Below are 55,816 nucleotides of genomic sequence, written 5' to 3' on the forward strand. Positions count from 1 at the left end.
AGGGCCTGGACACCGACGAGGTGATGGAGGTCGGCGGCGGCGAGCTGACGATCTACGACAACCTCGACGCCAAGGAGGACAAGGTCTGCTGGTCGGACCTGTGCCGGGGCCCGCACCTGCCGAACACCCGGCTGATCGGCGCGTTCAAGCTGATGCGCTCCGCCGCCGCGTACTGGCGCGGGTCGGAGAAGAACCCGCAGCTCCAGCGGGTGTACGGCACCGCGTGGCCGACCCGCGACGAGCTGAAGGCGTACCTGAAGCTGCTGGAGGAGGCCGCCCGGCGCGACCACCGCAAGCTCGGCGCGGACCTGGACCTGTTCAGCTTCCCCGACGAGATCGGCTCCGGCCTGGCGGTCTTCCACCCCAAGGGCGGCATCATCCGCCGGGAGATGGAGCACTACTCGCGGCGGCGGCACGAGGAGGCGGGGTACGAGTTCGTCAACACCCCGCACATCACCAAGGCGCAGCTCTTCCACACCTCCGGGCACCTGCCGTACTACGCGGACACGATGTTCCCTCCCATGCAGCTGGAGGGCGCGGACTACTACCTCAAGGCGATGAACTGCCCGATGCACAACCTGATCTTCAGGTCGCGCGGGCGGTCGTACCGGGAGCTGCCGCTGCGGCTGTTCGAGTTCGGCACGGTCTACCGGTACGAGAAGTCCGGCGTCGTGCACGGCCTGACCCGGGTCCGGGGCCTGACCCAGGACGACTCGCACATCTACTGCACCCGCGAGCAGATGGCCGGCGAGCTGTCCACGCTGCTCAGCTTCGTGCTGGACCTGCTGCGCGACTACGGGCTGGACGACTTCTACCTGGAGCTGTCCACCCGGGATGACTCGCCCAAGTTCATCGGCAGCGACGAGGACTGGGCGGAGGCGACCGAGGCGCTGCGCAGCACCGCCGCCACCTCCGGCCTGGAGCTGGTGCCCGACCCGGGCGGTGCGGCGTTCTACGGTCCGAAGATCTCCGTGCAGGCCCGGGACGCGATCGGCCGGACCTGGCAGATGTCCACCATCCAGGTCGACCTCAACCAGCCGGAGCGGTTCGAGCTGGAGTACCAGGCCGCCGACGGAACCCGGCAGCGACCCGTCATGATCCACCGGGCGCTGTTCGGCTCGATCGAGCGGTTCTTCGGGGTGCTGACCGAGCACTACGCGGGGGCGTTCCCGGCCTGGCTGGCCCCGGTGCAGGTGGTCGGCATCCCGATCCGCGAGGACCACACCGACTACCTGCACGGCTTCGTCGCGGCGCTGCGGGCCGAGGGGATCCGGGCGCAGGTCGATGCGGGTGACGACCGGATGCAGAAGAAGATCCGGACCGCCCAGCAGCAGAAGATCCCGTTCATGGTGATCGCCGGCGACGATGACGTGGCCGCCGGCACGGTCTCCTTCCGTTACCGCGACGGCTCCCAGCGCAACGGGGTGCCGATCGCCGAGGCGGTGTCGCACGTCCTCGACGTGGTGACGTCCCGTACGAACATCGGCCCCTCCGCCGCCGCGGAGTAGCGGGCCGGTCGCGATCGCCCATGATCGTGCTCGATCCATGAAGTAATGGCCTCCCCGCGTCGGGGAGGCCATTACTTCCGTGTGCGAGCGCGATCTCGGGCGGACGCCCAGGTGTCAGATGCCGCAGTTCGGCGCCGACCAGCCGCCGACCGCCGCCACGTGGGTGTGGTCGTTGTGGTCCGGGTAGCCGGGGCCGAGGATCTGCCCGAAGCCGTGGTAGCGGGCCTGCTGGGCCAGCCGGCAGAACGACGGGGACCCGACCAGGTCCACCCCGTCGCCATACAGGTGCCGGCTGTTTGACGCCCCGCCGACCGCGCTGTTGCAGGCATAGCTGCGGAAGCTGCTGCTGATCGCGATGGACACGTCCCCGAGGGCGTGCCGCAGGGCCTGGAGCTTCCACATCGAGACGAGCGCGTTGAACCGCGCGGTGCTCGCCGAGACCGCGCCGCCGGCCCAGGTGCTGTTGCAGTTGTTCAGCTCGGCATAGCTGAAGTTGACCGGGGTGCAGTCGTCGTCCTGCAGCGCGTACAGCCGGTTGAAGGTCTGCGGGCCGGCGACGCCGTCCGCGCTCAGCCCGTACGCCTGCTGGAAGCGGATCACCGCGGACCGGGTGGCCGGACCGTACGAGCCGTCGAGGGTGAGCACGGCGCCGTAGCCGGGGTAGCCGGCGACCCGGATCTGGAGTTGCCGGACGTCCTCGCCGGTCATCCCCTGGGACAGGGCGCGACCCCAGGTGTAGCAGCCGTCGGCGTGCGCCGGGCCGGCGGAGACGGTGAAGCCGGCCACTGTGGTGGCGGCGGTCAGCGCAAGTGCCGCGAGGAACCTGCCGAGCCGTCGGATCATGAAACCCTCCATCAGTACATGGAAGTATCTGGATGCATGGAATCTTCAGATCTAGGTCTCGATCCGTCAATAACTTCCAGCAATGGAGTTTCCCAGCGGCGGGTGTCGCAGCCGTCCCGGGCGGCTCCGTAGGATCGGCTCGTGACAGGGGCGGAACGGCACACGGACATCGGCGGCATGGCGGACGGCCAGGAGCGGCTCTGGACGCCGCACCGGATGACCTACATCTCCGGCGAGGACCGCCCGGCCGAGGGCTACGAGAAGCCCACCGGCTGCCCGTTCTGCCGGGGCCCCGGGCTGCCGCCCGAGGAGAGCCTCGTGGTGGCCCGCGGCGAGCACGTGTTCGCGGTGCTCAACCTCTACCCGTACAACCCGGGGCACCTGCTGGTCTGCCCGTACCGGCACGTCGCCGACTACACCGAGCTCGACGTCGCGGAGACCATCGAGCTGGCGTCGTACACCCAGACCGCGATGCGGGTGATCCGCAAGGTGAGCAACGCGCACGGCTTCAACCTGGGGATGAACCAGGGCGGGGTGGCCGGCGCCGGCATCGCAGCGCACCTGCACCAGCACGTCGTGCCGCGCTGGGGCGGCGACGCGAACTTCATGCCGGTGATCGGCCGGACCAAGGTCCTGCCGCAACTGCTCGGCGACACCCGCGACCTGATCGCCCGCGCCTGGCCGTCCTGACCCGCCGGACCGCCACGCGGCCAGCGCCCCGGCGCGGTCAGCCGGCGCGCAGCACGGCGGTCAGCTCCGCCCAGCTCTGCACCCGGTGTACGCCCGGCAGCAGCGCGGCGTGCGCGGCCACCTCCGCCGGGCGGGGCCGGAACAGGTAGCGGTGCGGCACCGAGTCGAGGTAGCCGAGCACCTCCAGCTTGTCGTCCACGAAGTGCGTCAGCCCGAGCCGCCGGGCGATCGGCGCCTTGGCCGGCCGGGTACGGCAGAAGTGCACCCGCTCGACGGGGATGCCGGTGCGGGCCGGGAAGTCATGGTGAGCCAGCCACTCCCGGGTCCGCCGCTCGGTGGACTCGCCGCACTTGGAGACCAGGTGCACCTCGTCGAACACCGGACCGAGCGCGCCGAGCGCATCGAAAACCCCGTCGACGCTGGGGGTACGCAGGTAGTGCTCGCCGAAGAAGGACGTGTCGGCGTCCTCGTCGGCCGGTTCGATGATCACGCCGCCGATGTCCACACCCAACCGCCGCATGGGGCCGATCATGCCGCACCGCAGCGGACGCCGCGCCCCGGCGTCCCCGGCTCGGGAAGTGCTACGCCCCGCGCTGGTGGAGGTGGCACGATCGTTCGATGGCAGTCACGACACGGACGTTGGGGCGCAGCGGCATCGAGGTCAGCGCCCTCGGCATGGGGTGCTGGGCGATCGGCGGCCCCTGGGCGGAGGGCACCCAGCCGCTGGGCTGGGGCGCGGTCGACGACGACGAGTCGGCCCGAGCGGTACGCCGGGCGCTCGACCTGGGCGTCACCCTCTTCGACACCGCCGACACCTACGGCGCCGGGCACGGGGAGCGGGTGCTCGGCCGGGCGCTCGCCGGCCGACGCGACGAGGCCGTGATCGCCACCAAATGGGGCTACACCTTCGACGAGGCGAGCCGGCAGGCAACCGGGGAGGACGCGTCGCCGGCATACCTGCGGCGGGCGGTGACCGACTCGCTGCGCCGGCTGGACACCGACCGGATCGACCTCTACCAACTGCACCTGGCCGACCTGCCGGTGCCCCGGGCGGAAGCCCTGATCGGCACCTGCGAGGACCTGGTGACCGAAGGCCTCATCCGGGCGTACGGGTGGAGCACCGATCGCCCCGACCGGGCCACCGCGTTCGGGCACGCCGCCGCCGGTGCCACCGCCGTGCAGCACACCCTGTCGGTGCTGCGCGACGCCCCCGAGCTGCTCGCCGTCTGCGACAAGTACGACCTGGCCAGCGTCAACCGGGGGCCGCTGGGGATGGGGCTGCTCACCGGCAAGTACTCGGCCGCCTCGACGCTGCCCCGCGACGACGTGCGCGGGCTGACCCCGGGCTGGCTGGAGTGGTTCCGCGGTGGCCGGCCGGCACCGGAGTGGCTGCGCCGGGTCGGGGCGGTACGCGCCGCGCTCACCGCCGACGGGCGCACCCTGACGCAGGGGGCGCTGGGCTGGATCTGGGCGCGCAGTGGGCGCACCATCCCGATCCCCGGCTGCCGTACCGTCGCCCAGGTCGAGGAGAACGCCGCCGCTCTGCACCTGGGTCCACTGCCGCCGGACCAGTTCGCCGAGGTGGAGCGCCAGCTGGCCGCCCTACGTACCGCCGCCCTTCGGGACGCCGACCGCCCCCACTGGCCCCGCCCCACCCACCCCACCACGCACCCCTGACCCGGGCCCCGCCCCCCCGTCGCCGGTGCTGTCCGCCGTCGGCTCGCCCTACCGACCCCACCATGCACCCTTTGACCCGGGCACGCGCTGTTGCTGTTCGCTGTCGGCTCGTCCTACTGACCCCATCACGGACCCTTGACCCGGGCCTGCGCTCGCACTGTTGCCGGTGCTGTTCGCTGTCGAGCTGCCCCAGATCTGGGGCAGCGCCTCCGTCAGGGTCTTTGTGAGCGCCGGGAGCTCTGCCCCGAAGTCCGGGGTGGTGCTTCCGTCAGGGTCTCCGTGCGCGTAGGCAGCTCTGCCCCAAATCTGGGGCAGCTCGACAGGGCCTAAGCATGGTGAAGCCCACCCGCCCCTGCCGGCCGCTCCACCCAATCATGGAGTTGCGGTGGGCGGGGCGGGCGCGGGGTTAGGGGGTTTGTTCCTTGCGGGCCTGGTCGGCCAGGTGGGCGGGCATGGGGTCGTGGCGGACGAAGTGGCGGCGGAAGGTGCCGGTGCCGGCGGTCATCGAGCGCAGCTCGACGGCGTAGCGGAGCAGCTCGCTGGCCGGCACCTCGGCGCGGACCAGGGTGCGGCCCTCGACGTCCTGGTCCGGCTCGGTGCCGAGCACCCGGGCGCGCCGGCCGGACAGGTCGCCCATCACGGCGCCCACCGAGCCGTCCGGCACCCGGATAGTCACCTCGTCGATCGGCTCCAGCAGCGCCGGCTGGCCCCGCTCGGCGGCGTCGCGCAGCGCCATGGCGCCAGCGGTCTGGAAGGCCGCATCGGAGGAGTCGACGCTGTGCGCCTTTCCGTCGACCAGGGTCACCCGCAGGTCCACCACCGGTTGGCCGGCGACCAGGCCGCGCTCCAGTTGGGCGCGGACGCCCTTCTCCACCGACGGGATGTAGTTGTGGGGCACGGCGCCGCCGACCACCCGGTCGACGAACTCGAAGCCGCCGCCCCGGGGTAGCGGCTCCACCTCGATGTCGCAGACCGCGTACTGGCCGTGGCCGCCGGACTGCTTGACGTGCCGGCCGTGCCCCTTCGCCGGCACGGTCAGCGTCTCGCGCAGTGACACCCGGACCGGCTCGGTGTCCAGCTCCACGCCGCCGGCCCGCAGCCGGTCCAGCACCACGTCCGCGTGCGCCTCGCCCATGCACCAGAGCACCAGCTGGTGGGTCTCCGGGTTGCGCTCCAGCCGCAGCGTGGGGTCACCGGCGACCAGTCGGGCCAGGTTGCGGGCCAACGCGTCCTCGTCGGCGCGGCTCCTGGCGACGATCGCCACCGGCAGCAGCGGCTCCGGCATCTCCCACGGCGCGATCAGCAGCGGGTCGTCCTTGGCCGAGATGGTGTCGCCGGTCTCGGCGCTGCCCGACTTGGTGATCGCGCAGATGTCGCCGGCCACGCAGAGCGACACCTCGCGCAGGGTGGCGCCCAGCGGGGTGTAGATGTGGCCGACCCGCTCGTCGGCGTCGTGGTCGGGGTGCCCGCGCTCAGCCATGCCGTGCCCGGAGACGTGCACGGTCTGGTCGGGGCGCAGGGTGCCGGAGAAGACCCGGACCAGCGAGACCCGCCCGACGTGCCGGTCGACGGTGGTCTTGACCACCTCGGCGACCAGCGGCCCGTCCGGGTCACAGGTCAGCGGCGGGCGCGGTGAGCCGTCCACGCCGGTCACCGCCGGCAGTTCGTGCTCCAGCGGCGACGGGAACGCGGCGGTCAGCACCTCCAGCAGCGCGTCCAGCCCGACGCCGGTCTCCGCGCAGACCGGCATCACCGGGTAGAAGTGGCCCCTGGCGACCGCCTTCTCCAGGTCCTCGATGAGCACCTCGGTGCCGATCTCCTCGCCGTCGAGGTAGCGGTCCATCAGGGTTTCGTCTTCGCTCTCGGCGATGATCCCCTCGATCAGCTCGTTGCGGGACTCGTCGATGGCCGGCTGGTGCTCCGGGTCCGGATCGCGTACGTCTGCGGGAAGCCCGGCGGTGTAGTCGAAGACCCGGCGGGTGATCAGGCCGAGCAGGCCGACGGTGGAGACTCCGTCGTCGCCGAGCATCGGCAGGTAGAGCGGCATCACGTTGTCGCCGAAGACCCGCTGGCAGAGCGCCACCGCGTTGTCGAAGTCGGCGCGTGGGTGGTCCAGCCGCGTGACCGCGACGGCCCGGGGCATGTCGACCGCCGCGCACTCCTCCCAGAGCGCCGCGGTGGCCGCGTCCATCCCGTCGACGGCGGAGACGACGAAGAGCGCGGCGTCGGCGGCCCGCAGGCCGGCGCGCAACTCACCGACGAAGTCGGCGTACCCGGGGGTGTCGAGCAGGTTGACCTTGATGTCGTCGTGCAGCAGGGGCGCACAGGACAGGCTCACCGAGCGCTGCTGGCGGACGGCCGCCGGGTCGTGGTCGCCGACCGTGGTGCCGTCCACCACGTTGCCGGCCCGGCTGATCGTGCCGGTCGCCGCGAGCAACGCCTCGACCAGGGTCGTCTTGCCCGCTCCGGAGTGCCCGACGAGCACCACGTTGCGAACCGTGCCGGGTTCCGTCACCACCGGCGTGCCGCCGGTGGGACCCTTCTCCTGACTTTTCTGCGCCATGGGGCGCACCTCCCTCAGCCGGTGGTTGGTGGCGACCGCCGCGCGACGGGAAGCGGCCCGAGGCAAGTGCGCGGCGATATCCTCCGGTGGTCTGCTGCACAGCGGGAACGGGACGGGCGGGCAGGTGAGCTGGCTCACCTCCAGGCTCGATCTCACACCCGTTGCCGGGTAGGCACAAGCCTGCCCCGGGCGGGTCGACCGGACCGTCCGTATCGCCGGAGCTGGGCGGACCGTTATCGTGGGGACCGCCATGGCGAAGATCTTCCAAGTGTCGGCCCGCGCGGGGATGACCCGCGTCGTCGAGCCGATCGCACGCGCACTGCTCCGCGCAGGCGTCACCCCCAATGCCGTCACCGTTACGGGCACCGTCGGTGTGCTCGTCGGCGCGCTCGGCTTCGGTGCCCGCGGCCACCTGGTCGCGGGCGCGTTAATCGTCACCTTCTTCGCGCTCACCGACCTGCTCGACGGGACGATGGCCCGGATGAGTGGCGGCTCCACCCGGTTCGGCGCGTTCCTCGACTCAAGCATGGACAGGGTCGCCGACAGCGCCGTCTTCGGCGCGGTCGCGTACTGGCTGGCCACCCAGAACGACCATTCCGGGGTGGCCGCCGCGCTGCTCTGCCTGGCCGCCGGCGGGTTGGTCTCCTATGTCAAGGCCCGCGCCGAAGGGCTGGGCATGACCTGCAACGTGGGCATCGCCGAGCGAACCGAGCGGCTGCTGATCGTCGGGGTCGGCGGGATCCTCACCGGCGTCGGCGTCGACCCGGCGCTGGAAATCGCGCTCTGGCTGCTCGCCGCCGTGTCGATCTTCACGGTGGGGCAGCGGATGGCACACGTCTACCGCCAGGCCCAGCAGCTCCAGCCGGACGGCCAGGCGTGAGCGAAGCGCGGGCGACCCGGCGCCGGACGACCGGCGGCCGGGCCGCGTGAACCTCACCGAGCTGGGCTACGTCGCGGGCTGGCGGGTAATCCGTGCGCTGCCCCGGCCGCTGGTGGCCGCGGCGTTCCAGGCGGGCGCGGACCGCGCCCACCGCCGCGCCGGTGGGGGTACGGCTCGACTGCGCGCGAACCTGCGCCGGGTGGTCGGCCCGGATCTGCCCGAGGTCGAGCTGGACGAGTTGGTGAAGCGCGGGCTGCGCTCGTACGCCCGGTACTGGATGGAGGCGTTCCGGCTGCCCTCGATGAGCCGGGCGCAGATCCTGGCCAATTTCCGGCTCGACGGCGCCGAGCTGCTCGCCGCCGACGTGGCTGCCGGCCGGGGCGCGGTGGTGGCGCTGCCACACGGCGGCAACTGGGATGCCGCGGGCGCCTGGGTGGCGGCCACCGGTTGGCCGATCACCACGGTCATGGAGCGGCTCAAGCCGGAGGGCGTGTACGAGCGTTTCGTAGCCTTCCGGAAGGGTCTGGGGATGGAGATCCTGCCGACCCACGGCGGGCCGCGTCCAGCGTTCGACGTGCTGCTGGACCGGGTACGCGCTGGCGCGGTGGTGCCACTGCTGGCCGACCGGGACCTCTCCGCCCGTGGGGTGGAGGTGGACTTCTTCGGCGGGAAGACCAGGATGCCGGCCGGGCCGGCGTTGCTCGCGCTGCACACCGGCGCCCCGCTCTACGTGGCATCGATGTGGTACGAACCGGACAGGGCGTGCGCATCTCTCGCCGGCCCGCTGCCGGTACCCGGGCCGGAGGAGGGGCCGCTGGACGAGCGGGTCCGGTCGCTGACCCAGCTGATCGCCGACCGTCTGGCGGCGGGTATCGCCCGGCATCCGGAAGACTGGCACATGTTGCAGCGGATGTGGCTGGACCAGCGGGGGACGGAAGGCGGCACCGTGCTGCCCTCGCCGGCCGCCGGTCAGGCCTGAGGGGGTGGGCACGGTGAGCGCGAGGAGTGCACCGCAGCGGAGCCCCGCAGTCGCGAGCGAGGGGCGCTGACGTATGCGGATCGGCATCGTCTGCCCGTACTCCTTCGACGTCCCCGGCGGGGTGCAGAACCACGTGATGGACCTCGCCGAGGCGCTGATCACGCTCGGCCACCAGGTCAGCGTGCTCGCCCCGGCCGACGAGGACTCCCCGCTGCCGGAGTACGTGGTCTCCGCCGGCCGGGCCGTGCCGTTGCCGTACAACGGCTCGGTGGCCCGGATCGCGTTCGGCCCGGTCTCCACCGCCCGGGTCCGGCGTTGGATCACCAATGGCGACTTCGACGTGCTGCACGTGCACGAGCCGCTCACGCTGAGCCTGTCGCTGCTGGCGGTGCTCTCCGCCCGGGGCCCGGTGGTGGCCACCTTCCACACCGCGATGACCCGTTCGCGGGTGCTGGCCGCCGCGCAGGGTGTGCTCCAGATCGTGCTGGAGCGGATCACCGCCAGGATCGCGGTCAGCGCGCTGGCCCGCAAGGTGCAGGTCGAGCACATGGACGGCGGCGCCGTGGAGATCCCCAACGGGGTGGCGGTGGCCAAGTTCGCCGACGCCGAGCCGTTGCCCGGCTGGCCGGGGGAGTGCACCCCGGGCACCGGCGGCACGCTGGGTTTCCTGGGCCGCTTCACCGAGGCGCGCAAGGGCTTCCCGGTGCTGCGTGACGCGTTCGTGGAGCTGGCCGCCACCCGACCCGAGCTGCGGCTGCTGGTCGCCGGCCCGGGCGACCCCGACGACCTGTATGACCGGTTTCCGGCCGAGTTGCGTGACCGGGTGACCTTCCTCGGCCTGGTGTCCGAGCCGGACAAGGCGCGGATGCTGCGCAGCGTGCACCTCTACGTGGCGCCGAACACCGGCGGCGAGTCGTTCGGCATGATCCTCACCGAGGCCCTGGCCGCCGGTACCACGGTGGTCGCCAGCGACCTGGACGCGTTCCGGCGGGTCCTCGACGGCGGCCGGGCCGGGCGGCTCTTCCCCACCGGCGACCCGGCGGGGTTGCGCGACGCGCTGGCCGATCTGCTCGACGATCCGGCCGGTCGGGCCGTGCTGAGCGCCTGCGGTGATCAGGTCGTGGCGAATTTCGACTGGCCGGTGGTTGCTCGGCGCGTTCTGGAGGTATACGCAGCGGCGATCGAGGCAACCGACGGGCGGGTCATCGACCAGGAATGGGTGGGGCTGGGCTGAGCCGGTGTGACGCATGGTGCGGGCGGTGACCGGGGTTCCCGGCGCGGCCGCGCCCGGACGGACGGAAACGGAGCAGCACTACGATGCCGCACATGTGGTGGGTGGTGGCCGCGAGCGTGGTCGTGGGGCTGGTCGCGGCGTACCTGATCTGGACCGCCGGGCGGGTCGAGCGGCTGCAGGGCCGCGCGGAGCTGGCGGCCCGGGCCCTCGACGCCCACCTGCTGCGCCGGGCGGCGGCCGCCGCCGTGTTGGCTGAGCGGCACTTCGGCGTCGAGTTGTACGCGGCGGCCCGGATCGCCCTGGACGCCCACCCGGACGAGCGGGAGGCCGCCGAGAACGACCTGACCCGGCAGCTCCGCGGGGTGCAGCTCGATCCGACCGATCCGGACTGTGGGGCGGTTATCGCCGCCAGTCGCCGGCTCGCGCTGTCCCGGCAGGTGCACACCGACCTGGTCCGTGACGCCCGGTCGGCGCGCAGCCGGCCGCTGGTGCGGTTGTTGCGGATGGGGCGGGGCCGGGAGTGGCCGCGCTACTTCGACATCGACGACCCGACCCTGGCCGTTCCCACGGACGTGCCGGCGAACTGATCGGGAGCTGCTCGGCGGGCCGGTGACGGTTGCCACTACGCAGGCCACCGGGGGTCTGATTGGCTGTCGGAACGGCGTTGACCTCCGCGTAGCATTTTTCCTGCCACCCCCAGAGCACGTCCCGAGGAGCGCTGACCCGTGTCCGAAACCACCGCGAACACCGGAACCACCCCCGTCGTCGGCACCGCCCGCGTCAAGCGGGGCATGGCCGAGATGCTCAAGGGTGGCGTGATCATGGATGTGGTCAACGCCGAGCAGGCCAAGATCGCTGAGGACGCCGGCGCCGTCGCGGTGATGGCCCTGGAGCGGGTGCCCGCCGACATCCGCGCGCAGGGCGGGGTGTCCCGGATGAGCGACCCGGACATGATCGACGGGATCATCGCGGCGGTCTCCATCCCGGTGATGGCCAAGGCCCGCATCGGCCACTTCGTGGAGGCGCAGATCCTCCAGTCGCTCGGCGTGGACTACGTCGACGAGTCCGAGGTCCTGACCCCGGCCGACTATGCCAACCACATCGACAAGTGGGCCTTCACGGTCCCCTTCGTCTGTGGTGCGACCAACCTGGGCGAGGCGCTGCGCCGGATCACCGAGGGCGCGGCCATGATCCGCTCCAAGGGCGAGGCGGGCACCGGTGACGTCTCCAACGCCACCACCCACATGCGCAAGATCCGCCAGGAGATCCGCCGGCTCTCCTCGCTGCCGACCGACGAGCTGTACGTCGCGGCCAAGGAGCTTCAGGCCCCGTACGAGCTGGTCAAGGAGGTCGCCGAGAACGGCAAGTTGCCGGTGGTGCTGTTCACCGCCGGTGGGATCGCCACCCCGGCCGACGCCGCGATGATGATGCAGCTCGGCGCGGAGGGCGTTTTCGTCGGCTCCGGCATCTTCAAGGCCGGCAACCCGGCTCAGCGGGCCGCCGCGATCGTCAAGGCCACCACCTTCCACGACGACCCGGACGTGCTGGCCAAGGTCTCCCGTGGTCTCGGCGAGGCGATGGTCGGCATCAACGTGGACGAGATCCCGCAGCCGCACCGTCTGGCCGAGCGGGGCTGGTGAGCGCCCTGAGCGCCCCCACCATCGGTGTGCTCGCGCTCCAGGGGGACGTCCGCGAGCACGTGGCGGCGCTGGCCGCGGTGGGCGCGGACGCCCGCCCGGTCCGCCGTCCAACCGAGCTGGACGCGGTCGACGGGCTGGTCATCCCCGGGGGCGAGTCCACCACCATGAGCAAGCTCGCCGACATCTTCGAGCTGCGCGAGCCGATCGACAAGCGGATCGCCGACGGTATGCCCGTCTACGGGTCCTGCGCCGGCATGATCATGCTGGCCACCGAGGTGCTCGACGGCCGGCCGGACCAGCGTGGCTTCGCCGGCATCGAGATGACCGTCCGACGGAACGCGTTCGGCCGGCAGGTCGACTCGTTCGAGGCGCCGGTGGAGATCGCCGGAGTCGAGGGCGAGCCGTTCCACGCGGTGTTCATCCGCGCGCCGTGGGTCGAGCGGGTCGGTGACGGCGTCGAGGTGATCGGGAAGGTGACCGGTGGCCCGGCCGCCGACCGGATCGTGGCGGTCCGGCAGGGCAATCTGCTGGCCACCTCGTTCCACCCGGAGCTGACCGGTGACCTGCGCGTGCACGCGTACTTCGTGGACATGATCCGCACCGCCTCCTGACGGCGTGACCCGTCGCCTCAGCCGGCGACCGCGCGCAGTTGCCCCGGGCGGCGACCCGCCAACTGGTCGAGCGCGGTCGCCGTGGCGGCGTCGGCGGGCAACTGCACCACCAGTCGCTGCGGGTCGACCTCGGCCAGCTCCATCGTCTCGAAGTTGAGGCGCAACAGCCCCGCCTCCGGATGGCGCACCGTCAGCACGCCGGTACGCGCGGCGGTGACCGGCCGCCGCCGCCAGCGGTCGGTGAACGGCGCGCCCACCGTACGGGCCAGCCGCTCGGCGAAGGCGTCGCTGGCTGGGTCGCCCCGGCGCAGCAGGTGCAGCTCCGCGACCTGCTGGTCGGCCAGCGCCGACCACTGCGGGTGGTACGCACGGGCCCGCTCGTCGGTCAGCACCCACCAGATGAGGTTCGGTCGCGTCCCGTCCAGCAGGCCGAGCGGGCGGGCCAGCAGGTCGAACGGCTCATTCCAGGCCAGTACGTCGCCGAGCCGGTTGAGCACGTGCGCCGGGGTGTCGAGCATCGCGTCGAGCATCGCGCGGACCGTTGGCCGGACGGTGCGGGAAATCGTCGTCCGGTCGCCCGAGCACAGCTGTCGGGCGTGCTGGGCCGAGGCGAGCTGCCGCAGGTGTTCCCGGTCGGCGCTGTCCAGGCGCAGGGCGTCGGCGAGCGCGGCGAGGATCTCCGGCGACGGCCGGGTGTCGCGGCCCTGCTCCAGCCGGGTCAGGTACTCCACGCTGACCTGCGCCAGCGTCGCCAGTTCGGCCCGGCGCAGCCCGGGGGTACGTCGGCGGGGACCCTCGGCGAGGCCGACCTCGGCCGGCCGCCGCGCCTCGCGGCGACTGCGCAGGAACGCGCCCAGCTCTCCGTCTATCACCGAACCAGTCTGGCAGCCGGCGCCGGCCGGTGGGTGGCCCTGGCAAGGCCATCCTCGCGGCGGTCTCCCCGCCCCGTCCCGTCGCCCGCAGGATCGTGGTCATGAGTGACGCACAGAGCACAGGACCGCTGCGGGTCGGTGTGATCGTGGGCAGCACGCGGCCCGGCCGGCGCGGCGCGGCGGTCGCCCGTTGGGTCATGGAGGTGGCTAAGCGGCACGAGGCGGTACGCGCCGGGGACGCCGTCTTCACGCTGGTCGACCTCGCGGAGCAGGCGTTGCCACTGCTCGACGAGCCGGTGCCGGCGCTGTTCGGCGACTACCGGCGCCCGCACACTCGGCGTTGGGCGGCCGTGGTGGACGGCTGCGACGCCTTCGTCTTCGTCACCCCGGACTACAACCGCTCGATACCGGCCGCGCTCAAGAACGGCATCGACTACCTGTACGCGGAGTGGACCGGCAAGGTGGCCGGAGTGCTGAGCTACGGCGCGCAGGGCGGCAACCGGGCCGCCGACCACCTGCGGGCGATCCTCACCGAGGTGCGGACCGTGGTGGTGCCGACGGGTGTGGCGCTGTCGATCTTCACCGACTTCGACTTCACCGGGGCCGACCCTGGTGACCGGACCGCCGGCCGCTTCGCGCCGGGCGACGGCCGGGAGGCGGAGCTGTCGACGATGCTCGCCGAGGTCGTGACCTGGTCCCGGGCGCTGCGCCCGGCGGACCGGGCCCTGCTGGGGTCGTCGTAGCCGTCCGGGGATTTTCGTCCCGTCTGCTCCGATTGGAGCGGACGGGGCGGAGCCGCCGCGCGCGGTGCATGACAGCGACCCCGGTGACGTCGGTAGGATTGCCGAGATTCGGCAGCGCCATCTGCCCGCCACGGCTTCCACCAGAGCTGACCGGCACCTCCGCGTGCGCCGGCGGAAGCGGGGCGTGCGCGGTGCCCTCGATGCAGACGGCGGGTAGCAACGGAGGTAACAGATGTCCGGCCACTCAAAGTGGGCGACGACCAAGCACAAGAAGGCCGTCATCGACGCCAAGCGCGGCAAGATGTTCGCCAAGCTGATCAAGAACGTCGAGGTGGCCGCGCGGACCGGCGGTGGCGACCCGTCCGGCAACCCGACGCTCTACGACGCCATCCAGAAGGCGAAGAAGAGCTCGGTGCCGAACGACAACATCGACCGCGCGGTCAAGCGCGGCTCCGGCCTGGAGGCCGGCGGTGCCGACTGGCAGACCATCATGTACGAGGGCTACGGCCCGAACGGCGTGGCGATGCTGATCGAGTGCCTCACGGACAACCGCAACCGGGCGGCGACCGAGGTGCGCACCGCGCTGACCCGCAACGGCGGCTCGCTCGCCGACGCCGGCTCGGTGTCGTACATGTTCTCCCGCAAGGGCGTGGTGATCGTCCCCAAGGAGAGCACGAGCGAGGACGACGTGATGATGGCCGTCCTCGACGCCGGCGCCGAGGAGGTCAACGACCTCGGTGAGGCGTACGAGGTGGTCTCCGAGCCGACCGACCTGATCGCGGTCCGCACCGCGCTTCAGGACGCTGGCATCGAGTACGAGTCGGCCGAGTCCTCCCTCATCCCCAGCATGAACATCCCGCTGGACGAGGAGGGCGCGCGCAAGATCTTCAAGCTGATCGACGTCCTGGAGGACTGCGACGACGTGCAGAACGTCTACGCGAACTTCGACGTCAGCGACGACGTGATGGCCGCGGTGGACGCCTGACCGTGCGGTTCGCGCCGGGCGAGGTGGTCGTCCGGCGCGAGGTCCTGCTCGGCGAGGTCTGGTTCGGCTGCCCGACGATCTGCGTCGAGGACTCGCCCGACCTGCTCGCCCTCTACCTCCCACCGGGGGCCGAGTTCGGCTTCCCGGAGTCCGGCACCTTCCCGTGCGGGCGGCACCCCTGGCAGACGGCCGGGCACCGCGCCTGGCAGGGGCACGGCAAGCTGATGCTGCAACGCCCCGGCGAGGCGCACTCGGTGGACGTCTTCTGGACGGGCCCGGAGCGCGACTTCGCCGGCTGGTACTTCAACCTCCAGGATCCGCTGCGGCGTACCCCGATCGGGGTGGACACCCTGGACCACGAGCTGGACCTGTGGTGGGGCGCGGACGCCGACCGGTACGTCTGGAAGGACGTGGAGATGTTCGCGCAGCGCCTCGTCGAGGGGCGCTACCCGGGCATGGCGGAAGCCATCCGCGGCGAGGGCGACCGGATCGCCGCGCTGCTCGACGCGGGCCAACGCTGGTGGGACCCGGCGTGGGCGTCCTGGCGACCCGACCCGTCCTGGCCGGTGCCCCGGTTGCCCGCCGACTGGGACCGGGTGCCGCCCGCCCGTTGAACGCGAACGGGCGCCGGTGTCCGATCAGGACACCGACGCCCGCCCTGGCCGGTCACCGGTCAGCCGATGGTCTCCCGCTCGCGCCAGGCGGCGCGCAGGGAGGTCCGGCCGTTGGTCCGCAGCAGCGACCCCTCGTAGATGCGGGCCCCGGCGACCACGAAGGCGCAGGCGCCGACCAGCAGGATGGCCAGCGAGACGATCGGCTCCCAGCCGGCCGCGTCCCCGGTGAAGAGCCGCAGCGGCATCGCCGCTGGCGACGAGATCGGCAGGTACGACAGCACCTTCATGGCGGCGGGGTTGTCGTTGAAGAAGATCACCGCGAAGAACGGCAGCATGACGGCGAGCTGCACCGGCGTCGACACACCGGCGATGTCCTCCTGCCGGTTGACCAGTGCTCCGGCCGCCGCCCACATCGCGGCCAGCAGCACGAAGCCGAGAAGGAAGAACGGTACGAACCAGCCGATCGCCGGGGCGAGCAGGGTGAGCAGGTCGCCGCTGTCGCCGATCTGCATGCCGACGACGGCGACAAGGGCGATCAGTGCGATCTGCCCGAGCGCCAGGATGCCGCCGGCGATCACCTTGCCGGCCAACAACGCCCGTACCGGTATGGCCGCGACCAGGATCTCCACGATCCGGGTCTGCTTCTCCTCGGTGACGCTCTGTGCGATCTGCAGGCCGAAGGTCTGCGAGGTGAGGAAGAAGACGAACGCGAAGACGAACGGCACCAGGAATGCCACCACCGGGTCGACCGCGTCCGGGTCCAGCAGCCGTAGCGGCGGAGCGCTGCTCAACGCCTGCACCACGTCGTCGGGGGCCTCGTCCATGGCGAGCACCGCCGGGCCGGCGACCACCGCTGCGTCCACGTCGCCGTCGCGGACGGCCTGTTCGGCGGCGCGGTCGTCGGGCACCACGCGGACGTCGAGGCCGGCGGCTCGCAGCGGGCCGGCGGCGTCCTGGGTGACCGCGACACTCGCCGGCCCGCCGGAGAGCAACGGCGGCAGGATCGTGCCGGCCGCGGCGATCAGCAGGAAGAAGAGCGTGCCGAACAGGAAGGTACGGTCGCGCAGCTTGACCCGGATCTCGCGGGCGGCGACCAGCCGGGTGGCCTGGTAGGTGTTCACTGGGTGACCTCTCGGAAGATCTCGGTGAGCGAGGGGGTGACCGGGCGGAAGGCGCGCACCGGGCCCCGCGCAAGGGCCGCCCGCAGCACCGCCTGCTCGTCGGCGCCCGGCGCGAGGTCGAAGACCGCGCGGGCGCCGTCCAGGTCCACCAGCGTCACGTCGGGCTGGTCGCGCAGCCAGCCCGCGTCGGTGTCGACCACCAGCTCGAACCGGGGCACCGTGTATGTCGCGCGCAGTTGCTCCCGGCTGCCGGCGGCCCGGATCGTGCCGTCCGCGATGATCACCAGGTCGTCGCAGAGCCGCTCGACCACGTCGAGCTGGTGACTGGAGAAGAGCACCGGCACGCCCGCCTTGGCCCGCTCCCGCAGCACCGTCACGACCGTGTCGACGGCCAGCGGGTCCAGGCCGGAGAACGGCTCGTCGAGCACCAGCACCTCGGGGTCGTGCACCAGCGCGGCGGCGATCTGGGCGCGCTGCTGGTTGCCCAGTGACAGCGTCTCCAGGAGGTCGTCGCCGCGCTCGTCGAGCCCGACCCGTTCCAGCAGCGTGTCGGTGCTGCGCCGGGCCGCGACCGCGTTCAGCCCGTGCAGGCGGCCCAGGTAGGTCACCTGTTCCCGGACGCTCATCTTCGGATAGAGGCCGCGTTCCTCCGGCATGTAGCCGAACCGCTGCCGGTCCTCCCGGGTCAGTGGGGCACCCTGCCAGGTGACCTCGCCGGCGTCCGGGGCGAGCACGCCCAGGACGATCCGCATGGTGGTGGTCTTGCCGGCGCCGTTGGCGCCCACGAAGCCGGTCATCCGGCCGGCGGCCACCTCGAAGGAGACGTTCTTGAGTACCTGCCGGTCGCCGAAGCTGCGGTCGACGCCGTCGAGGCGGAGCGTTCTGGTCACGCACCCACGGTAGAGAGAACACGTCGGTCCGCCGTCCGCCCGGCGGTTGAGCCGGCGGGTCCACCTCGCGGCGGATGCCGGTCAGCCGCCGGGGCGGACCACCCCGTTCTCGTACGCGAAGACCACCGCCTGCACCCGGTCGCGCAGGCCGAGCTTGGCCAGCACCCGGCTCACGTGCGTCTTCACCGTCGCCTCGCCCAGGTGCATGGTCGTGGCGATCTCCGCGTTGCTGGATCCGGCGGCGAGCAGCACCAGCACCTCCCGTTCGCGCGGGGTCAGCTCGCGCAGTGCGGCCTCGGCGGCCGGCCCCTGGTGGGCGGTGCCTGTCGGGTCGCCGGGGCGGGCGAAGGTGGAGATCACCCGACGGGTGATCTCCGGGGCGAGTAGGCCGTCGCCCCTGGCCAGTACCCGGATCGCCTCGATCAGCTCCTCCGGTGTGCCGTTCTTGAGCAGGAAGCCACTGGCCCCGGCCCGCAGCGCGGCGAACAGGTAGTCGTCGCGGTCGAAGGTGGTGAGGATCAGCACCGCTGGCGCGTCGGGCCCGTCCCCGGTGATCCGCCGGGTGGCCTCCAGCCCGTCCATCCCGGGCATTTCCACGTCCATCAGCACCACGTCCGGTTGGGTGGCCCGGGTCATGGTGACGGCGCGCGCGCCGTCCGCCGCCTCGCCAACCACCTCGATGTCGTCCTCCACCTCGAGGATGACCCGGAAGCCGGTGCGGACAAGGTGCTGGTCGTCGGCGAGCAGCACCCGGATCGGGTCGTCCGCGCCGGGCAGCGTGGCGTCGGCCGGCGGGGCGGTCACGCCGACCACCCGGCGCCGGCCGCGGCGGTTTCGCCCAGCCTCGACGTCTCGGCGGGCAGCGGTAGTCGGGCGCGGACCCGCCAGCCGCCGCCGGGGCGCGGGCCGGCTTCCAGGACGCCGTCCTGGGCGGCGACCCGCTCCCGCATGCCGATGAGGCCGAGCCCGTCCGCGTGGGGCGGAGCGCCGGTCCGTCCGTCGTCGCTCACGTCCAGCTCCACCTCTCGCGCCAGGTAGCGGATCCGCACGTCGAGCAGACCGGCCCCGGCGTGTTTCAGCGTGTTGGTCACCGCCTCCTGCACCACCCGGTACGCCGTCTGGGAGACCGACGCGGGTAGCGGGACCGGTTCGCCGTACACCCCGACGGTGGCCGTGAGCCCGGCGGCGCGGGCCCGCTCGACCAGCTCGTCGATCCGGTCGACCGTCCCGGTCGACGGCGGCGGTGGCGCGGTGTCGCCGTCGGGGGCGCGCAGCACGCCCAGCATCCGGCGCAGCTCGTCGACGGCGGTGCGGGCGCTCTGCTCGATGGCGCTCAGCGCCGTCCGGGCCTTGCCCGGGTCGCGGTCCCACACCCGGCGGCAGGCGGACGCCTGCACCCCCATCACCGACACGTGGTGGGCGACCACGTCGTGCAGCTCCCGGGCGATGCGCACCCGTTCGCCGAGCACCGCCCGTTCGCGGGCCTCGGCCTGCGACCGGCGCAGCTCCTCGGCCTGGGCGCGCAGCTCGTGCTCGCGCCGCGCGGCCACCCAGGAGGTCTCACCGAAGAAGTATGCGAAGCCGAAGTACAACACGTTGATCAGTACGCCGGTCACCATCGCGGCGAGCACCGGCGGCACCGGCCCGACCGCGTCGGCGAAGGCACCGTCCGGGATCTGGCCCATGCTCACCACGTAGGAGACCCCCAGCCAGGCGAACATGGCGGCGATGACGCCGATCCGCAGCCGGCGGGCGAGCCGGCGGTCCCGTCCCCAGGCGCCGACGGTGTAGAGGGCGCTGAACAGCGCCCACGAGGAGAGCTGGGTTTCCGGAGCCGACCGTGCCTGCGCGGCGATGAACGCCACCGAGACCACCAGCAGGGTGGCGGCCGGCCAGCGCCGCCGCCAGATCAGCGGCAGGGTGACCGCGACGGTCCAGAGCACCTGCTCCGGCCCGGACGGCGGCGGGCCCAGCAGGAAGGCCCCGGTGCTGCGGGCCAGGGTGAGGCTGATCAGTGCCAGCAGGGTCACCGCCAGCCCGATCCAGAGATCGATCCGGCGCTGCTCCGGCGTCGGAGCCGGGCGACGCCATTCGTCACGCTGTGCCACGGTCATCCGGGAACGATGCCACGCCGGCCACGCCAACCGCCACGGCCGCTCGCCGGTCCGTACGCCGGTGGCCTGGTCCGGTGGACGGGCGGCGGCCCGGCGCGGGGTCCGCGCCGGGCCGCCTGGTCGGCTGCTGCTCACGCTCTCGCTACCTGGCGGCGGCTCTTGGTGGCGGTGTCGATCAGGTCCCAGACCAGCACCACGGCCGCGCCCACCGCGATGGCAGCTCCGAGGGTGTTCCGGTTGTCCCCTTCCGCCAGCCAGCTCAGCCGATCGCCCAGGGCCGGGTTGAGCAGCCGGTCGGAGAGCGCCAACCACACCACCGGCACCGTGAACGCCAGGTTGAGCAGGGCCTTCACCCCGAACAGGGTCCAGGTCCAGCGCCCGATCCGGTACTTGACGATCTCGAACAGCATGGTGGCCAGCAGCACCGCGATCAGCGCCGGCAGCCAGAACGACCACAGCGCCGGGTCGAGGATCGGGATGTTGTTGCCGTCGGTCTCGTGCACCCAGGACTGGTAGTGCTGGAAGGGCAGGTAGCCGATGGCCAGCGCCAGCATGGCCACCGAGGCGATGGTGTCGGCGAGGGAGATGTCCCGGTGCGCGGGGACGTCGGGCAGCTGGTCGACGGTCCAGTCGGGCAGGCCGGAGACGGGTTGGAAGCGCTCGATGAGGGCGAAGGTCAGGGTGAGCCAGAAGGCGATCTGCACGGCCACCTCGATGGCGGTGCCGATGCCGGAGCCGATGGCCCCGAAGCCCTTGCCGTCCGCCACGTCGATGATCGCGACCACCGTGCCGACGATCGCCGGGACGAGGCTGAGCAGCACCTTCAGCAGCCGCAGCCAGACGAGGTAGTAGGTCGGGCCGATGAGCTGCAGCCGGCGGTCGGTGTACCGGGCGGCCAGCAGGTCCGGGTTGCCCAGCTCGGTGAGCACCTCCCGCTCGGCGGTGGTGGTGTCCTGGCCGCCGCCGGTCCGGTCCTCGATCATGTCCTCGATCGAGGCGCGCAGCTCGGTGGCGATCTCGTCCCGGCGCTGGGTGGGCACCGAGCGCAGGGTGGCGGCGAGATAGCGGTCGGTCAGGGTGTTCATCGGTCCACTCCTTGGATCAGGCCGGTGATAGAGGTTTGTACGGCGGCGAGGTCGTCGAGGAGCCGGCTCAGCATCGACTCGCCCTCGTCGCTGGTCCGGTAGAACTTGCGCGGCCGGCTTTCCTCGGTGTTCCACTCGCTGGTCAGCAGGCCCTGGTCCTCCAGGCGGCGCAGCAGCGGGTAGAGCGTGTTGGCGTCCACCGGGAAGCCGTGGTCGGTGAGCCGTTGCAGCAGTGCGTAGCCGTAGTCCGGTCGGCGCAGCGCGACCAGGCTGGCTACCACGACGGTGCCTCGACGCAACTCCTGTAGGTGCGTCCTCAGAACGTCCTCGCTAACCATGTGTCACACCATACTGTGTGGCACACAGTGTTGTCCAGACCGATAACATCGTGTCCGCTCGGGTCCGGCGAAGGTGGCTGGCGGTCCGGCCCTGGATGTGAAGCTGTCCCCATGGCGGAGAGCCGGTGACGAAGGAGCCACGTCTGCCGTTGACCCGCATCCCGAGCGGCTCGCAGCGGGCGGATCTGCTGGAGCTGTTCTTCGACCTCGCCGTCGTCGCCGGCCTGGCGTTGACGTCGGCGAAAATGGCCGCCGACCAGACCTGGACCGGCATCAGCCAGGGCCTACTCGTCCTGTCGACGCTCTGGGCGGTATGGGTGACCACCACGTTGATCACCGACACCTACAGTCCGCGGAAGCGACCGATCCCGTACCTGATCCTGGCCGTCATGTTCGGCCTCATGCTGATGTCGGCCGCGCTGCCGGCCGCGTTCGGCGACCACGGGCTGATCTTCGGCGGGACCTGGGCCGCGATCAACCTGGGCCGCGGGCTGACGCTCATCCGGTCCCTGCGCGGCCGGTCGGAGCAGGAGCGTTCCGTGCGCGCCCTGGTCTGGAGCCTCGGCTCGGGGACCCTCTGGGTGGTCGGCGGCCTGGTGTCCGACCCCGGGTGGCGGCTGGTCGTGTGGCTGGCCGCGCTGGCCGTCGACTACATCGCGTTCGGGTTCCGCTTCCCCATCCCCGGCCGGCCACCCCTGCCGCAGTACCAGGTGGCGCCCGAGCACCTCGCCGAGCGGTACCAGCAGATCTACATCCTCACCCTGGGCGAACTCATCCTGGTGAGCGTCCTCAGCCTGAGCCACCAGCCGTTCACCGCGGGCCGGATCGGCGCCTTCGGCACGGCGGTCCTGACGGCCGTGGTGCTGTGGTGGAGTTACGCACGAGGGGCGGGCGCGACGCTCCGCGCCGCCATCGAGTCGTCACCTCACCGAGGCCGGCTGGTGCAGACCAATCCGTACGCCCACTGGTTGATGGTGGCCGGGGTGGTCGGCACAGCCGCCGGCGTCGAACGCGTCATCGCGTGGCCGGGGGAGCAGCCGGGCACCCCCATGACCGCGCTCATCCTGGGCGGCGCCGGGCTCTTCCTCTGCGGCCGGGCGGTGTTGGAGCACGAGGTCTACCAGCGCGTGCCGCTGTCCCACGTCGTCGGTCTCGTCGCGGCGATCGCCCTCGGGCCGCTCGCCGTGCACCTGTCCGGTCTGGCGGTGAGCGTTGCCGCCGGCCTCGTGCTGCTGGGCGTCGCCGTCGGCGAACTCCTGAGAGCCCGGCGGCATCCGGCCCAGGCGCCGGCGACGACCTGAGCGGCGCTACTCGAAGCGCGACGGGTCGCCCGCACCCTGGCGCAGAATCTCCGGCTCAGGGCCCGACAGGTCGACCACCGTCGTCGGGTCCTTGCCGCAGTCGCCGGCGTCGAGCACCGCGTCGAGAAGGTGGTCGAGCCGTTCCTTGATCTCCCATCCCTGGGTCATCGGCTCCTCCTCGCCGGGCAGGGCCAGGGTGCTCGACACCAGCGGCTCGCCCAACTCGGCCAGCAGCGCCTGGGTGACGGTGTGCCGGGGTACACGGACACCGACCGTGCGCTTGCGGGGGTGCAACATCCGGCGCGGGACCTCGCGGGTGGCCGGCAGGATGAAGGTGTAACTGCCCGGGGTGGACGCCTTCACGAGGCGGAAGACCGAGTTGCTGATCTGGACGAACTGGCCGAGCTGCGCGAAGTCGCTGCAGACCAGGGTGAAGTGGTGCCGATCGTCGAGGTGGCGGATCTCGCGGATCCGGTCCAGCCCTTCGCGGTTGCCCAGTTGGGTGCCGAGCGCGTAGCAGGAGTCGGTCGGGTAGGCGACCAGCCCGCCGTCGCGGATCAGGTCGGCCACCTGGCGGATGACCCGGGGTTGCGGGTTCTCCGGGTGCACGTCGTAGTACCTCGCCATCCTCCGAGACTAGGCGCTGCGAGGAGACGAGGGCCACCCTCGGCGCGGACGGTGGAGCCGCCGAGATCACCTCGGTAGGGTAGGTCCCGGTCGGTTCCGACCATCAAGATCCACACCGCCGGGGGGCGCCACGCATGGCCGATTCGTTCGCGCATCTGCACGTGCACACCGAGTACTCGATGCTCGACGGAGCGGCCCGGCTCAAGGACCTGTTCACCGAGGCCAACCGGCTCGGCATGTCGGCGGTGGCGATCACCGACCACGGCAACATGCACGGCGCGAACGACTTCTACAACCAGGCGATGGCCGCCGGGATCACCCCGATCCTGGGCGTCGAGGCGTACGTGGCACCGGAGTCGCGCTACCACAAGGCGCGGGTCAAGTGGGGCCGGCCGGAGCAGAAGAGCGATGACATCTCCGGTAACGGCGCGATCACCCACAAGACCATGTGGGCGAAGAACGCGCAGGGCCTGAAGAACCTCTTCACCCTCAACTCGCGCGCGTCCATGGAGGGGCACTACGTCAAGTGGCCCCGGATGGACATGGAGCTGATCGCCGAGCACGCCGAGGGCATCATGGCCACCACCGGCTGCCCCTCCGGCGCGGTGCAGACCCGGCTGCGGCTGGGTCAGTTCGACGAGGCGCTCAAGGTCGCCGCGAGCTACCAGGACATCTTCGGCAAGGACAACTACTTCCTGGAGATCATGGACCACGGCCTCTCCATCGAGAGCCGGGTCCGCGAGGGTCTCACCGAGATCGCCCGCAAGCTCGACATCCCGCCGGTGGTCACCAACGACTCGCACTACACCCACGAGGCGCAGGCCACCGCGCACGACGTGCTGCTCTGCGTGCAGACCGGCAGCAACATCGACGACCCGAACAGGTTCCGGTTCGAGGGCGGCGGCTACTTCATCAAGAGCGCCGAGCAGATGCGCGGGGTCGACTCCTCGGAGCTGTGGCAGCAGGGCTGCCGCAACACCCTGCTGGTCGCCGAGAAGGTCGACCCGACCGGGATGTTCGAGTTCCACAACCTGATGCCGCGCTTCCCGGTCCCGGAAGGGGAGACCGAGGAGTCCTGGTTCCGCAAGGAGACCTTCGCCGGCCTGGCCCGCCGCTACCCGGGCGGCATCCCGGAGGGGCACGTCGTCCAGGCCGAGTACGAGTTGGGCGTCATCAACCAGATGGGCTTCCCGTCGTACTTCCTCGTGGTCGCCGACTTCATCCAGTGGGCGAAGAACCAGGGCATCGCGGTGGGGCCGGGCCGTGGTTCGGCCGCCGGCTCCCTCGTCGCGTACGCGCTGGGCATCACCGACCTCGACCCGATCCTGCACGGCCTGATCTTCGAGCGGTTCCTCAACCCCGAGCGGGTCTCGATGCCGGATGTCGACATCGACTTCGACGAGCGTCGGCGCGGCGAGGTGATCAAGTACGTCACCGACAAGTGGGGCGAGGACAAGGTCGCCCAGATCGCCACCTTCGGCACGATCAAGGCGAAGGCCGCGATCAAGGACTCGGCCCGGGTGCTCGGGTTCCCGTACGCGGTCGGCGACCGGATCACCAAGGCGATGCCGCCAGCCGTGATGGGCAAGGACATCCCGCTCACCGGCATCTTCGACCCGAAGCACGCCCGCTACGCCGAGGCCGGCGAGATCCGCGGCCTGTACGAGTCCGACCCGGACGTGCGCAAGGTGATCGACACCGCGAAGGGCATCGAGGGGCTGATCCGGCAGACCGGTGTGCACGCGGCCGGTGTCATCATGTCCGCCGAGCCGATCATCGAGCACATCCCGTTGACGCGCCGCGACGCCGACGGGGCGATCATCACGCAGTTCGACTACCCGACCTGCGAGTCGCTCGGGCTGTTGAAGATGGACTTCCTCGGCCTGCGAAACCTGACGATCATCGATGACGCCGTCAAGAACATCAAGCTCAACCACGGCAAGCAGCTCGACCTGCTGGCCCTGCCGTTGGACGACAAGGCCGCCTACGAGCTGCTGGCCCGCGGTGACACCCTCGGCGTGTTCCAGCTCGACGGTGGGCCGATGCGCTCGCTGCTGCGGTTGATGAAGCCGGACAACTTCGAGGACATCTCCGCCGTCCTGGCGCTGTACCGGCCGGGCCCGATGGGCGTCGACTCGCACACCAACTACGCGCTGCGCAAGAACGGCCTCCAGGAGATCACGCCGATCCACCCGGAGCTGGAGGAGCCGCTGCGGGAGATCCTGTCGCCCACCCACGGCCTGATCGTCTACCAGGAGCAGGTCCAGCGCGCGGCGCAGATCCTCGCCGGCTACACCCTCGGTCAGGCCGACCTGCTGCGCCGGGCGATGGGTAAGAAGAAGAAGGAGATCCTCGACAAGGAGTTCATCCCGTTCCGGGACGGCTGCCGCGAGCGCGGCTACTCCGACGAGGCGATCCAGGCGGTCTGGGACGTCCTGGTGCCGTTCGCCGGGTACGCCTTCAACAAGGCGCACTCCGCCGCGTACGGGCTGGTCTCCTACTGGACCGCGTACCTGAAGGCGCACTACCCGGCCGAGTACATGGCGGGGCTGCTGACCAGCGTCGGCGACGACAAGGACAAGATGGCGCTCTATCTGTCCGAGTGTCGCCGGATGCGCATCCAGGTGCTGCCACCGGACGTGAACACCTCGGCCGGGCCGTTCACCCCGGTCGGCAAGGACATCCGCTTCGGCCTGGCCGCCGTGCGCAACGTCGGCGCCAACGTGGTCGCGTCGATCATGCGCTGCCGGGAGGAGAAGGGCGACTACGCCGACTTCTACGACTTCCTGTCCAAGGTGGACGCGGTGGTCTGCAACAAGAAGACGATCGAATCGCTGATCAAAGCGGGCGCCTTCGACTCGCTGGAGCACCCGCGCAAGGGCCTGCTCGCGGTGCACGCCGACGCCATCGACGCGTACGCCGACGTCAAGCGCAAGGAGGCGGTCGGCCAGTACGACCTCTTCGGCGCCGGCTTCGGCGATACCGACACCGGCAGCACGACGGTGATGCCCACCATCGGCGACAGCGAGTGGGACAAGCGGGACAAGCTGGCCTTCGAGCGCGAGATGCTCGGCCTGTACGTCTCCGACCACCCGCTGTTCGGCCTGGAGCACATCCTCGGCGCGGCGGCCGACACCACCATCGCCTCCCTCGCAGAGGACGGCGCGGTGCCCGACGGGGCGGTGGTCACCCTCGCCGGCATCCTGTCCGGGGTGCAGCGCCGGGTCACCAAGCAGGGCCGGGCCTGGGCCTCGGCCACGCTGGAGGACCTGGCCGGCGGGGTGGAGACGCTGTTCTTCCCCAACACGTACGAGGTGATCGGGCAGTACATCGCCGAGGACGCCATCGTCGTGGTCAAGGGGCGGGTGGACCGCCGCGACGACACCCCGCGGATCATGGCGATGGACATGTCCATGCCGGACGTCAGCACCAGTGCCACCAACAAGCCGGTCACCCTCACCATCCCGGTGCACCGCTGCACGCCACCGCTGGTGGAGAAGCTCAAGGAAACCCTGGTGCTGCACCCCGGCGACACCGAGGTGCACATCAAGCTGCTCAACGGCGGGCGCACCACCACCCTGCGGCTGGGTCCGTTCCGGGTGGCGGCCACCACCGCGCTGATGGGGGACCTGAAGAGCGTCCTCGGCCCGGCCAACGTGAGCTGACCGGGCCGCGGACGCCGCCGGGCTCAGCCCCGGTCGAGGGCCGCGATCTCCCGCAGCTGGCCGTCGGCCAGCCGCAGCCAGCGCTGCACGCCGATCTCGGCGAGGAACCGTTCGTCGTGGCTGACCACCACGAACGCGCCCTGGTACGCCGTCAGCGCGCTCTCCAGTTGCGCGACGCTGACCAGGTCCAGGTTGTTGGTCGGCTCGTCGAGCAGCAGCAGTTGCGGTGCCGGCTCGGCGCAGAGCACGCAGGCGAGGGTGGCGCGTAGCCGCTCGCCGCCGGAGAGCACCCCGACCGGCAGGTTCACCCGGGCGCCCCGGAACAGGAACCGGGCGAGCAGGTTCATCCGCTTCGCGTCCGGCAGGCTCGGCGCGTACGCGGCGAAGTTCTCCGCCACCGTGCGATCGAGGTCCAGCAGGTCCAGCCGCTGCGACAGGTACGCGATCCGGCCGTCGGCCCGCCGGATCTCGCCGTCCTCCGGTTCAAGGTCGCCGTCGAGCAGGCGCAGCAGCGTCGACTTGCCGGCGCCGTTGGGACCGGTGAGCGCGATCCGTTCCGGCCCCCGGATCACCAGGTCGGCGCCGTCGCCGGCGAACAGCTCCCGGTCGTCGAAGCGGACCCGCATGCCGAGCCCGGAGAAGACCGTGCGGCCGGCCGGGACGGTGGTGTCCGGCAGGTCCACGACGATCCGGTCCTCCTCGCGCAGCGCCCGGCCGGCCTCGTCGAGCCGCGCCTGGGCCTGGCCGACCCGGTTGGAGTGCGTTTCCTGGGACCGCCCGGCGGATTCCTGCGCGCCGCGCTTCATGGTGCCGGCGAAGATCTTCGGCAGGCCGGCGTTCTTCAGGTTGCGGCTGGCGTTGCTGGCTCGCCGGTCGGCGCGCTCGCGGGCCTGCTGCATCTCCCGCTTCTCCCGCTTGACCTCCTGCTCCGCGTTGCGGATGTTGCTCTCGGCCACCTCCCGTGCCGCCCGCACCGCCTCCGTGTACGCGGTGAAGTTGCCGCCGTACCAGCGGATCTCGCCACGGTCCAGCTCGGCGATGCGATCCATCCGGTCCAGCAGTTCCCGGTCGTGGCTGACCAGCAGCAGGCAGCCGGTCCATTCCGACAGCACGTCGTAGAGCTTGTGCCGGGCCTCCAGGTCCAGGTTGTTGGTGGGCTCGTCGAGCAGCAGCACGTCGGGGCGCCGGAGCAGTTGTGCGGCCAGGCCGAGGGAGACCACCTGGCCGCCGCTGAGGGTGTGCAGACGTCGGTCGAGCGACAGCTCACCCAGGCCGAGCCGGTCCAGCTCGGCGCGGGTGCGCTCCTCGATGTCCCAGTCGTCGCCGATCGTGGCGAAGTGCTCCTCGCTGGCGTCGCCGGCCTCGATGGCGTGCAGCGCCGCGATCCGCTCGGCGACGCCCAGCACCTCGGCCACGGTCAGGTCGCCGGCCAGGGGCAGGGTCTGCGGGAGGTAGCCGAGCACACCGTCGACGGTGACGCTGCCGCTGCTGGGGCGCAGCTCTCCGGCGATCAACCGCAGCAGCGTGCTCTTGCCGGCGCCGTTGGGCGCGACCAGGCCGGTGCGGCCGCCGGGGACGGTGAAGGACAGCTCCGAGAAGACCGGAGTGTCGTCCGGCCAGGAGAAGGACAGGTTCGAGCAGACGATGAACGCATCGGACATGCGAGTGACCTCAAAGGGTGGGGTGGGCGCGCCGGAGCTGCCCGAGACGAAACGGGGACCGGTGGAACGACGGCATGGCCACGGCGGCTGCGCTGACGCGCGCCGAACGGTGGCCTGAGACATCCGGTATCACCCGGAGATGTCGTCGTCACCCGCCATGTCTGGTCTCCCTCGTCAACTTGACACCCAACTCCGCCGAGTCTAGCAACGGGTCTTCCCCCCGCCACGGCAATAGGGCGGCCCGCTTCGATCTTGTGGCGAGCGGTCAAGCTATGGCGGCTCGTCGACCGCAGCCCTGGGCAACAGACCCGGCTCCGCTGGGACATCGTGTATAGGTAAGGCTATAGTTTTCCTACGTCTCATGAGCCGCCACGTCGCTGGGCGATCAGGACGACAACGGATGTCCGGGACTGGTTGCGGTCTCTGCGGCAGGCTGACCCGGCGACGTACCGGCCGGTCAACGTAGCGATCGACATGCTCGCGGAGACCGGGCCGGGCCTCGGGCGTCCCCTGGTCGACACCCTCAGAGGTTCGAGCATCAGCAACCTCAAGGAACTACGACCGAGGTCCGGACGGGACGTCGCTGTTCGACTGCTGTTCGTCTTCGATCCCTGGTCCCAGGCAGTGCTGTTGGTGGCCGGCAACAAGGCAGGGGACTGGAATCGATGGTACGAGAAAGCGATTCCGGTCGCTGAAATCGCGTACGAGGGCTGGCTTGCCTTCGAGAGGAAACGGAGGGAGGGCTGATGAGCGGCTTCCATGACTGGGACGACATCCGGGCTGAGCTGCACGACGGAGACGATGAAGCGCTCGACGCAGAACGTGCCCGCACCGAAGCTTGGATCAGCGCGTTCCACCTTGCCGAAGAGCGGAAGCGGCTGGGGCTGACGCAGCGGCAGGTGGCCGAGCTGATGGGTGTCACGCCCGGCCGAGTCAGCCAGATTGAAAACGGCGATCTGGAGGCCAACGAGGTCGCGACGCTGAGCCGTTACGCACGAGCACTCGGCGCCCGGATGCGGATCATCTTCGACTATGGCGACGACCTCCGCCAGATTGCCTGAACACGAAGGTCCACTGCTAATACCGGCGACCAGCGCTGGCCAGCCCGATTGTCCGCCTGGGCCGTTCACCGAGGCCGGTACTCGACCTCCGGTCGACCAGGCGTGCCGTAGCGGGGCCGGCGCGCCGCCCGGTCGACGGTCACCAGGTACTCCAGGTAGCGGCGGGCGGTCACCCGGGAGATGCCGGTCCGCGCGCTCACCTCGGTCGCCGACAGCCCCACGTCCGCGCGGGTTCCGTCGGTGAGGGCGGCGCGCACCCGGTTCAGGGTCTGCGCGTCCAGCCCCTTGGGCAGGCTGTGCCCGGCCGTGCCGCGCAGGGTGGCGAACATCCGGTCCACCTCGTGCTGCGCGGCCACCTCACCGTCGGCGAGCGCCTGGGCGCGGTAGTCGGCGTACCGCTCCAGCTTGTCGCGAAACGCGGCGAAGGTGAACGGCTTGAGCAGGTAGTGGGTCACTCCAAGAGAGACCGCCGTGCGCACCACCGCGAGGTCCCGGGCCGAGGTCACCGCGAGCACGTCGACGCTGCTGCCCGCCGCGCGCAGCGCCCGGCAGACGTCCAGGCCGTGCAGGTCGGGCAGCCGGAAGTCGAGCAGCACCAGGTCGACGTCGCCGCCGTCGTTGGCGCGCAGCGCCGCCATCGCCGCCCGCGCGGTGTGCGCCACCCCGACCACCACAAAACCGGGAACCCGCTCGGTGTACGCCGCGTGCGCCTCCGCGAGCAGCGGCTCGTCCTCGACGACCAGCACCCGAATGTCGGTCATCGGCGGGCCCCGACGACCGGCAGTCGGACGGTGAACAGGCTGCCGCCGTCGTCCGAGCGGCCCACCTCGGCCCGGCCCCCGTGCCGGCGGACCACCTGCCCGACCAGCGCCAGGCCGAGGCCCCGGCCGGTGCTCTTGGTGGACCAGCCGCGCCGGAACGCGTCCGCCACCCGGTCCGGGGCCAGCCCTGGGCCGCTGTCGGCGACCCGTACCACCAGCTCGTCGTCGACCGCGCCGACGAAGACGCGTACCCGGCGGGGGGCTGGCGTACCGGCCACCGCTTCGAGGGCGTTGTCGACCAGGTTGCCGACCACGGTGAGGAGGTCGCCGGTCGGCAGAGGGCTGTCGTCGAGGCGGCAGTCCGGCTCGATCACCAGGTCCACCCCGCGCTCGCTGGCCTGCGCCGACTTGCCGAGCAGCAACGCGGCCAACGCCGGCTCGGTCACCGCGCCGACCACCCGGTCGGTCAGTTGTTGGGCCAGCGCCAGGTCCCGGGTGCCGAGCCGGACCGCCTCGTCGGCGCGGCCCAGCTCCACCAGGGTCAGCACGGTGTGCAGCCGGTTGGCCGACTCGTGGGTCTGCGCCTGCAACGCCTCGGTCAGCGCGCGGACCGAGTCCAGCTCGCTGGCCAGGGCGCGCAGCTCGGTCTGGTCGCGCAGGGTCAGCACGGTGCCGAGCACCGCGCCCTCGAAGCGGGTGGTCCGTTGGTTGGCCACCAGCACCCGGTCGCCGGCCAGGATGGGCTCGTCGAGGGCGTCCCGCCGGGAGGTGAGCAGCTCGGCCACCGCGGGCGGCAGGTCGATCCCGGCCACCGGCTGGTCGGTCACGGGCGCGTCCCCGTCGAGGCCCAGCAGCCGGCGCCCCTCATCGTTGATCAGTGCCACCCGGCGGTCGGTGGTCAACACGACGAGGCCCTCCCGCACCGAGTGCAGGACCGCGTCGTAGTACTCGTACATCCGGGTCATCTGGGCCGGCCCGAGACCGTGCGTCTGGCGGCGCAGCCGGCGGCTGAGCAGCCAGGAGCCGGACGCGGCGAGGGCGAGCGCCGGTGCGGCGACACCCAGCAGCACCGGCAGTTGACCGAGCAGCTTCCGGTTGATGGCCCGGGTGGTGATACCCACCGAGACCAGGCCGACGATCCGCCGCTGGTCGTCGTACACCGGAACGACCGCGCGCACCGACTCGCCGAGCGTGCCGACGTTGGTGATGGTGAATGGGTGGCCCGCCAGGGCGGGCTCGATCTCCCCGACGAACGGCTGACCGATCAGCTCCCGGGTCGGGTGCGAGAAGCGGGTCCGGTCGGGGGCCATCACCACCACGAAGTCGGTGCCCGTCGCCAGCCGGGTCGACTCGGCGTACGGCTGGAGGGTGCCGGCCGGGTCGGCGGTCGTGAGGGCCTCGCGGACGTCGGGAGAGCGGGCCACGGTCTGTGCCACCGCGAGCACCTCCTCCTGTGCGGCCTGCTGGGAGTCGCTGCGGGCCAGCCAGAACGCCCCCGCCGCGCCGGCCAGCACCAGCAGCGTCACCACCACGGCCTGGAGGGCGAACAGTTGCCCTGCGATGCTCCACTGCCGTCGGGCCACCTCCACCACCTCCTCGTTGCGCCTGTGTCGTTCGACGGCGTCACCGGTGATTTCGCGGTGAACAGAATGACCGCAAGGCTGTCAACGTGTGAGACGCGCTTCACATTGTCGACATGGACACCACCGCATCCACCACCACACCGGCACCGCCGGTCCGCCGGGACCGTACCCGGTACCTTTACCTGGCCGTCATCGTGGCCGTGCTGGCCGGCATCGTGGTCGGCCTCGTCGCCCCCGATTTCGGCAAGGAACTCAAGCCGATCGGCACCGGCTTCGTCAACCTGATCAAGATGATGATCAGCCCGGTCATCTTCTGCACCATCGTGCTGGGCGTCGGCTCCGTCCGGCAGGCCGCGAAGGTCGGCAAGGTCGGCGGCCTCGCCCTCGGCTACTTCCTGACCATGTCGACCGTCGCGCTCGCCATCGGCCTGGTGGTCGGCAACCTCATTCACCCGGGCTCCGGCCTGAATCTGGGGCAGGACCTCGCCGGTGCGGGCAAGGCCGCCGCTGGTGACGAGGCCGGCGGGACGGTGGACTTCCTGCTCGGGGTCATCCCGACCACGCTGCTCTCCGCGCTCACCGAGGGAGAGGTGCTCCAGACGCTGCTGGTCGCCCTGCTGGTCGGCTTCGCCGTCCAGGCCATGGGCCGGCGCGGTGAGCCGGTGCTGAACGCCATCGGGGTGATCCAGCGGGTGGTGTTCAAGGTGCTCGCCATGATCATGTGGCTGGCGCCGATCGGCGCGTTCGGTGCCATGGCCGCCGTGGTCGGCGCGACTGGTGTCGACGCGCTCAAGAGCCTCGCGCAGATCATGGTGGGCTTCTACGCGACCTGTCTGATCTTCGTGCTGGTCTTCCTGGGCTCGCTGCTGTGGTTCGTGGCCCGGATCTCGATCTTCTCGCTGCTGCGCTACCTGGGCCGGGAGTTCCTGCTGATCCTGTCGACCTCATCGTCGGAGTCGGCGCTGCCGCGGCTCATCGCGAAGATGGAGCACTTCGGGGTGAGCAAGCCGGTCGTGGGCATCACGGTGCCGACCGGATACTCGTTCAACCTGGACGGCACGGCGATCTACCTGACGATGGCGTCGCTGTTCATCGCCGACGCGCTGGGCAAGCCGCTGTCGATCGGCGAGCAGGTGTCGCTGCTGCTGTTCATGATCATCGCGTCCAAGGGCGCTGCCGGGGTTACCGGCGCTGGGCTGGCCACGCTGGCCGGTGGCCTTCAGTCGCACCGGCCGGACCTGGTTGACGGGGTTGGGCTGATCGTGGGCATCGACCGGTTCATGTCGGAGGCTCGGGCGTTGACGAACTTCGCCGGTAACGCGGTTGCGACCGTGCTGGTCGGGACCTGGACCGGGGAGTTCGATCGGGATCGGGCGGCTGGGGTGCTGCGCGGCGACGACCCGTTCGACGAGGCCACGATGCTGGACGAGCACGACGACGAGGATGAGTCGGCGGCGCGGCGCTCCGACGATGAGCCGGCCACGCCGGTTGGGGTGCCGGCCTGATTCCACGGCTAGGAGCCACCCGGGGGTCGCGTCGGCCGAGAGGCGGCGCGGCCCCTGGTTGCCCAGGCGGCCGGTTGAGTCTGGAGCGGCGAGTCGATACTGAGCCGGCTCCCCCTGCTGCGCCTGCGCGGTGGCGAGAGGAGCGAGGTTGAAGGCCTTGCCACGGATGTACCACTCGTCCATCGGAGGCCACTCCACCACACAAAAGATCAAGTGGCGTGGAGTACTAAGCCGGCGGCGAATCGCCGAGCCTGCGGAAGGCCTCGCCGCAGACGTCGACGCAGTGCGCCAGTACCACGTCGGCGGTGAGCGCCCCGGTCGTGGTGAACAGGAAGACCTCGCGGTCGACGCGTTCGACCGATTCGGTCCACGGCTCGGCCGTCAGCACCTGCTCGAAGACGTCGGTGCCGGGAGGGGACAGGTCGAAGACGATGAGCATGCCGCCGTCGAAGCTGAGGGTCCACTCCCGGCCGTCTTTCGTGGCGACCGCCAGATAGTCCGGCAGATCCTCCAATGTGGCTCTTCACAACGTGGGGTGTAGTTGGGGACCGAAATGCGCCGGGGCGCCCGTCAGGGATCGGCGCCGGCTCGATGCTGGCGGCGGCGCGTGATGCCGGATGGGCCGTCGGCGATAATGTCGGCGTGGAGTATGTGTCCAGGGTGCCCGGTCCGCCGCTGGACGGGCTGATCGACGACCTCTACTACCTGGAGGGCGCCCCGCCGTACTCCCGGTTGATGCTGCCGGCGGCGCCCGCGCCATTGCTCATCGTCAACCTCGGGGCGCCGTTTCTCATCCGCGCAGGCACCGACGTAGACGCCGTGGAGTACGCCGACGGCTGCGCGGTTACCACGCCCACGCGTGCGTGGGAGTTCAGCTACCCAACCCCGACCCGGTCCGTGGGCGTCCACTTCAGGCCGTGGGGCCTGGCACCGTTCCTTCCGATGCCCGCGGCCGAGTTGTGCGACCGACCTGCGACGGTGGAGCAGATCTGGGGCCAGCCCGCTATCGCTGAATTGCGACACCGACTGACCTTGGCGGACGCACCGCACGAAATGCTGATGTTGCTCGAGGAGGAACTGGTGCGACGGCTGCGGGTGATCGACGGTCTTGACCTGGTCCGCCAAATGAGCAGCGCCGTCGCGGCGACAGGCGGGACAGTGCCGATCAGCGACATCGGTGTGGCGGCCCGCGCCAGCAGCACGTATTTGGCGAAGCGGTTCAAGGCCGTAGTCGGTGTCACGCCAAAACGGCTGGCTCGCAGCTACCGCTTCAGCTCCACCGTGTTGGCGCTCGACGTCGCTGCACCGATCGACTGGGGAGACGTTGCCGCTGGCGCGGGCTACTTCGACCAGGCCCACTTCGTGCGCGAGTTCCGGGAGTTCACCGGGCTCACGCCGACCCGGTACGCCGAAGTCCGGCGGCGATTCCTGCGCGATCATCCCGACCACGTCCTGGACGGCTGGCCGCTCCCAGCCGATTGATTTCGTACAAGAGCGACAGCTCACGCCGCACAAGACTTGGGACTCCAAACAGAGGAGGAATCCATGGGGAAAGTGGTCATGAACGCGTCGGTTTCGGTGGATGGTTTCATCGCGGCTGAGAACGACGATCCCGGTCCGATCTTCGAGTGGCTGGTCAGCGGTGACGTGCCGTTGGACGACAGTGGCGTTCTGAAGGTGTCGCAGGCTTCGTTCGACTACGTCCGGCCGTACTGGGACGAGGTCGGGGTGACCATTGCCGGCCGTCACGCCTTCGACATCACCGACGGCTGGGATGGGACGCCTCCGAGTGGGATCGACCATGTGGTCGTGGTGAGTCACCGTGGTGCGCCCGATGGCTGGGACCTCCAGGCGCCGTTCCACTTTGTCGACGGCATCGAGGCGGCCGTGGCCAAGGCGCGGGAGCTTGCGGGTGACCGCACTGTCGAGTTCGCTGCTGGCGACGTCGGCGGCCAGGCGCTCGCGGCAGGTTGGGTCGACGAGGTACGCATGGACGTCGCACCCGTCGTGCTCGGGTCCGGTAAGCGTTACTTCGGCTCCGTCGACGCGCAGCACCTGCTGGAAGGCCCAGACGTAGTTGTTCAGGGCAACCGGGTGCTTCACCTGCGCTATCGGGTGCGCCGTTGACCGATCTGAGTGGGTACGCGAAGAAGACCGCTGCGACGGTGACACGAGATCGGGCGTCCGGCTGCGTTTGTGCATCGCTGCCCCGGGACGGAAGTCGTGGTCTTCCAGATTGGCACACCTCGACTTGTCTGACGCTACCTTTGCCTGCCCTGACCTGACCAAGTTCTGCCGGCTCGACGAGCTCGGCCTGGCCGTCACCGGCCAACGACTCAGGCCCGACCGTGCGGTGCTGGCATGCCGGGTCGTCGAGCCGGACCCGTGGTGCCGTCGCTGTGGTTGCGAAGGCGTACCGCGCGACACCGTGACCCGGGAGCTGGCCCACGAGCCGCTGGGCTGGCGGCCGACGATGCTCGTGGTGACCGTGCGCCGCTACCGGTGTACCGCTTGCGGTCACGTGTGGCGCCAGGACACCAGCCTCGCGGCTGAGCCGCGAGCGAAGCTGTCGCGTCGCGGGCTGCGGTGGGCACTCGAGGCGATCGTGTGTCAGCACCTGACCGTCGCGAGGGTCGCCGAGGGACTCGGGGTCGCGTGGAACACCGCCAACGACGCTGTCCTGGCCGAAGGCAAGCGGGTGCTGATCAACGACGCCACCCGGTTCGACGGCGTGGCCGCGATTGGGGTCGACGAGCACGTGTGGCGCCACACCCGCCGCGGCGACAAGTACGTCACCGTGATCATCGACCTGACCGGCATCCGTGACGGCACCGGACCCGCTCGGCTGCTGGACATGGTCGAGGGCCGCTCAAAGCAGGCGTTCAAGTCCTGGCTCGCCGACCGTGATCAGACGTGGCGCGACGGGGTGGAGGTGGTGGCGATGGACGGGTTCACCGGCTTCAAGACCGCCACCGCCGAGGAACTCCCCGACGCGGTTGCGGTGATGGATCCCTTCCACGTGGTCCGCTTGGCCGGCGACGCCCTCGACCGGTGTCGCCGCCGGGTCCAGCAGGCCATCCACGGCCACCGCGGGATGAAGAATGACCCGCTCTACTCCGCCCGCCGGACCCTGCACACCGGCGCCGACCTGCTCACCGACAAGCAGACCGACCGGCTCGCCGCCCTGTTCGCCGACGATGCCCATGTCGAGGTCGAGGCCACCTGGGGGATCTACCAGCGGATGATCGAGGCCTACCGCGAGCAGGACCGGGGTCGTGGCCGCGAGCTGATGGTCAAGCTCATCGACTCGATCAGCCACGGCGTGCCGAAGCCCCTCACCGAGGTCATCACACTCGGTCGAACGCTGAAGAAGCGCGCGGCCGACGTGCTGGCCTACTTCGACCGACCTGGAACGTCCAACGGACCGACGGAGGCCATCAACGGCAGGCTCGAGCACCTGCATGGCTCCGCCCTCGGCTTCCGCAATCTCACCAACTACATCGCCCGATCCCTGCTCGAGACCGGCGGCTTCAGACCTCAACTACACCCTCATCTGTGATGAGCCTCCAATGTGGGGTCCTGCGGCAGGCGCGCGGCGGCCTCGGTCACCGCGGGCAGCCCGGCCAGAGCGTCGCCGTCGAACACGTCCCAGCCGCCGCTGCTACGCCGCGGCTCGACACCGTCGACCGCGTAGGCAGGGCGGGAGCGTCGCAACCAGCTCATGACTCTCACTAACAAGTTCCGTTGGAGTACTAGAGGTTCTCAGCGAGAAGCCGGCGAGCTTGATGTTGTTGGTCCACGCCGATGCATGCGAGGACCGAGGTGCCGTCAACCGCCAGGAACAGTTGGAAGTGGTAGGGAGGATCCGACTGGTTGACGCGGCCGAGCCGCAACGGTTGCTCCCCGAGTGCGTGAAGCGTCTCGACGGCCGCTACGAGGCCGCGGGTGGGGATTCCCCGCTCCCTGGTGTGGGCCTGCCGCCTTCGGTACGTGCGCGCCAGGTTGTCCGCAGGGACAAGGTCGTCGTCGATGTGGAAAGGACTTCCCTCTTCGAGAGCACTGCGGCACGCCTCGTGCACCGGCCTGTCGTCGACAAGAAGCGAGATCAGTTCCGCGCGCTCCACCTGGCGACCGTACAGCCGTTGCTCGAATCTGAACGGTACGGACGACGACGTGGTCACCAAAGCAGGGCGATGACTGCCGCCTCGATGGTGTCGATGTCCGGAGCCCGATCGTGTGAGGAGTCGACATCGATGACGGCGTCGACTCGGTCGGGTGGCGCGAAGATCGACCGCGTCATGTCGCCTCGCTCAAACAGAGACGCGAGCTGTTGGTCGACGGCCCCGCCTCCGGCCGCCCGAGCCCGCAGACGCTCGCCGATGACCGACTCGTCGGCAACGACGTGAACAGCGAGCACTCGGGCGTCAGAGGCGACCAGCGCATCCAGCAGCCCGTGCGACAACACCGAGGACTCCACCACGAAGCTCGCCCCTGCGGTCGCGAGCAGCCGGGCTGCGTCGACCATTACGGCCTCGGCGCGGCGGCTGAAGGGACCGCCGGCGATGTGAAAATCCGGATCGAGGCGAAGGCCGCCGTCCTGGACCGCAGCGGAGGACAGCCCGATTCCGGTCTTGATCTCGTCGCGGGTCAGAAACGGCACACCGAGGCGGCGCGCTGTCGCGGAGGCAACGGTCGTCTTTCCGGCTCCCGGGGACCCGCAAACCGCAACCACTACAGGCCGTTCCTTCGTCGACATCCGCAGATGGTGCCACGTGCGCTGTCAGCAGCTGGCAGCCGCGTACTGGCGGAACTCCTCGCGGGTCATGGCCAGGGGCTCTCCGAACGGATCCGGTACTGCCCATACCTCTCCGTCGGTGAGCGAGCGCAGGTCGCCGAGTGTGACCCGAACCACGGCATCTCGACTCTCTGCCCCGTCGGTGTCTGCCCAGACCCCATAGTGCTGATCCTCTGCGAAGGCGGTCAGCAGGCGAGCTCCCCGCTCGACGTTCTTGAAGCGCACCTCGCCGCCCGGCTCGGTGATGCGCAGTTTCCAGCCGGGCGGAGTCTCCAGGAGTCGAATCTGTGTGACCGGGTCGTCGCCCTTGGCGTCGGCAACACTCCACCCGAGCGGAAGACCGGTGGCCGGCGCGGACCCGGTCATTTTCTCAACTGTCGAAACCACAACAACGTCGGAACGGCCACAAGGGTGGAAGAGGGCCGTCGGGTGGCCATCGTCAAGGAAAACGGCAGTAACCGAAATCTGGGCAGGCGAGCATCCGGCCGTGAGTAGGCAGCACAGCAGAATCAGGACGCCCGCGAGCGCCCGCCGGCCACGCTGCGCCAATGTCGTGTGCGCTTCTGACCCCATGAACCAACCCTGGCCGTCGTAGGTGGATCGAAGGCTCCGGTGGCGTAACGATCCGAGTTCGGCTGCATCGGTGCTCTCTCGCCGCCGAACCCTTGACCCGGTCAGGCAATCGGGCTTTTCACAATGCAAAGTGTCTTCGGTGACGCTGATGCGCCGATTCTCGTCGAACTCCCGCAAAAACCAGATCTACAAGGCGTTCCGGGAGGTCGGGCGCGTGATGCGGACCGTGGCGCTGCTGCGGTTCCTCGCCGACTCGGGGCTGCGGGCATGGGTGACCGCGGCCACCAACAAGGCCGAGGCCTACAACGGGTTCTCCGCCTGGACCCCGGTTCGGCAACCAGGGCGTGATCGCCGAGAACGACCCGGCCGAGCAGGAAAGTCGGTCAAATGGAACTCGCTGCTGTGCAACCTGATCGTGTTCCACACCGCGATCGACATGATGGAGGTCATCCGGAAGATGGTTGCCGAGGGGTGGCAGGTGACCGCTGAGGATCTGGCCCAGCTCTCGCCCTACCTGACCTCCCACATCCTCCGGTTCGGCGCCTACGCAACCGACGAACTCCACATCCCGCCGTACGTGTTCGCGATTTCTTACAAGAGCGACAGCTCACGACACGCTAATTTGGGGGCACCCCAAAGCAAAGGAGAGCCCCGTGGGCAAGGTGGTCATGTACAGCTCGGTGTCGGTGGACGGCTTCATCGCGGACGAGAATGACCAGCCCGGACCGCTGTTCGACTGGTTGTCCAGCGGTGACGTCCCGTTGGACGAGAGCGGCGTGCTAAAGGTGTCGCAGACGTCCTACGACTACACCCGGCCGTACTGGGACCAGATCGGGGCGACAGTCGCCGGCCGCCACGTCTTCGACATGACGGACGGCTGGGACGGGAAGCCTCCGAGCGGGATCGACCACGTGGTCGTCGTGACGCACCGGCCGAAGCCCGAGGGCTGGGACCCCGAGGCGCCGTTTCACTTCGTCGACGGCGTCGAGGCAGCCGTGGCCAAGGCGCAGGAGCTTGCGGGTGACCGCATGGTCGAGGTCGCCGCCGGCGACGTCGGTGGCCAGGTGCTTGCCGCGGGCCTGGTCGACGAGGTGCGCATGGACGTCGTACCCGTCGTGTTCGGGTCCGGCAAGCGCTACTTCGGGTCGGTCCACGCGCAGCACCTGTTGGAGGATCCTGACGTGGTGATTCAGAGCAACCGGGTGCTTCACCTGCGCTATCGGGTGCTCCGTTGACCGATCTGAGCGGGTACGCGATGAAGTCCACTGCGAACGGTGACACAAGATCGGGCCTCCGGCTGCGTTTGCGCATCGCTGTCCCTGGTCGGGCAGCCGACGCCGATCCGCCCCAGCACCTCACCTGCGGCAAGTTCACCTCAAGATCACTGGTTGCCGGTTTCCGTCGTATCTTTGGCCGACCCCCAGGAAGAGCGGCTTTTCACCAATGCAGGGTGTAGTCGCGGGGTCTGAATCCGCCTGTCTCGAGTAGGGATCGGGCGATGTAGTTGGTGAGGTTGCGGAAGCCGAGGGCGGAGCCGCGCAGGTGCTCCAGGCGGCCCGTTGATCGCTTCGGTTGGACAGTTTCCGCTCCGTGCTAACTGTCATGTCCCGGGAGGTGTGTCAAACGTGTGTCCCGGGACGTGTGTCATGGGGTGGGGGTGAGGCGGACGTAGCGGGTGTCGTTGGTGGTGGCATGGCCGATGGGGTGGCCGTCCGCGGTGTAGACGGTGATGTGGTGGTGGTCGCGGATGGCGGTGAGGTGGTGTCCGCGCCAGGCGCAGCCGATGCCGATGCGGGCGGGGCCGACGCGGATGGTTCCGGTGTCGGAGACGCGGGGTCGGTGGATGGTGGCGTCGGTTTGGATCGGTAGGGCTTGGGGTCCGCCGTGGTGTGGCGCGGTGTGCCAGGTGTGGTGTGGGGTTGCCCGGCCGGGTAGGGCGCTGTGGCGGCGGTGGTTGTAGTGCTCGCGGTAGGTGTCGAGCAGTCGTTGCAGTTGCCCCAGGGTGCGGGGTTGGTGGGGTTGCGCGGTGAGCCATTTCTTCAGGGTCTGGTGGTGGCGCTCGACTTTGCCGCAGGTCTGTGGGTGGTAGGGGCTGGAGTGGATCAGTCGGGTGCCGTGTTGGTGCAGGGTTTGGGCGAAGCGTGATGGGCCGGCGTTGTCGTGGCGATGGCGGCTGGTGAATGCGGCGCCGTTGTCGGACAAGACGATCGCGGGTGCGCCGTGGTTGGTGATGGCGTGGCCGATGGCGGCGATCGCGGCGGTGGCGGTTTCGGCGGTGGCGGCGTGGCAGGTCACGAGCATGCGGGTGCAGTCGTCGATGACGTCGAACACGGCGACGAGACGACCGTCGGTGAGAGTGATCATGGTCGCGTCGATCTGGTAGCAGTCGCGGGGTTGGGCGTAGGCGAAGCGGCGCCAGGAACAGCGGGGCCTCTTGGCAGGGTTGCGGTGCAGCAGGTCATGGCGCGACAGCACCCGGTTGATCGTGGATCGTGACGGCACCGACCACGCGGGGCTGGTCTCGGCGTGGATGCGCACCAGTTCGTCGTGGATGTGATCCGCGCCGTTGTCCACGCCCAACTCGGCGCGCAGCTTGCAGATCCAGGCGTCCAGTTCCGGCGGGGCCTGGCCCGGGCTGTGGTGCGGCCGGCTCGATCGGGCTCGCCACGCACCCTCGGCGTTGATCCGCGCCCGGTGTCGGTAGAACGTGCGCGGGTTGACCCCGTTGTCACGACACCACTGCTGCACGTTATCGATTTTCACCCCTGCGGTGAGCAGGGCATCCACCGCGCTCATGACCTGACGCCGAATCGCCATGGCTTGCAGTCAAGCCCGACAACGCACCCCCACCTACAAAGCTGATCTTGTGACACAGGAACCGGGACATGAACTGCGACAGAGGTCATGGGACTGAACAGGGTGCCGGGCCGGTCGAAGTAGGCCAGTACGTCAGCGGCTCGCTTGCTCAGGGTGCGGCCGAGCTTGGCGATCTCGACCAGCGGCCTGGGGACGCCGGCGCTGAGCGACTCGATCAGCTTGACCATCAGCTCGCGGCCCGCGGCTGGGTCGGGGTGCCGGTAGGCGGCGATCATCCGCTGGTAGATGCCCCAGGTGGCCTCGACCTCGACGTGCTCATCGATGGCGAACAGGGCCGTGAGTCGGGCGGCCTGCTTGTCGGTGAGCAGGTCGGCACCGGTGTGCAGGGTTCGCCGGGCACGGTAGAGCGGGTCGTTCTTACGGCCGCAGCGGCCGCGGGTGGTCTGCTGAACGCGGCGGCGGCAGTCGTTGAGGGCGTCGCCGGCAAGGCGCACCACGTGGAAGGGGTCCACCACCGCGACCGCGGCGGGGATCTCCTCAGCGGCGGCGGTCTTGAAGCCGGTGAACCCGTCCATCGCGACGACCTCCACGGCCTCGCGCCACGCCTGGGGGCGCTGGGTAAGCCAGGCCTTGAACGCGGCCTTGGAGCGGTCCGGCTCGCCGCGCTGAACTACCAGGTGCGGGCGGCCGAGTGGGAGTGGACGTACACCGATGCCAACGGCACGCCGATGCGGGCGACGAGCCGCGCCTTCGTCGATCGCAATGGGCACGCGTACACGATCGGCTGGACCACCTCGGACGCCGAGTGGTCGGTCAGCCGGGGGATCTTCGAGCTGATCACGGATGGCTTCCAGGGGCTGCCGCTAGCCGCCGGCTCGCCGAGTGCCCCACCGGCAGGAGGTGCGGGGCGCCCGTCGACCGGGCCGGGCAGTGGTTCGACTGCCGCTGCGGGGATCCCAGGGCGGCAGCCCTCGGCGACGGCGGCTCCACCACCCACTGCGCCGGTCCGGCCGGCCGGCGCCAAGCAGATCGTCGGCAAAGAGACCGGGCTCTGCCTCAACAGCGGCGAACGCGACGGCGTGCGGGTTACGCTGCGCAAGTGCCAGGAGGTGCGGAACCAGTGGTGGTCCTTCTCGTCCGACGGCACCATCCGGGTAGGCAGCCTCTGCTTGGACGTCGCCTGGGGTGAGAAGCGCGACGGCGTTGCCGTGCAGTCCGCCAACTGCACCACCGTGCATGCCCAGAAGTGGGAGTGGATCGAGAAGGATGGGCGCCGCTCACCTTTCAACCGCCTGACCGGCAGGTGTCTGGACGTCGACGGCCACGCGGCGGGCGCGCCGATGATGATCTGGACCCCGCGTGTTCAACGCGAAGCAGACGTTCAACCAGAAGTAGGCTGCCGTCGACGCTGCTGTCAGCGGCGATGATGCCCGCCACCGCGGTGCCGGAACCGACGCAGTCAGTGTCGCCGCGTCCATTGCCGACGGTCACGTCCGCTCCGACGGCGACCGGCCGCAGTGCAACGGGAACGCCAACCAGAAAGGCGGGCCAGCCTCGGGCCGATTGGGGCGGAATAGCTGACGATTCGCAGCGAAAGCCGCCGCCACCGGGGAAGATGGTCAACCGGGGATAGGGGCGTGGCGACGAACCCGGGGGACCAGGCGTGCTCGGAACCAGCCTCCTGGGCCGGCTTCGTCGTCGTGACCCGGGGGATGCCGTCCTGCGGCGTGCTGCACGCCTGACGCTCGTCGCCTCCCTCGTCTTCTACGCCTGCCGCTACGGCGCGGGGAACCCAGTGCTGGCCACGTACGGCCTGTTCGGCACGGTCGCCGCCGGGTCGTTCGCGCAGTTGCCCGGTCCGGCGCCCCAGCGGGCGCGGATCCTGATCACGTCGCTGCCGGTGGTCTGGGCGCTGATCACCGTGGGCACGCTGCTGGCGTGGAGCACCTGGGCGGCGGCCGGCGGGATGCTGGTCATCGGGTTCGTCGTGGCGTTCGCCGGGGTCGGCAACCCGCGCCTCGTCGGGCTGGGCAGCGCGTTCCAGCTCTTCTACATCCTGGCGTCGTTCCCGCCGTACCAACCGGGCACCCTGCCGCAGCGGCTGGGTGGGGTCACGCTCGCCATCGTGCTGCTCGCTGTGGCCGAGGTGGTCCTCTGGCCCGATCCGGTTCCGGTCTCCTACCGGCAACGACTCACCGACGCCTCGGATGGCGTCGCGGCGTTCCTCAATGCCACGTCGGACGCGCTGGCCGACCCGCACGGCGGTCACGGCGGTCGGGAGACGCACCGCGAGCAGGCGTACGGCGCGGTGGCGGGGCTCGCCCTGAGCCGTACACCCGCGGCGTGGGCACCGATCGCCGCCGGCGCTCGTGACCGGGCACTGCGGATCTGCGCGTCGGCGCTGCGGGAGGTCCTCGCGGAGGCGGACCGACTGGCGGCTGACGGCCCACCGGCGCAGACTACGGACCTGCCGGCGGCGCGGCTGCTGCGGTCGTGCGCCGACACGACCCGTGCCGCCGGCCGGAGCCTGTCTCCGGGTACGCCGCCAGTTGACCTCGGCAACCTGGACGCCGCGATCGGGCGGGCCGAGGGGGCGTACCCCGCTGGGCAGGACGGCGGCCGCGCCGTGCCGGACGTGTTCCGGTTGTGCCGGGACGCCACCGCGCTGGCCCTCGCCGACCAGGTGCGGGTCTTCGCCGTCGGTACTCGGGTGGCCAGCGGATCGCGACCCGACGATGGGGATACCTACTCAGGGCTCTTCGAGTACGCGAGGCGCAGTCCATGGACGTTGTACTGGCGGCAGTTCCGCGCCCACCTGGCGCCCCGCTCCGAACACCTGCACAGCTCGCTGCGGCTGGCCGTGGCGCTGGCCATCGCCCGGGTGGCCGCCGGGGTGTTGCAGCTCACCCACGGCTTCTGGGTGCTGCTGGCCACCCTCACCGTCCTGCGCACCTCGGCCGCCGACACCCGCACCGCGCTGCGGCCCGCCGTGCTGGGCACGATCGCCGGCGCCATCGTCAGCGGACTGCTGATGTTCGTCATCGACGAGCCGATCGTCTACGCCGTCGCGTTGCCGTTCGCCCTGATGCTGGCCTTCGGCGTCGGTCGCCTGCTGGGTCCGGTCTGGCAACAGGCGCTGTTCACCCTGCTGCTGACGTTCGTCTTCGCCCAACTCGGCCCCAAAGGATGGCGGCTCGCCGAGGCCCGCCTGGTCGACGTTGTGCTCGGCGCGGTGATCGGCGTGCTGGTCGGCGTGGCGATGTGGCCGCGCGGCGCAAGCCACGACCTTCGGCGCAACGCCGCCCGCTACCTGGCGGCCAGCGGAGTCGCGGTCGAGCAGACCGTCCAGGCGCTGCTCGGCGGTCCTCCGCCCGAGCGTGCCTTCCACCGGGTTGGTCAGCGGATGATCCTGGTTGACTCGTCGCACTGCCAGTACCACTCGGAGCGGCACGATCCGTCGAGCCGGCGGGTGGACTGGGACGCGGTCCTGGGCGCCGGGCACCACGTGATGTCCGGCGCTGAGTCGCTGCTGCGGCGTAACCCGCCCGGCTGCCTCGCCGGCTGGCCGCCGGCCACGGCATTGCTGCGGGAGTCCGCCGGCGAGCTGCGCTCGGCGTACGACGACCTCGCCGACCAGGTCGAGCACGGCCGACCTTCGGGGCCGGTGCCCACCCCGCCCGGCTGCGTCGACGAACTCGACCGGATCCGCCCGTTGCTCGGCGAGGTCGACTCGCGGTCCTCGGTCCGGCATCTGGTGGAGGCCGATCGGTGGCTCGCCAGTCTCGCCGACAGCCTCGCCCGGATCCACCCGCCCGCCCCTGATTCGGCCGACCGAGACGGGAAGGCGTGAGCCCGAGCGGGTGGGATGCGCTCGGATGACGCCGGACCCGAGCAGCTCAACAGCGCTGCTGGACCGGCAGGGTGTCGGCGGCGAGCGTGATACCTCAGTGTCATATCTATACCTCAGTCATCACGCTTGTTACGGCGATGCCCGCCCGCCGCCGACGGGTAGCTCATCGGTGTGCCGCAGGCCGCCGGTCGCCAATTGGCCGTGCCCATGCCAGGGCGCTCCGCCTAGCGTCGGTCGCGTGGACATTGAGCAGGCACAGAAGCTCTGGCAGCCGGAGCCCGGCTGGTTGAACACCGCCTCCTACGGGTTGCCGCCCGAGCCGGCCTGGACGGCGATGCAGGAGGCTCTGGCCGACTGGCGGGTCGGCCGGACGTCCTGGGAGGGCTGGGGGGACTCCGTGAACCGGGCCCGGACCGCGTTCGCCGGCCTGATCGGGGTGCCGGGCGAGGACGTGGCGGTCGGCGCGACCGCCTCGCAGATGCTGGCCCCGGTCGCGGCGTCGCTGCCGGCCGGTACGACGGTGCTGGTTCCCGAGGTCGAGTTCACCTCGAACCTCTTCCCCTGGCTGGTGCAGGAGGAGCGCGGCGTCAACGTCCGCACCGTGCCGCCGGAAGGGCTGGTCGACGCGATCGACGCCGACACCGACCTGGTCGCGTTCAGCCTGGTGCAGTCGGCCGACGGCCACGTCGCGGCGTACGACGAGATCGTGGCTGCGGCCCGCGCGCACGGTGCGCTGATCGTGGTGGACGCGAGCCAGGCGTGCGGCTGGCTGCCGTTCGACGGGAGCCTGGCCGACGTGGTGGTGGTGAGCGGTTACAAGTGGGTGATGGGCCCGCGTGGCTGCGCGTACGCCTATCTGGCCCCGGCGTTGCGTGACCGGCTGCGCCCGGACGCCGCCGGCTGGTACGCGGGCCGCGACCCGCACGCCTCCTACTACGGCCCGCCGCTGCGACTGGCCGACGACGCTCGCCGGTTCGACATCTCACCGGCCTGGTTCAGCTGGGTCGGGGCCGCGCCCGCCCTGGAGTTGATCGCCGAGATCGGCGTGCCGGCGATCCAGGCGCACGACGTGGCGCTGGCCAACCGGTTCCTGACCGGGCTGGGCCGCCCGCCGGGGGAGAGCGCGATCGTCACCGTCGACGTGCCCGACGCGGAGCGGCGGCTGGCGGCGGCCGGAATCCGCGCGGCGGTACGGGCCGGGCGGGTCCGGGCGTCGTTCCACCTCTACTCCACCGAGGCCGATGTGGACGCCGCGCTGACGGCGCTGACCGGCTGAGCCGGTCAGCGCCACGCCCGCTCAGGCCAGGTGACCGCCGATCTTCGTGTACCCGCGCAGCAGGTCCCGCGAGATGATCAGCCGCTGCATCTCGTCGGTGCCCTCGAAGATCCGGTACAGCCGGACCTGCCGGTACCAGCGCTCGATGGGCAGCTCCCGGGTGTAGCCCATGCCGCCGTGGATCTGGAGCACCCGGTCGACCACCCGGTTGACCATGCCGGCGCCGTAGAGCTTGCCCATCGACGAGGCGTGTCGCGGGTCCATGCCCTGGTCGACCGTCCACGCCGACTTCAGCACCAGCCAGCGGGCGGCCTCCAGCTCGGTCTCCGAGTCGGCGATCATCCACTGGATGGCCTGGTTGGTGCCGATCTTCGCGCCGAAGGTCTCCCGGGTGTTGGCGTGGTCGATCGCCATCTGCAGGACCCGTTCGGCGATGCCGATGGCGTGCGACGGGATGGTGTAGCGGCCCTTGCCGATCCACTCCATGCCGAGGGTGAAGCCCTGCCCGATCTCGCCGAGGATGTTGCGGTGCGGCACGCGGACGCCGTCGAAGATCAGCGACGCCGGGCCGCCCTCGCCCATGGTCTGGATGAACTCCGAGCGCCAGCCCATCGACCGGTCCACCAGGAACGCGGTGGCCCCGCCGTTGCGGGCGCCCTTCTCCCGGTCGGTCACCGCCACCACGATGGCGAAGTCGGCGTCGTTGCCGCCGGTGATGAAGGTCTTCTCGCCGTCGAGGATCCAGTCGTCGCCGTCGCGGCGGGCGGACAGCCGGATGTTCGCCGCGTCCGACCCGGCGCCCGGCTCGGTGATCGCGAAGCAGGAGCGCCGCTCGCCCTCGATGGTCGGGATGAGGAACTCCTGCTTCTGCTCCTCGGTGGCGTGGAACAGAATGTTGTCCGCCTCGCCGCCGAAGCGGAACGGCACGAAGGTGTGGCCCAGCTCCGTCCAGATCAGTGACTGGAGTACGGCCGGCAGGTCCATCCCGCCGTACTCCTCCGGCGTGGCCAGGCCCCAGAACCCGAACTTGCGGGCCTTGAGTTGCAGCTCGCGCACCTCGGAGTGGTCCAGGCCCGGCTGGTGCGCGCGCTCCCGGCGGAGCACCTCCGCCTCCAGCGGCATCACCTCGCGGCGGATGAACGACCGGACGGTGTCCCGTACCGCCCGCTCCTCGTCGGTCAGCGAAAAGTCCACGGTGGTCCTCCTGGCGTTGGCGCAGCCGGTCACCCTTAAACTAGCGGTGTAAGTTTTGCTGCGTCCAGACCCTACTGCCGAGACCGCGAGGAGCGCAGTGCCCCGACCACGTCAGCCCCGGCTCACCCGGCAGCTCATCGTCGAGACCGCCGCGGCGGTGATCGACGCTGAGGGCCTGTCGGCGTTCTCCACCCGCCGGCTCGCCGCCGAGCTGGGCGTGCGCGGTCCCTCGCTCTACAACCACTTCGCCACCAAGGACGAGATCCTGGACGCGGTGGCCGACACGGTCGCCGCCGCCGTCGACACCAGCGGCTTCGCCAGCCGGGACTGGGCCGCCGCGCTGCGCGACTGGGCCTGGTCGTATCGACGGGCGCTCACCGCGCACCCGAACATCGTGCCGTTCCTGGCTCAGGGGCCCGGGCGTCGGCCCGCCGCGCTGGCCATGGCCGACGCGGTCTACGGCGGGCTGGTGCGTGCCGGCTGGCCGCCGGCCCGGGCCACCCACATCGGGGCGGCGCTGCGGTACTTCGTGGCCGGGTCGGCGCTTGGCTCGTTCGCCCGGGGCTTCGTCGAGGACCCCGAGCTGTACGCCGCGCACTATCCGCACCTGCGCCAGGCGCACCGGCTCGCCGAGCACCAGCAGAGCGTGGACGAGGGCGCCTTCGCCCTCGGCCTGGACGCCCTGCTGCACGGCCTGGCCGCCGAGTACGCCCGCACCGTCGGCCCACTCGACCCGGTGGAGTCCGCCCGGCCCAGCGGGTAGCGTCCAAACTCCCAGCGCTAGTTTCCTCGCCCATCGCCCACCCCCGAAGGGACGACATGGACCTCGCCGCCCCGCCGTCGCAGGTGCTGCCCGACGCCCTGCGCCTCCGGCGCCACCTGCACATCGCCGGCGAGTGGACCGAGTCCACCGCCAGCGACGTGATCGGAGTGGAGAACCCGAGCACCGGTGAGCTGATCGGGCAGGTGCCGGCCGGCACCCCGGCCGACGTGGCCCGCGCCGTCGCCGCGGCCCGCGCCGCCTTCCCCGGCTGGTCGGCCGCCGCCCCCGCCGAGCGGTCCGCTCACCTCGACCGGCTGCACACCGCGCTCGCCGCGCGCGCCGACGACCTCGCCCGCACGATCACCGCGGAGATGGGCGCGCCGCTCAAGCTCGCCACCCGGGTGCAGGTCGGGTTGCCGCTGACCGTGCTGCGCGACCACGTCGCGCTCGCCGCCCGCCCCCCGGTCGAGGAGAGCGTCGGCAACTCCCTCGTCGTCCGCGAACCGATCGGGGTGGTCGGCGCGATCACCCCGTGGAACTACCCACTGCACCAGGTGATGGCGAAGCTGGCGCCCGCGCTGGCGGCCGGCTGCACGGTGGTGCTCAAGCCCAGCGAGCTGACCCCGTTGACCGCGTACCTGCTCTTCGACGCCGTCACCGAGGCCGGGCTGCCGCCGGGTGTGCTCAACCTGGTCCCCGGCACCGGCCCGGTGGTCGGCGAGGCGCTCGCCGGGCACCCCGACGTCGACCTGGTCTCGTTCACCGGCTCCACCGCCACCGGCGCGCGGATCATGCGGCTCGCCGCCGACCGGATCGCCCGGGTCGCGCTGGAGCTGGGCGGCAAGTCCGCCAACGTGATCCTTCCCGACGCCGACCTGGCCACCGCCGTCAAGGTGGGCGTCGGCAACGCCCTGATCAACTCCGGCCAGACCTGCACCGCGTGGACCCGGATGCTGGTGCACCGAGACCGGTACGCCGAGGCACTCGACCTGATCGCCGCGGCGGTGGCCGGCTATCGCCTCGGCGACCCGTTCGACCCGGCCACCCGGCTCGGCCCACTGGTCTCCGCCGCCCAGGCCGAGCGGGTCCGCGGCCACGTCGACCGGGCCCTCGCCGACGGCGCCCGACTGGTCGTCGGCGGCCCGGACGCCCCGGTGCCCGCCCGGGGGCACTTCGTCGCCCCGACCGTCTTCGCCGACGTCCATCCGGACAGCGCGCTCGCCCAGGAAGAGGTCTTCGGCCCGGTGCTCGCCGTCATCCCGTTTGACAACACCGACGAGGCGGTGGCCATCGCCAACAACTCGAAGTACGGGCTGGCCGGGGCGGTCTGGTCGGCCGACACGGACGCCGCGCTGGCGGTGGCCCGGCGGCTGCGCACCGGCGCCGTCGACATCAACGGCGCGCAGTTCAACCCGCTCGCCCCGTTCGGCGGTTACAAGCAGTCCGGCCTCGGCCGGGAGTTGGGCGTGCACGGCCTCGCCGAGTTCTGCGAGCTGAAGGCGATCCAGCGATGAGCGGCCCGGTCACCGTGCGGGCGCTGGTCGCGCGCGGGTCCGGCGCCGAGCTGCGGGTCGAGCAGGTACGCCTGCCCGCGCCCGGCCCCGGCGAGCTGCGGGTGACGATCCACGCCGCCGGCGTCTGCCACTCCGACCTGTCCATGGTGAACGGCACCCTCGCCGCGAAGTTCCCGCTGGTGCTCGGGCACGAGGCGACCGGGGTGGTGGCCGAGGCCGGGCCGGGCAGCCGGCTGGCGGTCGGCACGCCGGTGGTGCTCAACTGGGCGCCCGCCTGCCGGGCCTGCTGGTGGTGTCAGCACGACGAGCCGTGGCTCTGCGCCGCCAACACCGCGCCGACCGTGGCGCGCGGCGAGACCGACGACGGCACCCCGCTGCACCTCACCCTCGGCCTCGGCGCGCTCGCCGAGGCGGTAGTGGTGCCCGAGAGCGCCGTCATCCCGATCCCCGCCGGGCTGCCCCCCGAGCGGGCCGCCCTGCTCGGCTGCGCGGTGCTCACCGGCGCTGGCGCGGTCCGCAGCACCGCCCGGGTGGCCCCCGGCGAGTCGGTGGCGGTGATCGGGCTCGGCGGGGTCGGGCTCGCCGTGCTCACCGCGGCCCGCCGGGCCGGCGCCACGCCGATCCTCGCCGTCGACGTCGCCGAGGCGAAGCGCGACCTGGCGCTCGCTGCCGGCGCGACCGACTTCCTGCTCTCCGACGACCGGCTCTCCAAGGACGTGCGGGCGCGCACCGAGGGTCGGGGCGTCGACCACGCCTTCGAGTGCGTCGGTCGCGCCGCCACCATCCGGGCGGCCTGGCGGCTCACCCGGCGCGGGGGAGCGGTGACCGTGGTCGGCATGGGCGCCAAGGACGACATGGTCAGCCTCGGCGCGCTGGACATCTTCCACTCCGCCCGTACGCTGCGCTCCTCGGTGTACGGCTCGTCTGACCCCGACCGCGAGGTGCCCGAGCTGGCCCGGGCCGCGCTCGACGGCACCCTGGACCTCGCGCCGTTGGTCAGTGGGGTGGTCACCCTCGACGAGGCGCCGGCCGCGTTCGATCGGCTGGCCCGGGGCGAGGGCGCCCGCTGGGTGGTCAGCTTCCCGGGCTGAGCTGAGGTCCGGCCGGCGGCCGCTGCTCGATCAACGCGGCGTAGCCGTCGAGGAGCCGCCGCAGGCCGAACTCGAAGACGCTCTCCAGGTCGAGGTCCAGGTCGCCCTCGTCAGTGAGCGCGGCCATCGTGGAGTAGCCGCCGCTCGCGATCACGTGCTGGAACGTGGTCACCTGGCGGTCCACCCACTGCTCGTCGGTGAGGCCGCTGTCCTGCTCCGCCTGCGCCCGCATCTCCAGGTTCGTCGCGATGCCACGTACGTACGCCATCAGCGTGATGGCGACGTGCCAGCGCACGTGCCGGTCGAGGCCCGCACCGGCGGTGGCCCGCAGGCCCCACTCGGTGTGCGCCATGGCATGGGGCAGCACCTGCGGGCGGGCGATCGAGATGACGTGCGGCAGCCAACGGTGCCGCCGGTAGGTCGCCCACTGCGCTCGGGCGAGCAGCTCCAGCCGGGCCCGCCAGCCGGCTGGCGCGACCGCCGGCAGCGGCGCGTTGGCCAAGGCCGTGTCCGCCATCGTGAGGATCAGCTCATCCCGGCCGCGCACGTGCCGGTAGAGCGACATCGTGGACACCCCCAGCTCGGCGGCGATCTGCCGCATCGACACAGCAGCCAGGCCGCCCGCGTCGGCCCGGGCGATCGCGGCCCGGACCAGCCGCTCCCGGGTCAGATCCCGCTCCGCGCCGTCGCCGCTCCGACGCGCCTGCGGCACTGCCGCGTGGGGCGGGGCGACCACGGTGCCCGCCCCCGGCCGGGTCAGCACCATCCCTTCGTCGCGTAGCAGCGCGAGGACCTTGGTGGCGGTGGCGATGGCCACCCCGTGCTCGCGGGTGAGCTGCCGGGCCGACGGCACCCGATCGCCCGGACGCAGCTCGCCGAGGTCGATCCGGCGGTGGATCTCCGCGGCGATCCGCCGGTACGGCGGCTCGGAACCGGTCATGGAACACCTCCGGTGCGGCGTACTAGTACGAGCCGCTCCCAGCGACCCTCCCCGGCCGAGCGTACTAGGTCGGAACGGGCCCACTGAGCACGGTGGAAACTACGGTTCAGCGCGCGGGGGAGACCTCCCGTCCGGACCTCGGCGACGGCTGGGTTGACGGTGTACACGCAATCTCAGGAGCGGTGCGATGAACGACAGGACCGTACTCATCTCCGGCGCTGGTGTGGCCGGCCCCGCGCTGGCCTTCTGGCTGCGCCGGCACGGCTTCGCCGTCACCGTCGTGGAGCGGGCGGCCGGGCTCCGCCCCGGCGGGCAGGCGGTGGACGTGCGGGGGACCGCCCGTGAGGTCGTCGACCGGATGGGGCTGACCGCCCGGATCCGGGCCGAGTGCGTCCGGGAGCAGGGCATGGCGTACGTCGACGCGCGGGGTCGGGTGCGCAGCCGGATGCCGGTGCACGCCTTCGACGGCGAGGGCGTCGTGGCGGACATCGAGATCGAGCGCGGCGACCTGGCCCGCTTGCTGTACGAGGAGACCCGCGCCGACGTGGAGTACCTCTTCGACGACTCGATCGAGACGCTCACGCAGACCGGGGACGGGGTGCGGCTCACCTTCGCGCGATCCGCACCGCGCACCGTGGGCCTGGTCGTCGGGGCAGACGGCTCGCACTCGCGTACCCGGGCGCTGGCCTTCGGCCCCGAGTCGGCGTACGTCCGCCCGCTCGGGGCCTACCTGGCCTACTTCACCACTCCGTACCGGAACGAGAGCGGCTGGTTCGAGATGCACAACGCTCCGGGCGGCCGGGTGGTCGCCACCCGACCGAACCGGCACGGCCGAACGAGCGCGCTGTTCAGCTTCGTCTCCCCGCCGATCGACCTAGACCGCCGGGACCGGGACGCCCAGCAGCGGTTCCTCGCCGAGCGCTTCGCCGACGTCGGCTGGCGGACCGGGGAACTGCTGGCGGCGATGCCCGACGCCCCCGACTTCTACTTCGACCGGTACGGGCAGGTGCGGATGGACACCTGGAGCACCGGGCGGGTAGCGCTGCTCGGCGACGCCGCCTGGTGCCCGTCCCCACTGACCGGGCAGGGAACGAGCCTGTCCCTGGTCGGGGCGTACGTGCTCGCCGGTGAGCTGGCGGCCGCCCGTGGTGACCACGTCGTCGCGTACCGCCGCTACGAGGAGACGCTGCGGGCGCCCGTGGCGCGCGGGCAGGAAATTCCGGGTGGAGGCATCTCCGGCTTCCTGCCGGCGACCCGGACCGCGATTCGCCTGCGCGACACAGCTATGCGCGCGATGACCTCCCGCCCGTTGCGGAAGCTCACCGCGCGGCTCGTCTTCAGCCAGGCCGGCGGGCTGGCCCTGCCCGACTACGCCGTCAGCGCGTGACGATCGTCGGGTGACCCGGCCCCACCCGGTGCGGGTGGGGCCGGTCCCGGTCACTTGCCGGTGACGATGCCCGGGTTGATACAGAGACCCGGGTTGGCGCCGTTCTTCTCGGCGATCTCCAGGCAGCGGGTCACCTTGTCGACCTTCGCGTTGGTCTCGGTGATCTGCTTGGAGATCTCGGCGTTCTTGCGGTCCTGCTCCAGGTTGCGGGTCTGTGCCAGCTTGTCCTGGAACGCCTTGATGTTGCTCTCGGTCTTTTCGTCGTGGTTCACCCGGGTGATGGTCACCGAGAGGATGTCCACGTCGGTGGCGAGCCGGGTGTCCGCGCTGGCCTTGATGTTCGCCGCGAACGGCTTCAGGTCGACGTTGAGGTCACCGGTCTGTGCGTCGATCTTCTCCAGCGGGTTGTACGCGGCGAACGCGTCGTTGACCGCGCTGTCGAGCTGCACGCCCACCCGCTGGCCCCGGAAGCTGGTGAAGTCTCCCTTGTAGTCCATGAACTGCTTCGGCGCGTTCTCCGGCTTGACCTGCCACTCGATGAGCACCTCGACGCAGGCGTCGGCGAGCGTGCCGGTGCGGACCCGGACGCAGTTGTTGCCGCCGATGTGGTCGTACTTCTGCCGGCCCGCGTCCCACTCGCCGACCTTCTGCCAGGGGGCCACCCACTTCAGGCCGGATCCGGTCACCTCGCCGGTGGGCTTGCCGAAGCTGGTGACGATGCCGACCGAGCGGATGGGCACCGAGTGGGCGCTGGAGGCGACGCCGATCAGCACGGTGACGGCGAGGAGGCCGAGCGCCGCGAGGGCGGCCGTCCGTTTCACCGCGCTTCTGGGGGCGACGAGCGCCAGGACGGCGCTGATCGCCAGGGCGACGGCGAAGACGATCGCCATGGTGAAGCCGACGGGCATGGGTTGGGGGCCTTCCGCTGGGCTGTGTGGATCATCAACCTAGGCGGCTCGGTCAAGGCGGCGACGCCGGGGAGTGGCGTTTGCGCACGTCTCCTGCCGGCCGAATATGGATGCCATCGACATGGCTCGACTCGCGGGGGCGGCCGTACGTTTCCTCCACGCGACGGCCCTGTGACCACGGTCACCGAATCGACCGTCGCCGCGACCATGCGGAGGATGAGGCGATGACCGGGCAAGCGCTCCTGTCGGCCCGAGGGCTGACCAGAGACTTCCGGGGCTTCCGGGCGGTCGACGACGTCGACCTCGACGTCGCGCCGGAGAGTGTGCACGCGCTGGTCGGCCCCAACGGCGCCGGCAAGACCACCCTGTTCAACCTGCTCACCGGCTTCCTGCGACCCAGCGGCGGGCGGATCGAGCTGGCCGGGCGGGACGTCACCGGGCTGCCCCCGGAGCAGGTCGCCCGGCTCGGCGTGGCCCGCTCGTTCCAGATCACCAGCCTCTTCCCGCAGCTCTCCGCCCGGGAGCACGTCGCGCTGGCCCTCCAGTCGTCGAGCGGGCTGGGCTGGCGGTTCTGGCGCTCGGCGAAGCTGATGGGCCGCTACACCGAGCGTGCCGACGAGCTGCTGGCCATGGTGGGGCTGGCCGACCTGGCGGACGCCCCCTCCGAGTCGCTGGCGTACGGGCGCAAGCGGGCACTGGAGCTGGCGATCGCCCTGGCACTGGACCCGAAGGTGCTGCTGCTCGACGAGCCGACCGCCGGGATGGGCCTCGAAGACGTCGACCGCACCGTCGAGCTGATCGGCCGGGTCCGCCAGGGCCGGACCGTGGTGATGGTCGAGCACAACATGAGCGTGGTCGGCCGGCTCGCCGACACGGTCACCGTGCTGCAGGCCGGCAAGGTCCTGGTCGAGGGCCCGTACGAGCAGGTCCGCGCGGACGAACGCGTGATCACCGCCTACCTGGGAGCCGCTGATGCTGCGCATTGAGAACCTCTCCGCCTGGTACGGCGAGGCGCAGGTGCTGCGGGACGCCAGCCTGGAGGTCGCCGCCGGTGAGGTGGTCACCCTGGTCGGGCGCAACGGCGCCGGCAAGTCCACCCTGCTGCGCTGCGTGATGGGCCTGCACTCCGGCCAGCGCGGCACGGTGGAACTGGACGG

The 55,816-nt window shown here is 71.0% G+C and carries 54 protein-coding genes and 2 pseudogenes (2 of these 56 cut by a window edge); 31 read left to right on the forward strand and 25 right to left on the reverse strand.

Going from position 1 to position 55,816, the window contains the following annotated elements; all coding sequences use genetic code 11:
* Positions 1–1,508 carry the 3' portion of a threonine--tRNA ligase gene (gene thrS / locus OG470_RS18380; protein ID WP_328425920.1) on the forward strand. Its footprint begins 502 nt before the window's first position, so only the last 1,508 of its 2,010 coding nucleotides appear in the window; its start codon lies off the left edge, out of view; the stop codon is at positions 1,506–1,508.
* A gap of 114 nt (positions 1,509–1,622) precedes the next feature.
* Here the strand turns inward: thrS and OG470_RS18385 are convergent, their stop codons facing one another.
* The gene (locus OG470_RS18385; RefSeq protein WP_328425922.1) at positions 1,623–2,351 is read right to left on the reverse strand and encodes a D-Ala-D-Ala carboxypeptidase family metallohydrolase; all 729 of its coding nucleotides are present in this window, start codon (positions 2,349–2,351) and stop codon (positions 1,623–1,625) included.
* Between the two features lie 177 nt (positions 2,352–2,528).
* Here OG470_RS18385 and OG470_RS18390 point away from each other — a divergent pair, with 177 nt between their 5' ends.
* Positions 2,529–3,041: an HIT family protein gene (locus OG470_RS18390; protein ID WP_328426448.1), complete on the forward strand. Its 513-nt coding sequence runs from the start codon at positions 2,529–2,531 to the stop codon at positions 3,039–3,041.
* Between the two features lie 37 nt (positions 3,042–3,078).
* Here the strand turns inward: OG470_RS18390 and OG470_RS18395 are convergent, their stop codons facing one another.
* Positions 3,079–3,561 carry a hypothetical protein gene (locus tag OG470_RS18395; RefSeq protein WP_328425924.1) on the reverse strand — a complete coding sequence of 161 codons (483 nt, stop codon included), beginning with the start codon at positions 3,559–3,561 and terminating at the stop codon, positions 3,079–3,081.
* Between the two features lie 98 nt (positions 3,562–3,659).
* On the opposite strand from OG470_RS18395, the gene OG470_RS18400 reads away from it, so the two are divergent.
* On the forward strand, positions 3,660–4,718 hold the full coding sequence (locus OG470_RS18400) for an aldo/keto reductase (protein WP_328425926.1): 1,059 nt from the start codon (positions 3,660–3,662) through the stop codon (positions 4,716–4,718).
* Positions 4,719–5,124: 406 nt separating this feature from the next.
* On the opposite strand, the gene OG470_RS18405 is transcribed toward OG470_RS18400, so the two are convergent.
* On the reverse strand, positions 5,125–7,281 hold the full coding sequence (locus OG470_RS18405) for an elongation factor G-like protein EF-G2 (protein WP_328425928.1): 2,157 nt from the start codon (positions 7,279–7,281) through the stop codon (positions 5,125–5,127).
* Positions 7,282–7,531: 250 nt separating this feature from the next.
* Here OG470_RS18405 and pgsA point away from each other — a divergent pair, with 250 nt between their 5' ends.
* The 6 genes from pgsA (at position 7,532) to pdxT (ending at position 12,625) form a co-directional block, all read left to right on the forward strand.
* Positions 7,532–8,161 carry a phosphatidylinositol phosphate synthase gene (pgsA, locus tag OG470_RS18410; protein ID WP_328425930.1) on the forward strand — a complete coding sequence of 210 codons (630 nt, stop codon included), beginning with the start codon at positions 7,532–7,534 and terminating at the stop codon, positions 8,159–8,161.
* 46 nt (positions 8,162–8,207) lie between these two features.
* Complete coding sequence (locus OG470_RS18415; RefSeq protein ID WP_328425932.1) at positions 8,208–9,140, forward strand: phosphatidylinositol mannoside acyltransferase; 933 nt, start codon at positions 8,208–8,210, stop codon at positions 9,138–9,140.
* Positions 9,141–9,213: 73 nt separating this feature from the next.
* On the forward strand, positions 9,214–10,374 hold the full coding sequence (locus OG470_RS18420) for a glycosyltransferase family 4 protein (protein ID WP_328425934.1): 1,161 nt from the start codon (positions 9,214–9,216) through the stop codon (positions 10,372–10,374).
* Positions 10,375–10,457: 83 nt separating this feature from the next.
* Positions 10,458–10,961 carry a hypothetical protein gene (locus OG470_RS18425; RefSeq protein WP_328425936.1) on the forward strand — a complete coding sequence of 168 codons (504 nt, stop codon included), beginning with the start codon at positions 10,458–10,460 and terminating at the stop codon, positions 10,959–10,961.
* 138 nt (positions 10,962–11,099) lie between these two features.
* Positions 11,100–12,014 (forward strand): pyridoxal 5'-phosphate synthase lyase subunit PdxS, encoded by a 915-nt coding sequence (gene pdxS, locus OG470_RS18430; RefSeq protein WP_328425938.1) that lies wholly within the window; start codon positions 11,100–11,102, stop codon positions 12,012–12,014.
* A gap of 5 nt (positions 12,015–12,019) precedes the next feature.
* The gene (gene pdxT / locus OG470_RS18435) at positions 12,020–12,625 is read left to right on the forward strand and encodes a pyridoxal 5'-phosphate synthase glutaminase subunit PdxT (protein WP_328426449.1); all 606 of its coding nucleotides are present in this window, start codon (positions 12,020–12,022) and stop codon (positions 12,623–12,625) included.
* Between the two features lie 17 nt (positions 12,626–12,642).
* On the opposite strand, the gene OG470_RS18440 is transcribed toward pdxT, so the two are convergent.
* Entirely contained in the window at positions 12,643–13,497 is an 855-nt protein-coding gene (locus OG470_RS18440) for a helix-turn-helix transcriptional regulator (RefSeq protein ID WP_328425940.1), read from the reverse strand.
* A 101-nt stretch (positions 13,498–13,598) separates the two neighbouring features.
* On the opposite strand from OG470_RS18440, the gene OG470_RS18445 reads away from it, so the two are divergent.
* From OG470_RS18445 to OG470_RS18455, 3 genes are all read left to right on the forward strand, one after another.
* Complete coding sequence (locus OG470_RS18445) at positions 13,599–14,240, forward strand: NADPH-dependent FMN reductase (protein ID WP_328425942.1); 642 nt, start codon at positions 13,599–13,601, stop codon at positions 14,238–14,240.
* Positions 14,241–14,472: 232 nt separating this feature from the next.
* Complete coding sequence (locus OG470_RS18450; RefSeq protein ID WP_121654488.1) at positions 14,473–15,225, forward strand: YebC/PmpR family DNA-binding transcriptional regulator; 753 nt, start codon at positions 14,473–14,475, stop codon at positions 15,223–15,225.
* A gap of 2 nt (positions 15,226–15,227) precedes the next feature.
* Positions 15,228–15,839 carry a DUF402 domain-containing protein gene (locus OG470_RS18455; protein WP_328425948.1) on the forward strand — a complete coding sequence of 204 codons (612 nt, stop codon included), beginning with the start codon at positions 15,228–15,230 and terminating at the stop codon, positions 15,837–15,839.
* Between the two features lie 59 nt (positions 15,840–15,898).
* Here OG470_RS18455 and OG470_RS18460 read toward each other — a convergent pair whose 3' ends face one another.
* From OG470_RS18460 to OG470_RS18485, 6 genes are all read right to left on the reverse strand, one after another.
* A complete protein-coding gene (locus OG470_RS18460) occupies positions 15,899–16,960 on the reverse strand; it encodes an ABC transporter permease (RefSeq protein ID WP_328425950.1) in 1,062 nt (353 codons plus the stop codon).
* Complete coding sequence (locus OG470_RS18465) at positions 16,957–17,850, reverse strand: ABC transporter ATP-binding protein (RefSeq protein ID WP_328425952.1); 894 nt, start codon at positions 17,848–17,850, stop codon at positions 16,957–16,959. The genes OG470_RS18460 and OG470_RS18465 overlap by 4 nt, the downstream gene beginning before the upstream one ends.
* An 81-nt stretch (positions 17,851–17,931) precedes the next feature.
* On the reverse strand, positions 17,932–18,627 hold the full coding sequence (locus OG470_RS18470; protein ID WP_328426450.1) for a response regulator transcription factor: 696 nt from the start codon (positions 18,625–18,627) through the stop codon (positions 17,932–17,934).
* Between the two features lie 23 nt (positions 18,628–18,650).
* Positions 18,651–19,964, reverse strand: coding sequence for a sensor histidine kinase (locus tag OG470_RS18475; protein WP_328425954.1), 1,314 nt, complete (start codon positions 19,962–19,964; stop codon positions 18,651–18,653).
* A 131-nt stretch (positions 19,965–20,095) separates the two neighbouring features.
* Positions 20,096–21,049, reverse strand: coding sequence for a permease prefix domain 1-containing protein (locus OG470_RS18480; RefSeq protein ID WP_328425956.1), 954 nt, complete (start codon positions 21,047–21,049; stop codon positions 20,096–20,098).
* On the reverse strand, positions 21,046–21,387 hold the full coding sequence (locus OG470_RS18485; protein ID WP_110564981.1) for a PadR family transcriptional regulator: 342 nt from the start codon (positions 21,385–21,387) through the stop codon (positions 21,046–21,048). Before OG470_RS18485 ends, OG470_RS18480 begins: the two co-directional genes overlap by 4 nt.
* Before the next feature lie 125 nt (positions 21,388–21,512).
* Between OG470_RS18485 and OG470_RS18490 the strand changes: the two genes are divergently transcribed.
* Positions 21,513–22,688, forward strand: coding sequence for a low temperature requirement protein A (locus tag OG470_RS18490; RefSeq protein ID WP_328425960.1), 1,176 nt, complete (start codon positions 21,513–21,515; stop codon positions 22,686–22,688).
* Between the two features lie 6 nt (positions 22,689–22,694).
* Here the strand turns inward: OG470_RS18490 and OG470_RS18495 are convergent, their stop codons facing one another.
* Positions 22,695–23,315, reverse strand: coding sequence for an L-threonylcarbamoyladenylate synthase (locus OG470_RS18495; RefSeq protein WP_328425962.1), 621 nt, complete (start codon positions 23,313–23,315; stop codon positions 22,695–22,697).
* A 134-nt stretch (positions 23,316–23,449) separates the two neighbouring features.
* On the opposite strand from OG470_RS18495, the gene dnaE reads away from it, so the two are divergent.
* The gene (gene dnaE, locus OG470_RS18500; protein WP_328425964.1) at positions 23,450–26,980 is read left to right on the forward strand and encodes a DNA polymerase III subunit alpha; all 3,531 of its coding nucleotides are present in this window, start codon (positions 23,450–23,452) and stop codon (positions 26,978–26,980) included.
* A gap of 23 nt (positions 26,981–27,003) precedes the next feature.
* Here the strand turns inward: dnaE and abc-f are convergent, their stop codons facing one another.
* On the reverse strand, positions 27,004–28,641 hold the full coding sequence (gene abc-f, locus OG470_RS18505; RefSeq protein WP_328425966.1) for a ribosomal protection-like ABC-F family protein: 1,638 nt from the start codon (positions 28,639–28,641) through the stop codon (positions 27,004–27,006).
* Between the two features lie 384 nt (positions 28,642–29,025).
* Here abc-f and OG470_RS18510 point away from each other — a divergent pair, with 384 nt between their 5' ends.
* Positions 29,026–29,388: a type II toxin-antitoxin system RelE/ParE family toxin gene (locus tag OG470_RS18510; RefSeq protein WP_328426451.1), complete on the forward strand. Its 363-nt coding sequence runs from the start codon at positions 29,026–29,028 to the stop codon at positions 29,386–29,388.
* Positions 29,388–29,702, forward strand: a complete 315-nt coding sequence (locus tag OG470_RS18515) for a transcriptional regulator (protein ID WP_328425968.1) — start codon at positions 29,388–29,390, stop codon at positions 29,700–29,702. The genes OG470_RS18510 and OG470_RS18515 overlap by 1 nt, the downstream gene beginning before the upstream one ends.
* Positions 29,703–29,767: 65 nt before the next feature.
* Here OG470_RS18515 and OG470_RS18520 read toward each other — a convergent pair whose 3' ends face one another.
* A complete protein-coding gene (locus OG470_RS18520) occupies positions 29,768–30,463 on the reverse strand; it encodes a response regulator (protein WP_328425970.1) in 696 nt (231 codons plus the stop codon).
* Positions 30,460–32,046 (reverse strand): sensor histidine kinase, encoded by a 1,587-nt coding sequence (locus tag OG470_RS18525; RefSeq protein ID WP_328425972.1) that lies wholly within the window; start codon positions 32,044–32,046, stop codon positions 30,460–30,462. The genes OG470_RS18520 and OG470_RS18525 overlap by 4 nt, the downstream gene beginning before the upstream one ends.
* Positions 32,047–32,159: 113 nt before the next feature.
* Here OG470_RS18525 and OG470_RS18530 point away from each other — a divergent pair, with 113 nt between their 5' ends.
* Positions 32,160–33,551, forward strand: a complete 1,392-nt coding sequence (locus OG470_RS18530; protein WP_328425974.1) for a cation:dicarboxylate symporter family transporter — start codon at positions 32,160–32,162, stop codon at positions 33,549–33,551.
* Positions 33,552–33,777: 226 nt separating this feature from the next.
* Here the strand turns inward: OG470_RS18530 and OG470_RS18535 are convergent, their stop codons facing one another.
* Entirely contained in the window at positions 33,778–34,065 is a 288-nt protein-coding gene (locus OG470_RS18535) for a hypothetical protein (protein WP_328425976.1), read from the reverse strand.
* Positions 34,066–34,142: 77 nt separating this feature from the next.
* On the opposite strand from OG470_RS18535, the gene OG470_RS18540 reads away from it, so the two are divergent.
* From OG470_RS18540 to OG470_RS18550, 3 genes are all read left to right on the forward strand, one after another.
* Positions 34,143–35,033 (forward strand): helix-turn-helix domain-containing protein, encoded by an 891-nt coding sequence (locus OG470_RS18540; RefSeq protein WP_328425978.1) that lies wholly within the window; start codon positions 34,143–34,145, stop codon positions 35,031–35,033.
* 63 nt (positions 35,034–35,096) lie between these two features.
* Positions 35,097–35,678, forward strand: coding sequence for a dihydrofolate reductase family protein (locus tag OG470_RS18545; protein ID WP_328426452.1), 582 nt, complete (start codon positions 35,097–35,099; stop codon positions 35,676–35,678).
* Between the two features lie 124 nt (positions 35,679–35,802).
* The gene (locus OG470_RS18550; RefSeq protein ID WP_328425980.1) at positions 35,803–37,110 is read left to right on the forward strand and encodes an ISL3 family transposase; all 1,308 of its coding nucleotides are present in this window, start codon (positions 35,803–35,805) and stop codon (positions 37,108–37,110) included.
* Here the strand turns inward: OG470_RS18550 and OG470_RS18555 are convergent.
* The 4 genes from OG470_RS18555 to OG470_RS18570 are packed head-to-tail and all read right to left on the reverse strand — an operon-like array spanning position 37,101 to position 38,712.
* Positions 37,101–37,274, reverse strand: coding sequence for a hypothetical protein (locus OG470_RS18555; protein WP_328425982.1), 174 nt, complete (start codon positions 37,272–37,274; stop codon positions 37,101–37,103). The two genes, OG470_RS18550 and OG470_RS18555, sit on opposite strands and share 10 nt — an antisense overlap.
* 29 nt (positions 37,275–37,303) lie before the next feature.
* Entirely contained in the window at positions 37,304–37,675 is a 372-nt protein-coding gene (locus tag OG470_RS18560) for a hypothetical protein (RefSeq protein ID WP_328425984.1), read from the reverse strand.
* A 53-nt stretch (positions 37,676–37,728) separates the two neighbouring features.
* Complete coding sequence (locus OG470_RS18565; protein WP_328425986.1) at positions 37,729–38,307, reverse strand: AAA family ATPase; 579 nt, start codon at positions 38,305–38,307, stop codon at positions 37,729–37,731.
* Positions 38,308–38,331: 24 nt separating this feature from the next.
* Positions 38,332–38,712 carry a hypothetical protein gene (locus OG470_RS18570; RefSeq protein ID WP_328425988.1) on the reverse strand — a complete coding sequence of 127 codons (381 nt, stop codon included), beginning with the start codon at positions 38,710–38,712 and terminating at the stop codon, positions 38,332–38,334.
* Positions 38,713–39,058: 346 nt separating this feature from the next.
* On the opposite strand from OG470_RS18570, the gene OG470_RS18575 reads away from it, so the two are divergent.
* Complete coding sequence (locus tag OG470_RS18575) at positions 39,059–39,634, forward strand: Tn3 family transposase (protein ID WP_328425990.1); 576 nt, start codon at positions 39,059–39,061, stop codon at positions 39,632–39,634.
* The gene (locus OG470_RS18580) at positions 39,573–40,154 is read left to right on the forward strand and encodes a dihydrofolate reductase family protein (RefSeq protein ID WP_328425992.1); all 582 of its coding nucleotides are present in this window, start codon (positions 39,573–39,575) and stop codon (positions 40,152–40,154) included. Before OG470_RS18575 ends, OG470_RS18580 begins: the two co-directional genes overlap by 62 nt.
* Positions 40,155–40,300: 146 nt before the next feature.
* Here the strand turns inward: OG470_RS18580 and OG470_RS18585 are convergent.
* The 3 genes and pseudogenes from OG470_RS18585 to OG470_RS18595 form a co-directional block, all read right to left on the reverse strand.
* A pseudogene (locus OG470_RS18585) lies at positions 40,301–40,507 on the reverse strand (transposase); the annotation flags it as partial.
* A 56-nt stretch (positions 40,508–40,563) separates the two neighbouring features.
* Positions 40,564–41,736 carry a DDE-type integrase/transposase/recombinase gene (locus OG470_RS18590; protein WP_328425994.1) on the reverse strand — a complete coding sequence of 391 codons (1,173 nt, stop codon included), beginning with the start codon at positions 41,734–41,736 and terminating at the stop codon, positions 40,564–40,566.
* A 77-nt stretch (positions 41,737–41,813) separates the two neighbouring features.
* A pseudogene (locus tag OG470_RS18595) lies at positions 41,814–42,506 on the reverse strand (ISL3 family transposase); the annotation flags it as partial.
* Between OG470_RS18595 and OG470_RS18600 the strand changes: the two are divergent.
* From OG470_RS18600 to OG470_RS18610, 3 genes are all read left to right on the forward strand, one after another.
* Positions 42,465–43,163, forward strand: coding sequence for an RICIN domain-containing protein (locus OG470_RS18600; RefSeq protein WP_328425996.1), 699 nt, complete (start codon positions 42,465–42,467; stop codon positions 43,161–43,163). The pseudogene OG470_RS18595 and the gene OG470_RS18600 overlap by 42 nt on opposite strands.
* 236 nt (positions 43,164–43,399) lie before the next feature.
* Entirely contained in the window at positions 43,400–45,586 is a 2,187-nt protein-coding gene (locus tag OG470_RS18605) for an FUSC family protein (protein WP_328425998.1), read from the forward strand.
* 238 nt (positions 45,587–45,824) lie between these two features.
* The gene (locus tag OG470_RS18610) at positions 45,825–46,862 is read left to right on the forward strand and encodes an aminotransferase class V-fold PLP-dependent enzyme (protein ID WP_328426000.1); all 1,038 of its coding nucleotides are present in this window, start codon (positions 45,825–45,827) and stop codon (positions 46,860–46,862) included.
* Positions 46,863–46,883: 21 nt separating this feature from the next.
* On the opposite strand, the gene OG470_RS18615 is transcribed toward OG470_RS18610, so the two are convergent.
* The gene (locus OG470_RS18615) at positions 46,884–48,056 is read right to left on the reverse strand and encodes an acyl-CoA dehydrogenase family protein (RefSeq protein WP_328426002.1); all 1,173 of its coding nucleotides are present in this window, start codon (positions 48,054–48,056) and stop codon (positions 46,884–46,886) included.
* Positions 48,057–48,153: 97 nt separating this feature from the next.
* Here OG470_RS18615 and OG470_RS18620 point away from each other — a divergent pair, with 97 nt between their 5' ends.
* The 3 genes from OG470_RS18620 to OG470_RS18630 are packed head-to-tail and all read left to right on the forward strand — an operon-like array spanning position 48,154 to position 51,424.
* Positions 48,154–48,819 (forward strand): TetR/AcrR family transcriptional regulator, encoded by a 666-nt coding sequence (locus tag OG470_RS18620; RefSeq protein WP_328426004.1) that lies wholly within the window; start codon positions 48,154–48,156, stop codon positions 48,817–48,819.
* 56 nt (positions 48,820–48,875) lie between these two features.
* Positions 48,876–50,333 carry an aldehyde dehydrogenase family protein gene (locus OG470_RS18625; RefSeq protein ID WP_328426006.1) on the forward strand — a complete coding sequence of 486 codons (1,458 nt, stop codon included), beginning with the start codon at positions 48,876–48,878 and terminating at the stop codon, positions 50,331–50,333.
* Positions 50,330–51,424 (forward strand): alcohol dehydrogenase catalytic domain-containing protein, encoded by a 1,095-nt coding sequence (locus OG470_RS18630; protein WP_328426008.1) that lies wholly within the window; start codon positions 50,330–50,332, stop codon positions 51,422–51,424. Before OG470_RS18625 ends, OG470_RS18630 begins: the two co-directional genes overlap by 4 nt.
* Here OG470_RS18630 and OG470_RS18635 read toward each other — a convergent pair.
* On the reverse strand, positions 51,408–52,364 hold the full coding sequence (locus OG470_RS18635) for a TetR/AcrR family transcriptional regulator C-terminal domain-containing protein (protein WP_328426010.1): 957 nt from the start codon (positions 52,362–52,364) through the stop codon (positions 51,408–51,410). The two genes, OG470_RS18630 and OG470_RS18635, sit on opposite strands and share 17 nt — an antisense overlap.
* 187 nt (positions 52,365–52,551) lie before the next feature.
* Here OG470_RS18635 and OG470_RS18640 point away from each other — a divergent pair, with 187 nt between their 5' ends.
* Positions 52,552–53,751, forward strand: a complete 1,200-nt coding sequence (locus OG470_RS18640; protein ID WP_328426012.1) for an FAD-dependent monooxygenase — start codon at positions 52,552–52,554, stop codon at positions 53,749–53,751.
* 50 nt (positions 53,752–53,801) lie between these two features.
* On the opposite strand, the gene OG470_RS18645 is transcribed toward OG470_RS18640, so the two are convergent.
* On the reverse strand, positions 53,802–54,659 hold the full coding sequence (locus OG470_RS18645; protein ID WP_328426014.1) for an SPFH domain-containing protein: 858 nt from the start codon (positions 54,657–54,659) through the stop codon (positions 53,802–53,804).
* A gap of 224 nt (positions 54,660–54,883) precedes the next feature.
* On the opposite strand from OG470_RS18645, the gene OG470_RS18650 reads away from it, so the two are divergent.
* Together OG470_RS18650 and OG470_RS18655 are read left to right on the forward strand one after the other, a co-directional pair.
* Positions 54,884–55,645: an ABC transporter ATP-binding protein gene (locus tag OG470_RS18650; RefSeq protein WP_328426016.1), complete on the forward strand. Its 762-nt coding sequence runs from the start codon at positions 54,884–54,886 to the stop codon at positions 55,643–55,645.
* On the forward strand, positions 55,632–55,816 hold the 5' end (the start) of the coding sequence (locus OG470_RS18655; RefSeq protein ID WP_328426018.1) for an ABC transporter ATP-binding protein. The gene runs 508 nt beyond the window's last position; only the first 185 of its 693 coding nucleotides appear in the window; its start codon is at positions 55,632–55,634; its stop codon lies beyond the right edge, outside the window. Before OG470_RS18650 ends, OG470_RS18655 begins: the two co-directional genes overlap by 14 nt.

Source organism: Micromonospora sp. NBC_00389 (assembly GCF_036059255.1).
Lineage (GTDB): Bacteria > Actinomycetota > Actinomycetes > Mycobacteriales > Micromonosporaceae > Micromonospora.

What these genes read in the sequence shown, in the direction of transcription:
- OG470_RS18600 (WP_328425996.1), top strand. Translation starts at nt 42,465, where the DNA reads ATGCGGGCGACGAGCCGCGCCTTCGTCGATCGCAATGGGCACGCGTAC.
- OG470_RS18400 (WP_328425926.1), top strand. Translation starts at nt 3,660, where the DNA reads ATGGCAGTCACGACACGGACGTTGGGGCGCAGCGGCATCGAGGTCAGC.
- dnaE (WP_328425964.1), top strand. Translation starts at nt 23,450, where the DNA reads ATGGCCGATTCGTTCGCGCATCTGCACGTGCACACCGAGTACTCGATG.
- abc-f (WP_328425966.1), bottom strand. Translation starts at nt 28,641, where the DNA reads ATGTCCGATGCGTTCATCGTCTGCTCGAACCTGTCCTTCTCCTGGCCG.
- OG470_RS18570 (WP_328425988.1), bottom strand. Translation starts at nt 38,712, where the DNA reads ATGACCGGGTCCGCGCCGGCCACCGGTCTTCCGCTCGGGTGGAGTGTT.
- OG470_RS18645 (WP_328426014.1), bottom strand. Translation starts at nt 54,659, where the DNA reads ATGCCCGTCGGCTTCACCATGGCGATCGTCTTCGCCGTCGCCCTGGCG.
- OG470_RS18405 (WP_328425928.1), bottom strand. Translation starts at nt 7,281, where the DNA reads ATGGCGCAGAAAAGTCAGGAGAAGGGTCCCACCGGCGGCACGCCGGTG.
- OG470_RS18495 (WP_328425962.1), bottom strand. Translation starts at nt 23,315, where the DNA reads ATGGCGAGGTACTACGACGTGCACCCGGAGAACCCGCAACCCCGGGTC.
- OG470_RS18565 (WP_328425986.1), bottom strand. Translation starts at nt 38,307, where the DNA reads ATGTCGACGAAGGAACGGCCTGTAGTGGTTGCGGTTTGCGGGTCCCCG.
- OG470_RS18545 (WP_328426452.1), top strand. Translation starts at nt 35,097, where the DNA reads ATGGGGAAAGTGGTCATGAACGCGTCGGTTTCGGTGGATGGTTTCATC.
- OG470_RS18650 (WP_328426016.1), top strand. Translation starts at nt 54,884, where the DNA reads ATGACCGGGCAAGCGCTCCTGTCGGCCCGAGGGCTGACCAGAGACTTC.
- OG470_RS18555 (WP_328425982.1), bottom strand. Translation starts at nt 37,274, where the DNA reads ATGAGCTGGTTGCGACGCTCCCGCCCTGCCTACGCGGTCGACGGTGTC.
- OG470_RS18475 (WP_328425954.1), bottom strand. Translation starts at nt 19,964, where the DNA reads ATGACCGTGGCACAGCGTGACGAATGGCGTCGCCCGGCTCCGACGCCG.
- OG470_RS18635 (WP_328426010.1), bottom strand. Translation starts at nt 52,364, where the DNA reads ATGACCGGTTCCGAGCCGCCGTACCGGCGGATCGCCGCGGAGATCCAC.
- OG470_RS18625 (WP_328426006.1), top strand. Translation starts at nt 48,876, where the DNA reads ATGGACCTCGCCGCCCCGCCGTCGCAGGTGCTGCCCGACGCCCTGCGC.
- OG470_RS18385 (WP_328425922.1), bottom strand. Translation starts at nt 2,351, where the DNA reads ATGATCCGACGGCTCGGCAGGTTCCTCGCGGCACTTGCGCTGACCGCC.
- pgsA (WP_328425930.1), top strand. Translation starts at nt 7,532, where the DNA reads ATGGCGAAGATCTTCCAAGTGTCGGCCCGCGCGGGGATGACCCGCGTC.
- OG470_RS18630 (WP_328426008.1), top strand. Translation starts at nt 50,330, where the DNA reads ATGAGCGGCCCGGTCACCGTGCGGGCGCTGGTCGCGCGCGGGTCCGGC.
- OG470_RS18640 (WP_328426012.1), top strand. Translation starts at nt 52,552, where the DNA reads ATGAACGACAGGACCGTACTCATCTCCGGCGCTGGTGTGGCCGGCCCC.
- OG470_RS18530 (WP_328425974.1), top strand. Translation starts at nt 32,160, where the DNA reads ATGGACACCACCGCATCCACCACCACACCGGCACCGCCGGTCCGCCGG.
- OG470_RS18395 (WP_328425924.1), bottom strand. Translation starts at nt 3,561, where the DNA reads ATGCGGCGGTTGGGTGTGGACATCGGCGGCGTGATCATCGAACCGGCC.
- OG470_RS18420 (WP_328425934.1), top strand. Translation starts at nt 9,214, where the DNA reads ATGCGGATCGGCATCGTCTGCCCGTACTCCTTCGACGTCCCCGGCGGG.
- OG470_RS18450 (WP_121654488.1), top strand. Translation starts at nt 14,473, where the DNA reads ATGTCCGGCCACTCAAAGTGGGCGACGACCAAGCACAAGAAGGCCGTC.
- OG470_RS18515 (WP_328425968.1), top strand. Translation starts at nt 29,388, where the DNA reads ATGAGCGGCTTCCATGACTGGGACGACATCCGGGCTGAGCTGCACGAC.
- OG470_RS18390 (WP_328426448.1), top strand. Translation starts at nt 2,529, where the DNA reads ATGGCGGACGGCCAGGAGCGGCTCTGGACGCCGCACCGGATGACCTAC.
- OG470_RS18425 (WP_328425936.1), top strand. Translation starts at nt 10,458, where the DNA reads ATGCCGCACATGTGGTGGGTGGTGGCCGCGAGCGTGGTCGTGGGGCTG.
- OG470_RS18445 (WP_328425942.1), top strand. Translation starts at nt 13,599, where the DNA reads ATGAGTGACGCACAGAGCACAGGACCGCTGCGGGTCGGTGTGATCGTG.
- OG470_RS18540 (WP_328425978.1), top strand. Translation starts at nt 34,143, where the DNA reads ATGCTGGCGGCGGCGCGTGATGCCGGATGGGCCGTCGGCGATAATGTC.
- OG470_RS18480 (WP_328425956.1), bottom strand. Translation starts at nt 21,049, where the DNA reads ATGAACACCCTGACCGACCGCTATCTCGCCGCCACCCTGCGCTCGGTG.
- OG470_RS18590 (WP_328425994.1), bottom strand. Translation starts at nt 41,736, where the DNA reads ATGGCGATTCGGCGTCAGGTCATGAGCGCGGTGGATGCCCTGCTCACC.
- OG470_RS18520 (WP_328425970.1), bottom strand. Translation starts at nt 30,463, where the DNA reads ATGACCGACATTCGGGTGCTGGTCGTCGAGGACGAGCCGCTGCTCGCG.
- OG470_RS18485 (WP_110564981.1), bottom strand. Translation starts at nt 21,387, where the DNA reads ATGGTTAGCGAGGACGTTCTGAGGACGCACCTACAGGAGTTGCGTCGA.